This window comes from Jidongwangia harbinensis, from assembly GCF_020216025.1.
In the GTDB taxonomy this organism is placed as follows: Bacteria; Actinomycetota; Actinomycetes; order Mycobacteriales; family Micromonosporaceae; genus Actinoplanes; species Actinoplanes harbinensis.
This window is the reverse complement of sequence record NZ_JAIWNC010000020.1, coordinates 1-50,354: the sequence shown is the minus strand read 5'-3', so window position 1 is coordinate 50,354 and position 50,354 is coordinate 1. Positions and strand designations below refer to the sequence as shown.

Genomic DNA, 50,354 nt, shown 5'->3' with positions numbered 1-50,354 from the left:
TTTTTGTGGGCCAAGACCCCCGGCCGTGTCGGGGGGGGGGGCCCCGGGCCCGCCCCCCCCGCCCCCACCGCTCTACTTCTGGTCCTTCGCGACCGAGAGCCGGCAATCGCTGGTGGCGTCCAGCACCTCGGCGACGTTGCCCGTCGAGTCGTCCGCCATGTCGAAGCCTTTCTTCTGCAGGCATCTGGTGACGGCGTGATCGAAGTCCGCGGCCGCCGGATTGGCCGGGTCCAGTTCCCACGGCGGCAACGGCAGGAACCTGTCCACGCAGGCCTTCAACTTCTTGACCTTGCCGGCGTCCAGGCCGGCGACCGGTTCTCCACCGTGGAAACCGGCCATCTTGGCGTCCGCCTGGGTGTAGCCGTGCTCCTTCAGGCACCGGTGGTACGGCGCCCACAGGACCTCCTCGTCCTCGGCGGTCATGTCCAGCCGCTCGCGAGGCCGCCGCGCCTCCGGTTCCGGGCTCGGCGTGGCACCGGCACTGGTCAGCGTGGCCACCTGCGGTTTGCTGCCGTCTCCGCCCGCGGCGTCCGGTGACGACTCGCACGCGTGCAGCGTGACGGCCAGGACGACCGCCGCGGTCAGAGTGCAGATTCGGCGCACGGTGCCTCCTTGAGTTCGCCGCCTGGACGGTCCCTGAGCGGGCGGCCAGAGTCGCAGGGCCATGTCAGGAAGCCGTCAGCCGGCGGTGGTGATCGCCGCCGGCATGCCCGGGAATTCGGTCGCTCGTCGCTGCGTTACCGCCTACCGTGATCGCCATGTTCGCGCCCGGTCTGCAGCTGCCCGCAGGGTTCGCCCTGCCGGTGGCTCCCGTGTGCGATACGCGAGTCTGACCCTTCCCCAGCCAGCAGAACCCGGGGGAAGGGTGTCTCCCGCGTGCGCGGTTCTGGCGCGTCCCGTTCTGGCAGGCGGGCGCGTACCTCCAGTAATGCCTTACATCCAGTGAGGACTGATCAACGATGGCGAAGAGCCAGTTTCTCCGTACCAAGCCGCACCTGAACATCGGCACGATGGGTCACGTCGACCACGGCAAGACGACCCTGACCGCCGCGATCACCAAGGTCCTCGCCGACCGCGACCCGGCAACCAACCGGTTCGTGGCGTTCGAGGGCATCGACCGGGCGCCGGAGGAGGCGCAGCGGGGCATCACCATCAACATCGCCCACGTCGAGTACGAGACCGCGAACCGCCACTACGCCCACGTCGACATGCCGGGGCACGCCGACTACGTGAAGAACATGATCACCGGGGCGGCGCAGGTGGACGGCGCGATCCTGGTGGTCTCGGCGCAGGACGGTGCGATGCCGCAGACCCGGGAGCACGTGCTGCTCGCCCGCCGGGTCGGGGTGCCGTACCTGGTGGTGGCGCTGAACAAGAGCGACTCGGTGGCCGACACCGAGCTGCTGGACCTGGTCGAGCTGGAGGTGCGCGAGCTGCTCACCGAGTACGGCTTCCCGGGCGACGAGGTGCCGGTGGTCCGGGTCAGCGCGCTCAAGGCGCTGGAGGGCGACCCGCGGTGGACGCGGTCCGTGGTGGACCTGCTCGACGCGGTGGACGCCTACGTGCCGGTGCCGCCCCGCGAACTGGGCGAGCCGTTCCTGATGCCGATCGAGAACGTGCTCACCATCAGCGGGCGGGGCACGGTGGTGACCGGCAAGGTGGAGCGCGGCACGCTGCGCGTCGGCGAGCCGGTCGAGGTGGTCGGTCTCGGCCCCACCGTGGCCAGCGTGGCGACCGGACTGGAGACGTTCGGCAAGTCGCTGCCGACCGCCGAGGCCGGCGACAACGCCGCCGTCCTGCTCCGCGGCATCAAGCGCGAGCAGGTGCAGCGCGGGCAGGTGGTGGCGGTGCCGGGCAGCGTCACTCCGCACCGGACGTTCCGGGCCCAGATGTACGCCCTCACGAAGGAGGAGGGCGGCCGGCACACGCCGTTCGTGGCGAACTACCGGCCGCAGTTCTACTTCCGCACCACCGACGTCTCCGGGGCGATCGACCTGGGTGACCGGGAGATGGTGCTGCCGGGTGACACGGTGGAGCTGACCGTGCACCTGGGCAAGGAGATCGCGATGGACGTGGGCTCGGCTTCGCGGTCCGGGAGGGCGGCCGGACGGTCGCCGCCGGCACGGTGACGGCCGTGCTCGACTGAGGGGGAGCGGTGGGCTCCGGGTGGTCCGCACCCGGAGCCCACCGGAATCTCTCCGTACCGGTCCGGAATGCGGTCGCCGGCGAGGGCCGGCCCGGCAGCCAGGGCGAGCTGAAGCTGGTGGCGCGGGCCGTTCGCGCGGTCGTGGCGAATGGGCGCGGCGCAAGCGCGGAACCGGTTTTGTCGATGTCTGGTACGGGTGGCATGGGTATTGAGGGGGGGTGCAAACGGTGGGGAGGGGACGTCGTCTGCGCGGACCTGAGTTGGTGGTGCCGCGGCCGGTCGCGGGGTGGGCGGGTCCGGATGTTTCCGGTGGCTGGAGCTGGCGCAAGCGCCGGCGTTGTCGATCGACCGCTGCTCGGTAGCGGCCCTTCCGGCGGGCCGAGGGCCTCTGGCCGCTTCGCGTGGAAGAACGGTTCGCTGCGCGCCGCAACTCGACACACCCCGTCGCCCCGGTGCCGGCGAGTGGCGAGGCGGTTCGCTGCGCGCCGCAACTCGACACACCCCCTCGCGTCGAGTAGGGCGTGTGGCGAGGTGGTGCGCTGCGCACCGGAATTCGACACGCCCGGTCGGCTCGGGCTCGGTGTGTGGAGGTGCGGCGCGCGCCGCACCCGGAAACCACACGCACCGGCCGCGCGAACCAGGCGCGGCCGGTGCGGCTTGCCACGCGCCGCTCCCGCTGGACTCTGCCAAGTCTGGGGCGGTGCGCCCGAATTGCCGGTGCGAGGAGGTGGGAGTTCACATCGGCGACGAGCATCTCGACATCGCGGACGTCGTCTCGTGGGGAGACGGCGCCTGCGGGCCCTCCGGTGTCACCCCAGCGATCTTCGCGACATGCTGTCGGCGCTGAAGCCGTCCGCAATCGACGGATGAGAAGGCCCGGCGGCCGGTTCAGCCGAGGGTGTTCTCCAGGGCCGGCAGGTAGCCGCTGGTGTAGCCGCTCCGGTTCGGGTGGAAGGAGTCGGTGGGCGGCAGGACGACCAGGCCGTTGATCCACGGGCCGGGTCCGCAGGCGCCGTGGCCGTCGAACTCGTCCCGTACGTCGGCGAACGTGAAGCCCGCCGCCTGCGCCCGGTCCGCGGTGACCGCGGCCAGATCGTCCGCGCCCGCGTTGATCGCCCGCCGCTTGGCCAGGCTCATGCCGGCGATGCCGCAACCGGGCCGGGACACGTCGAAGAGCCGCGGGTAGCCGAGCACGACCACCTCGGCGTTCGGGGCCCGGTCGCGGATCGCCCGGTACGTGCGGTCCAGCTCACCGGGGAGCGTCCCGGTGATGTAGGCCCGGGCCGCCGCGACCTTTCCGGCGCAGTAGGCGTCACTGCCCAGCGTGCAGGAGATGACCGTGTCGGCGAAGCCGGCGTCGTTGCCGCCCACCGTGACGGTGACCAGGTCGGTGCTGCTCGACAGGTACGGCACCTGGAGCGTGCGTACGTCGCCGGTCTCCGCGCCGCCGCACGCGACGCTGCGGAAGGACGCGGGATCGTGCCGGGCCGCCCACTGCGCCGGGTAGCCGTTCGGGCTGCGCAGGCAGAGTCCGGTCTGGCCGGGCGCGCCGACGCCGGACGAGTACGAGTCGCCCAGGGCGAGGTAGTCGACGTCGGACGCGGCGGCGGCCGGGGTGGCGGTGAGGACGGTGAGAAGGGTGGACGTGACGAGGCAGGCGAGGACGGGGGAGATGCGTCTGCTCATCGGGATGGCCTCCGGTCCGCGGGGGATGGGGGCCGAAGCGCTCCGGTTACCGAAGAGTAAGTCAAGGTCACGGGGAAAGAAACACGGTGACACGCTGGTTACCGCGTAGTAATATGCGTCGATGTCCTCCTCTCATCGTCTGTTCAGGCGCCCCTCAGCGTGCGCACAGGCGGGCTGGCTAGCGTCATGTCATGGATGAGGAACGCGCTCGCCGGGTGGTCAAGACGTTGCGCTCCCGCAACGTCTTCGCCCATGTGAAGCTGCCGCACGCCGGGATCACCCGGTACGGCATCCGGGTGGCGCTGCCGGACGGGCGCGAGGCGATCTGGGACAACGACGGCACCGCGGGGCTCGAGGCGCAGATCATGCGCAACGGCATCCTGGTCGGGTTCGTGCCGTCCATTCCGGGCTCGGAGAACTTCGGCGAGGCCGACATCATCGAGGCGATCGCGGGCGCCGACTACGACCAGCCGATCGGCCGGTCCCGTCCCGGCGCGCCCCCGGCAGCCGGGCCGCCCCCGCGCACCGGTGCTCCGGCCCGCCCGCCGATCAGCCTGGCCCAGCGGCTGCGCGGCGCCTTCCGGGACTGACCCCGCCGGCCGGTCAGCCGGCCCGCGGGATCTCCAGGCGCACCGTGCCGCGCAGGTCGAGGATCAACCGGTCCGGCGTCTGCACCAGGCGCAGCACCACGTCCGTGCAGTGCGGGCAGCGGGCCACCTGGCCGGGCGCCGGCCCCCACAGGTGCAGGGTCGCGATCACGTCGGCGTGGCCGCAGCCACCGCACGTGTAGAGCGCGGTGGTGACGTCGGCCGCGAAAACCTCGCGCAGGTCACCGGCCAGGGCGTTGCCGTCCAGCATGCTCACGCCGTACCTCCGAACCGCTCGGTCCTGATCTTGCGAGGGTCGTGCCCGAGCGCGACGAGAATGTCCGCGGCGGTCTCCACGAAGCTGGTCGGCCCGCAGACGAAACAGTCCGGGCCGAAGTCCGGCGGCCAGCCGTGGCTGTTGAGCGTCGCCACGCTGATCCGCTTGGCCGGCTCGGGCCAGCCGTCCGGGGTCTGCCGGGTGTAGACGTACCGGACGTCGAGACCGGGGTCGTCGCGGACCCGGCGGGCCAGTTCGTCGGCGTACAGCAGATCCCGCGGGGTGCGTACCGAACAGATCAGCCGGAACGGCTGCCGGCCGCGCACCGCGCCGCGGGCCCGGATCATCGCCATCAGCGGCACCAGGCCGGAGCCGCCGGCCACCAGCAGCACCGGCGCGGTCTGCTCCGGCCGCCAGACGAACCAGCCGCCGACCGGCCCGCGCAGCTCCAGCTGGTCGCCGTCGGTCACCTCGTCGGTCAGGTACGGCGAGACCTCGCCGTCGTCCAGGCGCTGCACGGTCAGCTCCACCGGGCCGTCGCCGGTCCACGCCGATGCGATCGAGTAGCTGCGCTGGGCGCGGTACCCGTCCGGCGCGGTCAGTCGCACGTCGACGTGCTGACCGGGCAGGTGCCCGGGCCAGTCCGGTACGTCCAGCACCAGCGTCCGGGCCGTCGGCGTCTCCCACCGGGTCCCGGCGACCGTCGCGACCCGCCAGGTCAGTCGCCCTGATACCGCTGCTCGCGCCATGGGTCCCCGTAGTTGTGGTAGCCGGCCTCTTCCCAGAAGCCGGGCTCGTCCTCGGTCAGCAGCTGGAGGCCGCTCACCCACTTGGCCGACTTCCAGAGGTACAGGTGCGGCACCAGCAGCCGGGCCGGGCCGCCGTGTTCGGCCGCCAGGTCCTCGCCGTCGTACTGGTACGCCACCCAGGCCTTGCCGTCGAGCAGATCCTCCAGCGGCACGTTGGTGGTGTAGCCGCCGTGGGCGTGCACCAGCGTGTAGTCGGCCGACGTCTCCACGTCGGCCAGCAGCGTGTCCAGCGAGACGCCGCGCCAGGCGGTGTCCAGTTTCGACCACTTGGTGACGCAGTGCAGGTCGACCGTCACGTCCTCGGCCGGCAGCCGCTGGAACTCGGCCCAGGTCCAGCTCTGCTTCGCGCCGATCTCGGTGGTCACGGTGAACTGCCACCGGTCCAGCGGGACCCGCGGGGTCGGCCCGGCGGAGAGCACCGGGAAGTCGTGTGCGAGGTACTGCCCGGGCGGCAGTTCGGGCCGCGACTCGCGCCGCCGGCCGCCGAAGCCGCGGGAGATGATGCCCATGGTTGAGCAGTAAACCGCACGAGCACCGCCCGCGACAGCCTTCGGAGGTTCAGCCCACACCCACGACGTTGTGGCCGGCGGGCAGCTTCTTGCCGTCCGCGTCGTACGCGGTCAGCATCTTGAGCTGGCCGTCGGTCGGCGCGAACCAGAAGAAGATCACCCGGGCGTCCGCGCTCCAGCGGGCCTGCTTCGCGGTCACGGTACGGCCGCTGTATTTCGCGGTGATCCGGGTGGCCGGGCCGACGTAGTAGCCGAACGTCGGCTCTCCCGGCCCGTTGGCGCCCTGCACGGCGTGGAACCCGGGCGCGGTGTCCGGCCCGACGACCTCGTTGGCGATCACCCGGTCGGTGAGGTCACCGGCCGGGCCGCGGACGGCCAGCATCATCCCGAACGTGGTGTCCGGCAGGGCGTCGTCGTCGATCGTCCGGCCGTACAGCACGTACTCCCCGGTGCCGGCCGGCAGCCCGGTCGGGACCGGATCGCCGAGCATGTCCGCCGGCCGGCCGGGAGTCGAGACCTCCGGCCGGGCGGCGGCCGGCGCGTCACCCGGACGGTCCGGCACCGCACCGCCGCCGACCATCTGCCCGCCGCCCACCAGCAGCGCGGCGACGGCGAGGGCGGCACCCGCACCGGTGGCCAGGCGACGGCGCCGACGCAGCCGCCCGCCGGCGGTCATCACCGCGTCCAGGTCCAGCGCGCGCGGCGTGAAGCCGGGCGGGGTGTGCAGCGCGTCCCGCAGTTCCTCGAGGTCGTTCACTTCCGTACTCCCGTCTCCGCGTCCCGCCGTGCCTCGCGCCGGGCGTCCCGCTGGGCGGGGAGGCGCAGCTTCGCCAGTCCGCGGGAGTTCAGGCTCTTCACCGTGCCGACCGAAAGATCCATCTCCCGGGCCACCTCGGCCTCGGGCAGGTCCAGGTAGTGCCGCATGACGATGACCGCACGCTCGCGCGGGCTCAGCGCGTCCAGTGCCTCGATCAGCCAGCGGCGCCGGGCCACGTCGTCGGCCAGGTCCCGCGGCGCGGCCTGCTCGGGCAGGTCCTCGGTGGGGTACTCGCGGACCGGGCGGCGCCACTGGTCGATCACCAGGTTCACCAGCACGGTCCGGGCGTAGGCGTACGCGTCCCGCCGGCGGACCCGGCTCCACGCCGCGTACGTGCGGACCAGCGCCGACTGCGCGGCGTCCTCGGCGTCGTGCCGGTCGCCGGTCAGCAGGTACGCCGCATGTTGCAGCCGTCCCGAGCTGGCCTGGGCGAACGCCACGAACTCGTCGTCACCGCGCGCCATACGTCTGCTTTCCCACGCGGGTTACTACGAGCGGGGGGCGGGAAAGGTTGCCGCAACTTTCCGCCGTCCCCGGCCGTCTCGTTTTCTGCACCACACCACACCCATCCTGAGGGGAACGCATGGAAAGCAGAAGGAACCGGTGGCTGTACTCCGTGGGGGCGGCGGCAGCCTGCGTGGCCGTCATCTCGGCGGGCACCGTCGTCGCCAACGCGGCCCACACCGACGGCGGCGGGGCGATCGCCTTCGGTGCCGCGGCGCCGGCCCCCTCCGCGCCGGCGGACCGCCCCGGCGCGCCGGAGGAGGCGGACCCGGAGAGCCGGACCCCGCTCGGCACGCCGGTCGACACCGGGCTGCCGGCGGCAGAGGGCCGCTACGTGCTCTACGCCGTCGCGGTGGACTCGGCCGACCTGCCGAAAACCACGTTCGGCGTGATGCTCGGCTCCCGCCGCGCGGACGGAACGCTCACCGCGGAGGTGATGGCCAACGAGGTCGTGGGGCCGGACGACGCGCCCGGGTTCCACGCCGTGCAGGGCGCCAACGGGCCGGGGCAGCCGACGTTCGGCTACTACGCCGGCCCGGTCACCCGGATCACCGCGAAGCACGGCGGCAAGACGGTGACCGCGAAACTCGCCCGGTGGAGCGAGGACCCGCGGGTGTCGTTCTTCTGGTTCGCGCCGACCGGCAAGCAGCTCACCGGCCTCACCGCGTACGACGCGAAGGGCACGAAGCTGCCCGCCGGCCACAACGGCGTGGGCGTCGGCTAGCCGGTCGGCCATTGTGGCCCGGCGGATCAGCCGGGCCACGATCCGGCCCAGCACTCGGTTCGACGACGAAATGGCGGTAAGTCGCTTTCCGAAAAGTGTTATGCCGAGGCGTTCCGCACTGCCTGACTGGGTGTTTCGTTTCGCTTGTAAAGCGGGGAACACTCTGGCTATATTGCCGACAGTCAATGTAATTCGTAACGCACCCAGGACCCGGGAGCACCCATGATCCGACGACGTGTTCCGAGTTTCCGTCCGGCGCTGGCCGGCGCCGTGGCGGCACTCGCGGCGATCCCCCTGGCCCTGCTGGCCGTCGCGCCGAGCGCGGCGGCGGCGACGAACCAGTTCCAGGGCGTCAACTGGGCCCGCGCCGGCGACAACTTCACCGGCGGGCCGCTGGTCCTGTACGGACTGAGCAGTGGCGACAGCTACGCTACCGTGCGGGCCAAGGCGGACGCCGTCCTCGCCGGCTTCCAGCGCAATCTCGGCGCGAACACCCTCCGGCTGCCGATCAACACCTACTCCGTCGGTACGCCGTGGTGGGACTCCTACACCGGCGTCGTCGACTCGGCCACCGCTCTGGGCCTGAAGGTCATCCTCTCGTACTGGGACGACGGCAGGGCGTCCACCGGTGGCCGCCTCACCGACACGGGTGCTTTCAACGCCATGTGGAACACCGTCGTGGAGAAGTACGGCACCCATTCCCTGGTGCATTTCGAGCCGATGAACGAGCCGCACGGCTACACCGCCGCCGAGTGGAAGAACGTGGCCGCGGCATGGCTCGCCGCGCGGCCGTCGGTACCCCGCAACCGCATCTTCATCAGTGGCTCCGGGTTCAACCAGGACATCCGGACCATGTGCGCCGACAGCCGTTTCGACGGGACCTACCTGTCCCTGCACCATTACACGTTCTTCAGCGGTGCGAAAACCTACGACGCGTGGGTGAACTACCTGAGGGACGCCATCGGCAATTGCGCCGGCCGTACCGTCATCGACGAGTTCGGCGCGCCCATGGACACCGGCCTCAACTACGACGACGCCACCAGCACCGACAACTTCGTCCGCTATTTCCGCGCCACCACCCAGGTGCTCCGCGAACTCGGCATGGGCTCGGTCTACTGGCCCGGTATCGGTGGCAAGATCACCGCCGGGCAGAACGACGACTGGTACGCCATGCAGAAGCTGCAGGGCACCGGCACCGACCTGTCCCTGACCACCCCCAACGCCAGCGGCGCCGGCCGACTGCGGTACGCCTGGGGACTGACCGGCACCGACCCGGTTCCGGAGCCGGTGCCCGGCAACCGGCTGCGCAACACCGGCTCGGGCCGCTGCCTCGACGTTCCCGCCGCCAGCACCGTCAACAACACCCAGGTCGCCATCTACGACTGCGGCACGGGCACGAACCAGCAATGGGCCGCCACCTCCGCCCGGGAATTGCGGGTCTACGGCAACAAGTGCCTCGACGCCCGGGGCACCGGTACCGCGAACGGCACCGCGGTCGGCATCTACGACTGCAACGGCGGCACCAACCAGCAGTGGACCCTCAACGGCAACGGCACCATCACCGGGGTGGGCTCCGGACGCTGCCTCGACGTGGCGCAGAACGGCACCGCGAACGGCGCGCGCGTACAACTGTGGGACTGTACGGGCGGCTCCAACCAGTCGTGGTCCCGCGCCTGAAAGCCGGCGCAAGCCAGGTGGACGGGCACGGGTACGACGGTGATGCCCGCCCTAGGACCAGGCGCGGCCGATCCGTTCGATCACCTCGGCCGCCTGCGTCCGGCCCGCCTGGGCGGCCTCGGCGCGGCGGTCGGGGCTGAGCGGGTTCCGGCCGATCGCGGCGAGCGCGGCCCGGCTCGGGCTGACCACCGCGCTGCGGACGTCCGGGCCGAGCGCGGTCGCCTGCGCGGCGGGCCGGTCCGCGCGGCGCACCGCGGCGGTGGCCGGCGCGATCACCACCACCCGGCCGTACCCACGGGCCAGGTCCACGTTGGCGATCGAGCGGACGCCGCCGTCGATGTACCGGACGCCGTTCACCGTCATCGGCGGCCAGACCAGGGGGACCGCGCAGCTGGCCGCCACCGCGTCGATCAGCGACACCCCGCTGTCCCGGTCGAACACCACCACCTCGCCGGTGGCGGCCACCACCGCCGGTACCCGCAGCGGGGTCTCCGGCCAGTCGTCGTGCGGCACCCGCGCCCGGATGGCGTCGCGCCGCTCCGACTCCGGCACGGTCTTCGCCCGCAGGGCGGCCCGCCCGAGCCAGGCCCGCCCGCGCCGGCGGTCGCCGGGGTGGAGCGACGAGACGACGAACCGCAGGAGTACGGCGGAACCGATCGCCGCGTTGCGATCGCCGCTGGTGTCGGCGAGTTCCGCGGCGAACAGCCGGTCGAGCGGCGTACCGCCGGTGATCTGGGCGGCCACCACCGAACCGGCCGACGTGCCGACGAACAGGTCGGCGCCGGAGAGGTCGGCGCCGAGTTCGGCCAGCCCGTGCAACAGCCCGATCTCCCACGCGACGCCGGTGACGCCGCCGCCGCCGAGTACCAGTGCCCGTTTCCCGATGGTCATGCGGTGATCCCAACACGACGTCGTGGTCGCGGCCCGCGCGGGGCGGTCACCAGGTCAGCGGCTGGGCGCCGATCCGGTCCGCGTACCAGGCCCGGATCGCGGTGACCGTCTCCGCGGGCAGCGGCTCGGCGGCGGCGACGACGCTGGACCGCAGGTGCTCCACGCTGCGGGTACCCGGGATGACGGTGGAGACGGCGTCGTCGGCGAGCAGGAACCGCAGCGCGCCCGCCACCGTGCTCACGCCCTCGGGCAGCAGGGCCCGGAACTCGTCCACCAGGTGTGCGCGCAGCGCCACGTCGGCCCGTGACCAGCGGGCCCGGACGTCGGTGAACGTGCTGTCCGCGGTGTACCGGCCGGAGAGCCAGCCGGACTCCAGCGGCACCTTGACGACCACCCCGGCACCGCGCCGGTGGGCCCGTTCGACCGCCGGCCGTGGCTCCTGGTAGAGCGCGGAGAGGCGTACCTCCAGGGCGTCGGCCCGCCCCGAGGCCAGCACCGTGTCGACCTCGTCGCAGCGGTCCACGGACGCGCCGAAGGCGCGGATCAGCCCCTGGTCGCGCAGCCGTTCCAGCACGGCGTAGTGCTCCGCACTGTCGATCACGCCGGGCGGTGGGTTGTGCAGCACCACGATGTCCAGGTGGTCGACGCCGAGGCGCTGGGCGCTGCCCCGCACGGACGCGACGATGGCGTCCGGGGAGAAGTCGGTGCCGCCGTCCGGCGTGTGGCCCACCTTGGTGCACAACACCACGGCATCCCGGTGTACGCCGGCCAGGGCGCGGCCCAGGTTCAGCTCGCTCTGGCCTTGGGCGTACCCCGGGGCGGTGTCGACGAACGTGACACCGGCGTCGAGCGCGGCATGCACGATGCGGACCGCCTCGTCCGGTTCCGGGCCGGTGGGCCATTCCCGCGAGCGCCCGAGCTGCCAGGCGCCCAGGCCGATCGCGCTGACCTGGATGCCGGTGGTGCCGAAGGGTCGCTGTTCAGTCATGGGCACCACGCTAGCGCCGGTCGGGTTACGGGTTCCGGTCCGCTATGTCCCGATTCTTGCGACCATGAGGGTTCGGGGCTGCCGCCGCGAGAGCGGGGGCGACCCAGTCGAGACCCGCAAAGGATTTTCCATGAGCAGACCAGAACGGTCCCCCCGCCGGCGCCGGACGGCCGTGGCCGGCGTGGTGGGGCTGGCCGCCGTCCTCGGCGGCGGGGCCTTCCTGATGACCGACCACCTCACCGACGAGCCGGCGGCCGTGACCGCCGACGCCGGGGCGTCGGCGCCGCTCGAACCGCCGGCGGACGGCGCGCCTCCGGCCGCCACCGCGGACTCCCCGAGTCCCGGGCCGGCCCGCACCCCGGCCGGGGCCAAGGCCGCGCCGTCTCCGGCGCCGGCCGCCACCACGGCCAAGCCCCGGCCGCGGACCACCGCCGAAATCATCGACGCGCTGAAGGGCGCGGCGGCGAAGGCCACGGACAACGTGAAACGTGCGCCCGTGGGGCCGGGTGCCCCGCTCTCGGACGCCGACGTGAAGGTCACCGAGTCGGGCGCGCCGTCCGATGCGGCCGGGATGCTGCGGGTGGTGTCGGCCGCCGGCAACCTCGCCGGGCAGCGCGAGCTGGGCTGGGTGAGCGGGCTGAAGGGCGAGAAGGTCGGCGCGGCGCGCTGCAGCCAGACCATCCGGCTCAGCCCGAACGCGCCCGCCCGGGAACGGCCCACGCTGCTGCTGTGCTGGCGGACCAGCGCGACGAAGAGCGTTTACACGCTCGCCGTGAACCACCACAAGCGCCCGTCCAAACAGGCCAGTGTGGCGGCGCTGACCAGGGCGTGGAACCAGCTCTGAGTGAGGTACGGCAACCGGCCCGGAGCTTTCGCTCCGGGCCGGCTGCCGTTCGCTGTTCGCCCCGTACACCGACGGCGTCTGGCTGCAGGGCCCCGCCGACCGGCAGATGTACGGCCTCGGCGCGGAGCCGGCCGAGCTGCGGCCTGGCTGGGCGGCGGCCTGGCTGGGCGGCGGCCCGGACCGTCGACGAGTACGCCGAGCGCCTGACGGCGGCCGCCCGGACCGCATAGTGGCCGACACGAAGCGGCCCGGGGCGTCAGCCCCGGGCCGCTCACGTGGTGCTCGGTCGGATCAGTAGGGCGAGACCGTGAAGGTCGAGCCGCTGGAGATGATCGACACGCTACTGGAGGTCAGCGTCGCGGCGACCGCGCTGTTGCTCACCACGGCGATGGTGTACGTGCCGTTGACGACGTCCGTCGTGTTGACCGTGCCGGCCGGGTTGAGCGTGCTGACCAGCTGCAGCTGGCAGATGATCTCGTTGTCGTCGATCTTCAGCACTCCGGTGCACTCGGTGACCGGCGGCGTGGCGTAGTTGGCCGGCGTGCCACTGTCGGCGAGGTTGCTGTAGCTGTCGTTCACCAGGAACACCCGGGCGCCACCGGTGTTCGGGTTACCGGTGCCGAAGGTCAGGCCGTCGAAGCCCACACCCAGGATGTCGACGTACGGCGTGGTGTTGGTGGGTGCGGTGTTCGGCTCCACCGAGATGCCGTACGAGAACGTGAACGCGTCGGCGAGCGTCTTCGTACCCGCCGCCGTGGTCACGCTGACCGACGCCAGACCCGGCGCGCGCTCCGTCGTCGTGCCCCGGATCGCGCTCGCGGAGAGAACCTCGATGTTCTCCAGCGGCGCGCCGCCGATGGAGGCGCTGATCACGGTGTCCTCGTCCGCCGGGTACGGGAAGCCGCCGCCGGCGATCGTCACCAGGCTGCCGCCCTGCGCCGGGCCGCCGGCCGGCGAGACGCCGGTGACGGTCAGGGTGGGTGCGATCGTGTAGGAGCCCGGGGCCGCGATCAGCGCGTCCGTGCCGGTGTTGCCGGCGTACACGCAGACGCTGTACTCCTCGGTGTTCTCGCCGCCGCCGAGGACCACGCCGGTCGGCACGAGCACCACGACCTTGGTGTTGGAGATCTTGGTGACCGTGGTCGACGGAATGTAGGCGCCGGTGCCGGTGTAGGTGGCCGAGCAGGAGCCCTCGGTGAACGTGACGGCCGGCGAGGTCACGCCGCTGAGCACGGCGGTGGCCGCGGTCGCGGTGATCGTGTTCGTGCCACCGCTCGGTCCGACCGTCGGGCTCAGGGTCAGCCCGGTCAGCGTGCCGTAGGCCGTGGCGCTCTTACCGATCAGAACGCTGGTGCCCGCCACCGCGCCGTTGTAGACGCAGATGTTGTAGTTGGTGCCCAGCGCCAAGCCGGAAGGCACGGTCAACGTGGCCACCGAGGTCGACGTCCTCGTGACCGTCGAGGCGACGATGTTGGGCGCCGTGGTCGTGTAGGTGGCCGGGCAGGTGGACGCCGTGGTGAACGCCGCGCCGACCGTGGTCGCGGTGGTCAGGTACGGCGCCCCGCTGGGGCCGGTCAGCGTGATCGAGTTGCCACCGGACACCGGACCGGCGGACGGGCTGAGCACCGGTGCCGCGGCGGCCACCACGTACAGGGTGGTCGAGGTGCCCTCCAGCACGGCCGCGGCGGCGGAGCTGGTGTAGAGGCAGACCCGGTAGCTGCCGAGCGCGAGCGTGTTCGGCGTGGTGACCGTACCGTCGTTGTCGGTGTTCTTGGTGGCCGCAGAGGCCGCGATATTGGTCGCCGAGACGGTACCCAGCGTGGCCGGACAGGTCGTGGTTCCGGTGGCGTTGGCAATGAACCGCGCGGCGGGCGCGGTCACGCCGGTGAGCAGGTTCGTGCCGGCGACCGCGATCACCGTGTTGCCGCCCAGCGGTCCGGTGCTCGGGGTGATCGTGAACGGCGTGTTCGTCGCGAAGGCGGGTGTCTGCACACCGGCTACCACGAGGATGACGGCGGCGGCCGTCGCCAGTCCGGCTCGGAAGAGCCGGGGTCCCCGACGGGGATGGGACTTGCGCATGCGAGGTCCTCCTACGGTTACCAGGAACCGTCTGTGGGATGGGTGGGCCCGCGGATGAGGAACATCGCCGGGCCATCTCGCTGGAGCGTAACTTGGCGTTTATCAGCAATTGCCCAGAGTGACGAAGTTGAGTGGATTCAACCCGGTTAGGAACCCCAGAAGGTCCGATACGCCGCGGACGACCCACTGTTGCGGGCGCACTCCGGCTCCGTCCGGAACAGGCTCGACTGGACGCTGTCCGCGCCGCAGTCGACGAAGTACGCCTCGTACGCCAGATGCGGGGCCCGGGCCGCGAACCACTCGTGCATCCAGCGCACGAACGGCGGATTCTCCCGGCCCGCGTCGCCGGTCGGCACCACACCCCACTCGCCCACCGAGAACGGCTTGCCCCGGGTACGGGCGAACTCGAACAGCCAGGTCAGCCCCTCCGGCCGGGCCGCCGTGGCGTCGAACGCGGCCTTGTCGGGGGACCAGGGGTAGTGGTCGTAGTTGTCGATCCCGATGATGTCCACGTACCCGTCGCCGGGGTAGCAGTTCGTGCTCCGGCCGCCGCAGAGCCCGTCCGGCGAGCTGTGCGCGTTGATCGTCCAGTCCAGCAGGACGTCCGGGTTCGTCTCCCGGATGCGGTCCGCGGCGCGGCGGTAGCACTCCACGTACGCCCGCGTGTCGACCGCCCGCCACGGCATGGTGCGCTCGTTGAACTCCCAGCCCAGGCGTACCACCGAATCGCCCCGCCCGTGCCGCACCATCAGGCGGCCGAAGTCCCGCCAGTGCTCGTCGTACACACCGGCCGCGCAGCGCGGCAGTTCCGCCTCGCCGCCGGTCGGCGCCAGGCCCTGCGAGATGACCAGCGCACCCGGGAAGTCGTCGAAGAACTCGAACGTCCAGTCGCTGCCCCGGGTCATCGACTCGTACGACGTCCGGTCCGTGTAGGTCTGCGCGATCTGACACGGCCGCCCGCGGGCGGCGCAGAACGAGGTCACGCTCGCGGTGTCCAGAATCGGGTATCCGTTGACACCGGACAGGCCGTTGGCCCCCGGCCAGTCGCCGGCCGTGCGGGGCCGGGCGATCAGCGCCCGGGCCGAGCGGGACGGCGGGGACGAGGCCGACCGGCTGGCGCCCGGCGTCGACGCGGTCCCGGCCACCGGCGCATCCGGCTCCGCCGGGTCCAGCGCGACCACCACACCCAGACCCGCGAGCAGGAGCGCGGCGGCGGCCGCGGCGAACCAGGCGATCCGCCGGCCCCGATTCGGTGCGTCGGCCATCGTGCGGACCCTTCCTCGGTGCGGCGGGCAGTTCCCCCACTGTGCCAGCCGCCCCCGGCCGACGGTGCCCGACCCGCCGCGCACGCGCCGATAAAGGAAGGCTTACCTTCCTCAAGGTCTCCGGAAATTGTCGCTGCGGCGTTCTGCGATTGAGCCGGAAATGCTTTACCGTGGTCGGAGTCGACGACGACAATAGGAGGTCCACGCCATGACGCAGATGCTGGAAATGCCGCGGGTGCAGCAGTGCACAGTCAGCGAATGTGGGTACAACCACGACGGCTGTACCGCGTTCGCGATCACCATCGGGCGGGCCCACTCGGAGTGCGACACGTACGTGGAATCCGAGGTCAAGGGCGGTATGGGGCAGGTGCTGGCGCAGGTCGGCGCGTGCAAGCGGTCGGAGTGCATGTACAACAGCGACCTGGAATGCCGGGCGCCGGCGATCAGTGTCGGTTCCGGGCCGGATCTCGCCGACTGCCTGACTTATCAGCCAAAGTAAGCCTTACCTAAAATGGAGCCCGCTACCTTCTCCGGGTGGCGGGCTCATTCCGTTCGGTACGGGATTGCGCATTCCGGCGGACGTAACGCGCCGTCCCGATCTGCGTTTCCGCGGGGCTTGTGTGGCGCTCCGCGGCAGGTTCGGCCTGTGCGGCGGCGGGTGGGCGTTCAGTTGCGTTCTGTGAGTTCCGCGCGGCGGGGGCGGGTGGTGTCGGGTGTGGGGAGGCTGGGTGCGCTGTGTGCCGCAATTCCGCACGGCGGGGTGGGTGGTGTCAGGTGTGGGGAGACTGGGTGCGCTGTGTGCCGCAATTCCGCACGGCGCGGTGGGTGGTGCCGGGCGTGGGGAGACTGGGTGCGCTGTGTGCCGCAATTCCGCACGGCCGGCCAGCGGCGGTCGGGCGTGGGGAGCACGGGTGTGGTTGTCGCCGGAGTTCCACGCGGCTGGTTGCGGCCCATTGCCGCCTGCGACAGAAACCCGCTGTGCGGTGGAACCGGGTCGCCATAGCGCGCACGCTGACCGATTTGTCCGCCAACTCGGCGTCCTGGCCGACCTGGCAGCCCGCTGACGCCGGCGAGCGCGGGCCGACCGACGCCGAGCGCAGGCGGACCGACGCCGGGCGCAGGCCGGCCGGCGCTACAGGTACATGCCGGTGGCGGAAGCGGTTTCGGGCACCGTCACCGGCTGTGCGCCGGTCCTGAGCGCGTACAGCTCCGCCAGCGTCGCGCCGTCGGGGCCGATCCCGGCCGGCGTGCCCAGCCACCGCGCCGCCTGCGCGTACGGCAGACGCCCCACCGCGATGCTCGCCAGGCAGCGTCCCGGCCGGACCACCGCGGGGTGCAGCGACGTCAGATCCTCGTTCGTGGTGATCGCGATGAGCGCGTGGCGACCCTGGCCGAGCAGCCCGTCGGTGAGATTGAGCAGCCGGGACAGGGCCTGCCCGGCGCTCGCCTTCGCGGACCCGCTGATCAGCTCGTCGCAGTCCTCGAGCAGCAGCAGCCGCCACTTCGGCTCGTCGTCGTCGCCACCACCCAGGGCGACCCCCATCAGGTACGCCGGGTCGGCGAACAACCGCTCCGGATCGAGGACGCAGTCCACCTGGCACCAGGCACGCCACTGCTGGGCCAGTGCCCGCAGCGCCGTGGTCTTGCCGGTGCCCGGTTCGCCGTGCAGCAGCAGCAGGCGGCCGTTGACCGCGGTGCCGTCCAGGGTCATCAGGCGTTCCAGCGTCTGTGCCACCGGTTCGGCGTAGTTGCCGCGGATCCGGTCCCACGGCGCGGCGTCGATCTCGCGGGACACCCGGCGCGGCCCATGCGGACCGTAGTGCCAGAAGCCGATCGGCACGCTGTCCGAGGCCGGTTCCGGCTCCTCGACCGCGCCGGCGGTGGCGGTGGCGAGCACCGACTCGGCGAGTTCGGCGGTGGTCGCGGTCACCGTGACGCGGGCGCGCCGGCTCTGCCGCCAGCGGGTGACGTGCAGGGTCCAGCCGTCGCCGACGGCGAGGCGGCCGTGCCCGTCCTCCTCGACGGCGTCCCGGACCACCCGGGCGTCGTCGGTGGTGAGTGGCGCGTCGGCGCGGACGTTGTCCAGATAAGCGGTGCGGCCGAACGGTTCCCGGCCGGTGACGAACGCGTCCAGCGCGAGCAGGTCGATGACGTCCACCAGCCGATCGCCGTCGTCGACGGCGGCGGACAGCGGCAGGGCGGCGGGGGCGGCCGGCGCGACGGCCGCCTCCACGGGGCGGCTGCCGAGCCGGTCGACGGACTGATGGGGGGTACGCATCCATCCATGATCGTCCGGATTGCCCGTCCGGCACAGCGGTTTTCGCGCCGCGCCGCGCCGCGTCCAGCGGCGGCTCGTTGGCCTCGGCCATGCCGCCGGGCAGATCCCCATCCGGCTTGTAGCGCGGGTCGACCAGCAGGATGCGCTCAGCCTCGTCCCGGAAGAGGACGTCCGCACTCACCCGTTTCGAGGCTGCGTGCGGTTCCCCTCGGCCAGATGGGCCTGCCAAGCCTCGGGGTCGCGTTGATGGAGCGGCCGGTCGGAGGTCACGAGGCTCCCGTGCCGGATCGATCGGTCCCGACCGGCGACAGCAGGCGTTCACGCAGTTCGTCCTGCAGGAACTCGATGAACGCTGCGATGTCGGGGTTCCGCTTGAACGGCGCGAAAAGGTGGCCGAGATCTTCCAACTGCTTCGCCACGAGTACGGAGCCGAGCGCCCGGGTCTGGCCCAGTACCTCGTGGGCGATGGCACAGGCCTCGTCGACGCGACCTTGGGAGATCAGGCTCGAGACCAGCATCACCTGGGCGAAGGCCCTGCTGCGAACACGCTCCGGCGGTCGAAGCTCAAGAATCCGTGCCGCCTGGCGGCGTGCGGCATCAAGCTGGCCGAGTCGTCCGAAGCACCGTGCTGCTTCGGCTGCCAGCGATGCCTCGTCGAAGACACTGGCCCACGGCGAGGCCACAATGGACGGCTGCGTGGCCAGCGTCCGCTCGGCATTCCGGAAGCTGCTCGATGCAGCGGTCGTGGTCGCCGTCGATGGCCTGGCCGCGGGCCTGCATCGCCAGCAGCCGTGCCGCGAGCCCAGGATGGGGAGATCCTGATTCGAGAGGCTCCTGCCCCTTTCGCGCATATGCGAGTGCGCGACATGGTCGGGCGGGGGCGGTTCGGTGCGGTGAGCCGATGCGTCGTCGCGGACGGGTAAGCCACGTCACCTGCGGCGACCCGCATTTTCATGATCCGGAAACGCCGCTAAGGTGAGGCATACCTAACCTCATGATCAGGAGTTCACGATGACCGGCAGTCCCCTCACCCGCCGTGGCCTGCTCTTCGGCGCGGTCGGCGCCGCGGCCGCCGGCCTGCTCGCCGCCTGCGGCGACGAGAACAGCGACAGCCCGGCGGGCGGCACCTCGTCCGGACCCGCCGCCGGCGGTTTCCCCGCCACGGTCACCCACCAGTTCGGTACGACCACGGTGGAGGCCACGCCGGAACGGGTCGTCTCGCTCGGCTGGGCGGACGCGGACGCGCTGCTCGCCCTCGGCGTCGTGCCGGTCGGGGTGCTGGACTGGTTCCAGGCGTGGCCGGAGGGCGTCGGCCCGTGGGCGAAGGACCGCCTGAACGGGGCGAAGCCGCAGGTGCTCAAGGGCCCGGAGATCAACTTCGACGCGGTCGCGGGGCTGCGGCCGGATCTGGTCACGCTCGCCAAGTCGGACAACAAGAAGGAGACCTGGGAGCAGCTGGAGAAGCTGGCGCCCACGCTGTCCGGTCCGGCCGGCACCCAGCCGTACGGCACCACGCTGAAGGACCAGACGATCCTGATCGCCGAGGCGCTGGGTCGGCGCGCGGAGGGCGAGAAGCTGGTGGCCGCGAACGACAAGGCGCTCGCCGACGCGAAGGCGGCCAACCCCGGTTTCGCCGGCAAGAAGGTCTGCGTGGCGGCGGCGTTCGGCGGCCAGTACGGCGCGTACACCCGGGGCGACGGCCGGGTCCAGTTCATGGAGGCGCTCGGCTTCACCAACTCGCCGCAGATCGAGGCCCTGAAGCCCGCCTCGTTCTACGCCGAGATCTCCAAGGAGCGGGTCAGCCTGCTCGACGCCGATCTCACCGTGGTCTTCGGCATCGGCGCGGGTGCGGAGCTGCGCAAGGACGCGGTGCTGAACAGCATCCCGTCCGCCAAGGCCGGCCGGCTGCTCATCATCGACGACGCCGACCTGGTCAACGCGTTCTCCACGAACTCCGTGCTGAGCACGCCGTACACCATCGAGAAGTTCGTCCCGCTGGTCAAGGACGCCCTGGCGTGACCACCGCGGCCGAGCGCGCCGGGTACGCCCCCGCCGAGGCGCGGGTCCGCGCCCGCGGCGGGCTGACCACGCGCGGCCTCGGCCTGGGAGTCGCGGTGGCCGCGCTGGCCGCGGTCACCGCGCTGAGCATCGCGATCGGGACCAAGTCGATTCCGCTGGGTACGGTGCTCGATGCGCTGGACGGCCAGGTGACCGATCCGGCCCGTGCCGAGGATTTCACGATCATCCGGGACCTGCGCCTCCCGCGTACGCTGCTCGGCCTCGCCGTGGGCGTGGCGCTGGGCGTGGCCGGCGCGCTGATGCAGGCGCTGACCCGCAACCCGCTCGCCGACCCGGGCATCCTCGGCATCGACGCGGGCGCCTCGGTGGCCGTGGTGATGGCCATCCGGGTGCTCGGGGTGGGCACGCTCACCGGCTACATCTGGTTCGCGTTCGCCGGTGCGGCGGGCGCCTTCGTCCTGGTGTACCTGCTCGGCTCGCGGGGCCGCTCCGGTGCGTCGCCGGAGCGGCTGGCCCTGGCCGGCGCGGCCGTCGGCGCCGCGCTGCTGGCCGTGACGAACGCGGTGGTGCTGCTCGACTCCACCACGTTCGACCGCTACCGGTTGTGGACGGTCGGCTCGCTGGCCGGCCGGGACCTCGACGTGGTGGCCGGGGTCGCGCCGTTCATCGTGGCCGGCATGCTGCTCGCGCTGGCCCTCGGCCCGTCGCTGAACGTCATCGCGCTGGGTGAGGACGCCGCCCGGGCGCTGGGCGCGAACCTCAACCGCACCCGGGTGCTGAGCGCGGTCTCGATCACGCTGCTGTGCGGGGCGGCGACCGCGGCGGCGGGACCGATCGCGTTCGTCGGGCTGGCCGTGCCGCACATCGCGCGGGCCCTGGTCGGGCCGGACCAGCGCTGGCTGCTGCCGTACTCGGTGATCCTCGCCCCGACGCTGCTGCTGATCGCCGACGTCCTCGGCCGGGTCCTGGCCCGGCCGGGCGAACTGCAGGTCAGCCTGGTCACGGCGGTGCTCGGGGCGCCGGTGTTCCTGGCCGTGATCCTGCGCCGCCGGATCGTGCCGCTGTGAGGCGCCGGATACCGCTGCGGGCGCCCGGCGTGGCGCTGCGCCTGGACCTGCGTACCGTCGGCGTGGCCGCGGCCCTGGTCGTGGTGGCGATGCTCGCCGCGGGGGTCGCGGTGGTCGGCGTCGGGGTACGCCTTCCGCCCGCCGACATCGCCGAGATCCTCACCGGCGGCGGCCGGCGCGCCGACCGGTTCCTGCTGCTGGACCTGCGGCTGCCGCGGATCAGTGTGGGCCTGCTGGCCGGTGCCGCGTTCGGCCTCTCCGGCGCGGTCTTCCAGAGCCTGTCGCGCAATCCGCTGGGCAGCCCGGACATCATCGGCTTCACCACCGGCTCGGCCTCCGGGGCGGTGCTGGCCATCCTGGTGTTCGGCGCCGGTCCCGGCGTGGCGGCCGGAAGCGCGATCGCGGGCGGGGTGCTGACCGCGATCGTCGTGTACGGGCTGGCCGCGCTCGGCGGCGGCGGGATCCGCCGGATCGTGCTGGTCGGCATCGGCATCGCGGCCATGCTGGTGGCGGTCAACAGCTACCTGATCAGCCGCGCCCGCCTGGAGGAGGCGACCGCCGCCACGGTGTGGCTGGTCGGCACGCTGAACGGGCGCACCTGGGAGTACGCGCGCCTGCTCGGCCTGGCGCTGCTCGTGCTGGCGGTGCCGCTGCTGCTGCTCGGCCGGCGGCTGCGGATGCTGGAGATGGGCGACGACGTGGCGCGGGCGCTCGGCGTACCCGTGCGGTGGTCCCGGATGGCGCTCGTCGGCCTGGCCGTGGCGGTCTGCGCGGTGGCGACCGCGGCCACCGGCCCGGTCGCGTTCGTGGCGCTGTCCGCGCCGCAGATCGCCCGCCGGCTCACCGGCGCGGCCGGGCTGCAACTGCTGCCGTCGGCGCTCACCGGTGCGGTGCTGCTGGTGCTGAGCGACCTGCTGGCGCAGTGGCTGCTGGCGCCGGCCCAGCTGCCGGTCGGCGTGGTGACCGGCGCGGTGGGCGGGGCGTACCTGGCCTGGTTGTTGTCGTTGCAGTGGCGGAAAGGCACGACGTGACACGGTTGGCGGGCACCGATCTCACCCTGGCGTACGACCGGCGCGTCGTCGCCACCGGTCTCGGCGTGCGGATCCCGGACGGGTCGTTCACGGTGATCATCGGGCCGAACGCGTGCGGCAAGTCGACGCTGCTGCGGGCGCTGTCCGGGCTGCTCGCGCCGCGGGCGGGTGCGGTGGTGCTGGACGGCGCGGCGATCTCGTCGTACCGGGCGAAGGAGGTGGCCCGGCGGCTCGGCCTGCTCCCGCAGACCGCGGTGGCGCCGGAGGGCATCTCGGTCGCCGACCTGGTGGCGCGGGGCCGCTATCCGCACCAGAAGCTGCTGCGGCAGTGGACGCCCGAGGACGAGCAGCAGGTCGCCGCGGCCCTGGACGCGACCGGGGTGACCGACCTGGCGGACCGTGCGGTGGACGAGCTGTCCGGCGGTCAGCGGCAGCGGGTGTGGATGGCCATGGCGCTGGCCCAGCAGACCGACATCCTGCTGCTCGACGAGCCGACCACGTACCTGGACATCGCGCACCAGATGGACGTGCTGGACCTGTGCGCGGACCTCAACGACGCCGGCCGCACGCTGGTCGCGGTGCTGCACGACCTGAACCAGGCCGCCCGGTACGCCACCCACCTGATCGCCATGAAGGACGGCGCGATCGTCGCGGAGGGCGAACCCGGGGCGGTGGTCACGGCCGAGCTGGTGCGGTCGGTGTACGGGCTGGCCTGCGAGGTCATCCCGGACCCACAGACCGGCACGCCGCTGGTGGTGCCGGCCGGCCGCACCGCGCGGCGGGCTACGCCGGCCGGCGGGTGAGGACGAAGACCGGGATGAGCCGGTCGGTCTTCTCCCGGTACGACGCGTAGGTCGGGAACGCGGCCACCGCCCGTTCCCACCAGAGCTCGTACTCCTCGCCGGACACCTCGCGCGCCGTGTAGTCGTGTTTCCGGTCGCCGTCCTGCAGCTCGACGTGCGGGTGGGCGCGCAGGTTGTGCACCCAGACCGGGTTCTTCGGCCCGCCGCCCAGCGAGCCCACCACCGCGTACTCGCCGTCGTGCTCCACCCGCATCAGCGCGGTCTTGCGCAGGAGTCCGGTCCGGGCGCCGACCGAGGTGAGCACGATGATCGGGCGGCCCTGGATGGTGTCGGCGGCGGCGCCGTTCGACGCCTCGTACTGCTCGGCCTGCTTGCGGGCCCAGCTCGCCGAACTGGGTGCGTACTCACCGGAGAGTGGCATTGTCGAAGTGTATGCCGCAGGATCGGGGCCGTGATCGAAAGCATTCTTCCGGCCGGCGTCCGCGCCGTGGAAACCCGGACCGATCCCGCCGACCCCACGCTGTTCCCCGAGGAGGCGGAGCTGGTGGCGCGCGCGGTGCCGCGGCGGCGCGCGGAGTTCGCCACGGTGCGGCACCTGGCCCGGCGCGGCCTCGCCGAACTGGGTCATCCGCCGGTCCCGATCCTGCGCGGGCACCGCGGTGCGCCGGTCTGGCCGGACGGGGTGGTCGGCAGCATGACGCACTGCCAGGGTTACCGGGCGGTGGCGGTCGCCCCGGCCGGTGTGGTCGGCGGGCTGGGCATCGACGCCGAGGTGCACGAGCCGCTGCCGGACGGCGTGTCCCGCCTGGTGGCCAGCGACGCGGAACGGGACCACCTGGACGACCTGGCCGGGCGCGAACCCGCCGTGCACTGGGACCGGTTGCTGTTCTGCGCCAAGGAGTGCATGTACAAGGTGTGGTCGCCGCGGACCGGGGAGTGGCTCGGTTTCCTGGACGCGGCGGTGTCGTTCACGCCGGACGACGCGCGGTTCACCGTGCGGCTGCTGGTGCCGGGGCCGTGGACGGAGGTGTCCGGGCGGTTCCGGGTGGAGGACGGCATCGTGGTGGCGGCCATCGCGGTGTGACCGTTAGCGGTGATACGGTGTTGGTGTTAGCAGTGAAACCAGGGGAGGCGTCATGTCCGACAACCGGATCACCAGCCGCGTCGCGATCGTCACCGGCGGGTCCCGCGGCATCGGCCGCGCCGCCGCGGAACGGCTCGCCGCCGACGGCATGGCCGTCGTGGTCGGCTATGCCGGCAACGAGAAGGAGGCCGCGGCCGCGGTCGCGACCATCGAGGCGGCGGGCGGTCGCGCGGTGGCGGTCCGGGCCGACGTCGCCGACGAGGCCGCGGTGGAGGAGCTGTTCGAGACGGCCGAGCGGGAGTACGGCGGCGTGGACGTGGTCGTGCACGCGGCCGGCCTGATGGTGCTGTCGCCGCTGGCCACACTGGACCTGGACGACCTGGACCGGATGCACCGGACGAACATCCGCGGCACGTTCGTGGTGGACCGGGCCGCCGCCAACCGGGTCCGGGCCGGCGGCGCCATCATCAACTTCTCCACCTCGGTGACCCGGCTCAGCCTGCCCACCTACGCGGCGTACGCGGCGAGCAAGGCGGCCGTGGAGGGGCTCGTCCCGATCCTGGCCAAGGAGATGCGCGGCCGCGACATCACGGTGAACGCGGTGGCGCCCGGCCCGACGGCGACCGCGCTGTTCCTGGACGGCAAGGACGACGAGACGATCGACCGGATGGCGAAGATGAACCCGATGGAACGCCTCGGGCAGCCGGCGGACATCGCCGAGACGGTCTCGTTCCTGGCCGGCCCGGGCCGATGGGTCAACGGCCAGACCGTGTACGTCAACGGCGGTGTCGCGTGACCGTCAACGGCGGCGTCGCCTGACCGGAGTCACCCGTCCGCGAACCGGGCGGCGAACGCCATCAGGTCCCTCCTCTCGACCGCGGCCGCCATGAGCTCCGGGAACGCGTCCGGCGTGCAGGCGAACGCCGGCACCCCGAGCGCCGCCAGCGCCGCCGCGTTCTCGTGGTCGTACGCCGGCGCCCCCTCGTCGGAGAGCGCCAGCAGCACCACCACCTGCACGCCCGCCGCGGTCATCTCGGCGACCCGGCGCAGCATCTGCTCCCGCACGCCGCCCTCGTACAGGTCGCTGATCAGCACGAGGATGGTGTCCCGCGGGCGGGTGACCAGCTGCTGGGCGTACCCGAGCGCGCGGTTGATGTCCGTGCCGCCGCCCAGTTGCGTGCCGAACAGGACCTCGACCGGGTCGCTGAGCTGGTCGGTCAGATCGACCACGGAGGTGTCGAAGACCACCAGCGACGTCCGCAGCGACCGCATCGACGCCAGTACCGCGGCGAACACCCCGGAGAACACCACCGACGCGGCCATCGAGCCGGACTGGTCGACGCAGAGCACCACGTCGCGCTGCACCGCGGTGGTCCGCCGGCCGTATCCGACGAGCCGTTCCGGAATGACCGTGCGGTGCTCCGGCTGGTAGTGCTTGAGGTTCGCCCGGATGGTCCGGTCCCAGTCGATGTCCGCGTGCTTCGGGCGGGCGATCCGGGCGGCCCGGTTCAGCGCACCGTTCACCGCGGCCCGGGTCTGCTGGGCGATCCGCTGCTCCAGGTCGTCGACCACGGCACGCACCACCTGCCGGGCCGCGTCCTTCGTCTCGTCCGGCATGATCCGGTTGAGCGACAGCAGCGTGCCGACCAGATGCACGTCCGGCTCCACCGCCTGCAGCATCTCCGGCTCCATCAGCAGCCGGGTCAGGTCGAGCCGCTCGATGGCGTCGGCCTGCATCACCTGCACCACGGTGCTCGGGAAATACTCCCGGATGTCACCGAGCCACCTCGCCACCTTCGGGGCCGACGCGCCCAGCCCCGCGGACCGGGCCGTGCGCCCCGCACCGTCCGGCTCCCCGGCGTCGTACAGTGCGGCCAGCGCGTCGTCCATCGCACCGTCGCGCCCCTCGGCCGCACCCAGCGCCTCCTCCGCCGGCCCGCCCAGGACCAGCCGCCAGCGACGCATCCGCTCGCGGCGTACCGCGTCCGCAGGTTCCGTCATCGCGCCTCCCGAATGTGCAGATCGCGGCCCAGCAGGGCGCCGAGCGTGGGCAGCACGGTGGCCGCCCGGACGTGATCGAGCGTGGTCGCGTCCGCCGACCGGCGCGCCCCGCGGTCGCCGGCCACCCGCTCGCCGATCGCCCGGCGCTCGCCCGAGGCGAACGCCCCGAACGTGCGCCGCAGCAACGGGAGCACGTCGCCGAACACGTCGTCGGCGATGTCGGCCAGCCAGTCGTCCAGCAGCTCCAGAAGTTCGTCGTCGTGAACCAGCAGCAGACCACCGCCGGACAGGAAACCCTCCACCCACGCGGCGGCGTGCGCGGGCGGGGTACCGGTGGTGAGCGGCAACCGCAGCCTGCGGCGCACCTCCGCGGCGTCCAGCCGGCCCGCGTCCAGCAGCAGCCGGGTGAGCCGTCCGGCCAGCAGGCCGTGCAGATCGGCCCGGACCGCCACCGACGCCAGCGTGGCGAGCCAGCGGTCGCGCAGGTCGTCGTCGTCCAGCAGGGCCACCGCCGCGTGCACGCCGTCGAGGTGGCCGCGCAACTCCTTGGCCGCGTCGTCGGAGAGCGAACCCACCGCGGACGGCAGCCCGGCGCAGACCCGGACCAGCAGGCTCGCGGTCAGGGTGGACAGCCCGGCCACGTCGGTGCGGCGGACGTCGCCGTACCGCAGGGTGCGGGCCAGCGCCGGGATCGCGGCCATCAGGTGGTTGATGTCGGCGTCCAGCGCGGCGCGGGCGTCCAGCGCGGACAGCACCGGCGGGTACGCGTCCGCCAGATCGGCCAGCAGGCACACCTCGACCAGGGCGGTCACCTCGGCGAGTGAGGTCGCCCGGCGCGCCGCGTCGGTCACCTTGGCGGTCGCCGCGGCGGCCACCGTGGTGCCGTACATGCTGCCCTCGACCAGCCGCACCGCGAACTCCGGCTGCCAGCGCAACCGCCACTGCTCGCGGAACGTGCCGGTGCCGCGCCGGCCGCTGTCCGGCTCGCCCCACGACACGTCCAGCGTGCGCAGCCGGTGCAGCAGCCGGCTGCGGCCGAGGTCGATCTCGCGCCGCAGATCCAGATCCAGCACGCGTTCCAGCGCCTCCGGCTTCAGCCGCAGGGTGCGCTGCTGCGCGGCCAGATCCCGAGCCAGCGGTACGGCCGGCATGTCGTCCGGTACGCCACCCAGCCGCTCGCCCACCACCAGCCGCCGGTCGATCAACTCGACCCGCAGCCGCTCGCCGTCACACATCACCGCCTCGGCCGCCTCGGTCACCTCGGCCAGCCCGGCGAGCGGCCGTCCGCGCATGGCCGCGAGTGCCTCGGCCAGCCGGGTCGCCTCGATGACGTGCGCGGACGAGGTCGGCACCCCCTCGGCACGCAGCACCCGGGCCGCGTCGACCAGCCAGCGCGGCACCACGTCGTCACCGGTGGAGAAGAGGTGGTGGTACCAGCCGGGGGAGCGCACCCCGGCGCCGTAGCCGGACCACGACGCCAGCCGGCCATAGGTCCACGGCACCCAGGTGAACGCGACCTTGCCCTTGCGCCGGCCCTTGAGCAGCGCGGTGTCGTCCTTGACGGCGACCTTGCGGGTCAGCGCCGGCACGTGCCAGGCGCCGCAGACCACCGCGATGTCGTCGTGGGTACGTCGCACCTCCCGCAGCACGGTCCGCATGTACGCTTCCCGCACCAGGTCCTCGGGATCCTCCGGGGAGGTGTCCCGGATCGCCGTCATGGCCTCGGCGATCGCCTCGAACGCGGGCATGCCGCGGTGTTCGACGACGTCCTCCCACCAGCGTTCCGGGTCGTCGTATCCGGCGGCGGCGGCCAGCTCGCCGATCGGGTCGACCGGCCGGAGCGGCTCGGGGCGGCTGTCCGGCTCGTCGCCGCCCGGGCCGGGCACCTCCAGCGCCGCGCCGGGTTCGTTCTCCGCCGGGTCGGGTTGGGCGGCTGGGTCGAGTTGGGTGCCCGGGTCCGGTTGGGCGGCTGGGCCGGTTGGGGGGCGGCGGTTCGCGCCGGCGGACACCCGGTAGGCGAACGGCAGGTCGAAGAAGCGGACCGGCACGCCGTGGTCCACCGCCCAGCGGATCGCCTGCCACTCCGGCGAGAAGACCGCGAACGGCCAGAACGCCGCGCGCCGGGGATCGTCCGCGGCGTACCCGAGCAGGGCCACCGGCGGCTCCAGGCCGCGGTCGCCCACCCAGCGCACCAGTTCGTCGGCCTCCGGCGGGCCCTCGACCAGCAGCACCTCCGGCGGATGCCGTTCGAGTTCCTGCACCACCGCACGGGCCGAGCCGGGCCCGTGGTGCCGGATGCCGTAGTACCGTTCAGGCATCGCGGGCGGCTCGGTAGAAGTCACGCCACTCCGGACGCTCGCGGACCACGGTCTCCAGGTATTCGCGCCAGACCACGGCGTCGGAGGCCGGGTCCTTGACCACCGCGCCGAGGATGCCGGACGCCACGTCCGCGGAGTGCAGCGTGCCGTCGCCGAAGTGCGCGGCCAGCGCCATCCCGCTGGTGATCACCGAGATCGCCTCCGCGGTGGAGAGCGTGCCGGTGGGGGACTTGAGCTTCGTCCGGCCGTCCTCGGTGAGCCCGCTGCGCAACTCCCGGAAGATCGTCACCACCCGCCGGATCTCGTCCAGCGCGGCCGGCACCTCGGGCAGATCGAGCGACTTGCCGAGCTGCGCGACCCGGCGGGCGACGATCTCCACCTCGGCGTCGGCGGACTCCGGCAGCGGCAGCACCACCGTGTTGAACCGGCGGCGCAACGCGCTGGACAGTTCGTTCACCCCGCGGTCACGGTCGTTCGCGGTGGCGATGAGGTTGAAGCCGCGCTGCGCCTGCACCTCGGTGTTCAGTTCGGGCACCGGCAGCGTCTTCTCGGACAGCACGGTGATCAGCGCATCCTGGACGTCGGACGGCACCCGGGTGAGCTCCTCGACCCGGACGATGCCGCCGGTCTGCATGGCCCGCATCACCGGACTCGGCACCAGGGCCGCGTCGGTCGGTCCGTCGGCCAGCAGCCGCGCGTAGTTCCAGCCGTACCGGATCGCCTCCTCCGCCGTGCCGGCCGTGCCCTGCACCAGAAGCGTGGAGTCGCCGGAGATCGCGGCGGCGAGATGCTCGGACACCCACGTCTTCGCGGTGCCGGGCACACCGAGCAGCAGCAGTGCCCGGTCGGTGACCAGAGTGGACACCGCCACCTCGACGAGCCGCCGCGGTCCCACGTACTTCGGGGTGATCTTCGCGCCGTCGCCCAGCAGATAGGTCACCACGGCCGAGGGGGACAGCCGCCAGCCGGGCGGCCGGGGCCGGTCGTCGGCGGCGGCCAGCAGGGCCAGTTCGTCGGCGTACTGGTCCTCGGCGTGCGGGCGTAGTGCGGTCACGCGAACTCCTGGTGCATCTCGTGGCGGAAGGTGAGTGTCCGGGCCAGGTCGGCCACCGGCCGGACCCGGGACGGGTCGCTGGGTTCCTGGTCGAGCTGGGCGGCGAGCTGGGCGACCGGCGCGGCGTACCGGGGCGGCATGGCCAGCGCGGCGGCGCGGCACAACTCGGCGAGCTGCCAGGAGTGCCGGTCGGTACGGGCCCGGCGGGCGATCGTCTCGACCACCGCCACGGCGAGTTCGTCCGGCCAGTCGCCGGTGTGCACGGCGAGCAGGCGGTGCGCGAGGTGGTCCTCGCGGCGCAGGAAGTCGGCGGCGATCCGGGCCAGCTCGGCGGGCGGCAGGACGAGATGCAGGTCCCAGCGCACCGCCTCGCGCAGACCCTGACCGGAGCCGCGCCCGTCGTGGTTGACCAGAGCGGTCGCCCAGGCCGGGTCGCGCTGCGCGATCGCCGCCTTGGCCCAGCCGTGCACCAGCGGCGTCTCCCAGTCGTGGCCGCGGGCCAGGTCGAGCACCGCATCCGGGTCGCGGCCGAACGCGGGGATCCAGGTGTCCAGCGGCGCCCCGGCGACCACCTCTTCGAGCAGCCACGCGCCGATGCCGGTGCCCCGGGCGGGCATGGCCGCCACGCCGTCGCGGCGCAGTGCCTCGTCCAGATCCTCCGGCGGGTCGACCAGGAGGCGGTCCCGGCCGAGGCGACGCCGTTCCAGGTGGATCGCGGCGCGGGCCCGCTCGGCCATGCGCCGGCCCAGCGCCGAACCGGGCAGCCGGCGCAGCAGGTCGAGCGCGGCCTCCCGCACCTCGCGGCGCCGGTCGTCCAGTGCCCGGTCGAGGAAGGCGTCGTCGGTGCCGGACAGCCCGACGTCAAGGGCGGCGACGAACCGGGCCCGGTCGTCCGACGACTCCCCGGCCCAGGTGCTCTCCAGCAGCGCGAGCCCGGCCGCCGGGTCGGTGCGGCGGAGGGTGATCAGGTACGCCAGGCGCTCGCCCCCGGACCCGGTCTCCCAGGCGCCCGCCGGGCCGGCCGGTGCCTCGTCGAGCAGCCACCGCCAGTCCGCGCGCATGGCCGCGAGCCAGGCGCCGCGCCGGCCGGCGACCCGGGCCAGCGAGGGGCGCACGGTCCCGTTGCGACGGCCCGCGTCGAGCAGCGCGGGGAGGGCCTCCGGCGGCACGAAGCCGCCGTGCCGGGCGGCCGCGTCCAGCCACTGGGCCAGCAGTTCCTGGGCGACCTGGGCGCCGCCCGGGACGCCGCCGTCGGAGAGGATGCGCAACAGCCGTTCGCCGGCCGCGGCGGGCAGTGGGCGGTCGGTCTCCACCGGTGCCGCGGGCACCGGCTGAACCCCGGCGGCGGGAGTGGTGCCGGCCCGGCGGTAGATGAGCGCGGCGGCCGCGGCCTCCAGCAGCGCCTGCGCCGACCCGGCCGCGCCCCGCACCCGGCCCGCCGAGCCGCCGGCATCCCGGGCGTCGCCCGCCGAGCCGGCATCCCGGGCGTCGCCCGCCGAGCCGGCATCCCGGGCGTCGCCCGCCGAGCCGGCATCCCGGGCGTCGCCCGCCGAGCCGGCATCCCGGGCGTCGCCCGCCGAGCCGGCGGAGTCCCGGGTATCGCCCGCCGGGCTTGCGGCGTCCTGCGCATCGCCCACCAAGTTGCCGACATCCCAGGCGGGGTGCGCCGGGCCCGGGCCGGCCGAAAGGGCGGACCGGGGCGCCGCAACGGTGGTGACCAGTTCCCGGTCGCCGACCCGGACCAGGTCGGCGGTCCACGGCCGACGGGCCGTCCCGACCAGCGCCGCGGCCAGCAAGTCGGCCGGCAGCTCCGGCGCGCGTGGCGGCCCGCCCTCGAACACGGTCGGAGCGGCCGGCACATGGCGCCCGTCGACCCAGGCCGCCAACGGCCGCAACCCGCCCGGTGACCACTCCGCGGCGACCACCGCCGGCGCGCCACCGGCCGCGGCCAGCAGCCACCACGGCTCCCGGTGGCCGGTGGCCAGCGGCAGGGCGTCGCCGGCCCGGTCGACCAGCCGGCCGTCGGCGGTAGGTGCCACGCCGGCCAGCAGCACCGGGACGTCGTGCCGCCACGGCTCGGCGGCCAGCGCGTCCGCGAACGTGGCCAGGGCCCCGCGGATCGGCTGCGCGCCGGCCGGCGCGCGGAGCGGACGCGGTGCGCCATGCCGGTCGGCGACCAGCGCGCGCAGCGGCAGCGCGCCGGGATAGAAACAGAGGTCGGCGTCGAACTCGGTGCCGGGAACGTCGTCGGTGCTCAGTGTCTGCCCGGCGGCGGCGAACGCCAGCAGCAGCGCGGCCCGCCCGGTGTCGGCGCCACGCAGCCAGGTGCGGCGGGTGGTCAGTGCCCCGTCATCGGTGTCGACCCGGCCGAGCACCTGCCAGCGGTCGCGAATCCGGGACCCGGCGAGCACGTCGTCGGCGGCGACCGGGAACCCGATCCGGCTGCGGACCGTGGCGGCCAGCGTGGGCGGCAGGTCGGCGAGGCGGCCGTGCCCGGCCACCAGCAGGCGCAGCAGTGCCATCTCGCCGAGCAGACGGTCGGCCCACTGCGCGCCGACGCCGACGATCGCGCCGAGCCGGCGTACCGCGGAGGCGACACCGGGTGCCTGGGCGTCGACCAGCCGGGCCGCCATGGTGTCGAACGGCCGGTGCCCGGCCTGCTCGGCGCCGGCCAGTCCCTGCTGGATCTGATCGTCGAGCCAGCGGCTCAGCTCGGCCATCCCGGCGGCCACCCGCTCGCCGCGCTGCTCGGCGCGTTTCCGGGCGGCGACCGGGTCGGCCGGACCGGCACCCCGGGGAGCGGCCGCCTTCGCGGCCCGGGCCACGCGGGCCGCCTGCCACTCGGCCACCCAGTCCGGCGCGGGCGTCTCCGGCAGGCCGTCGGACGCCCATCGCAGGAGCAGGCCGAGCGCGTGTTTGCAGGGCACCTTGCGACTCGGACAGGAGCACCGGTAGGCCGGACCGGTGAGATCCACGCACACCTGGTAGGGCTGCTTCCCGCTGCCCCGGCACAGCCCCCACACCGCGTCGCCGGACCGTCCGGACGCGGGCCACGAGCCACCGCTCGCACCGCGGGCGGTGCGGAGCGAGCCGGGGTCGGGCGCCAGCGCGGCGACCTGGGCGGGAGACCATCGTTCAACGGGCACCGCAAAACCATAGGCGCCAGGTACGACGTTTCCGCCCGATCGAGGGACGGCCCAGGTCACGCCGGTGAGCATGGAGCGGGACCGGACGCCGGACGGTCCCGCCCGGCCGTTCCGGGCACCACCGCGACACCGCTGAACCACCGTCCGGACACGCCGCACCCAGCACCGAGGCGGGCCGTGACGGCCAGCGCTCCTGAGATCAGCTCAGTGGTACACCAGCGTCGTTACGAGGCACCTATGACAACGCCGGTGTACCACTGGAGCGCTCCAGTGGTACACCGGAACCCCACGTGGACGCAGCGCGGCCGGCCGGAGGGATCTCCCGGTGCCCGGCCGTTGTCACCGCGCCGGCGTCCGGCGCCGAACCGAGCTGCCCCGCGGGCCGTCCCGCCTGCTGACCCCACATCACCGCCCCGAACGCCACCACCATTCCGGCCACCTGGACGCCGGTCAGCGACTGCCCCAGCACCGCCCAGCCCAGCGCCGTCGCCACCACCGGGGACAGCAACCCGAGCAGGGAGAGCTGCGCGGCCGGCAGCCGCTCCAGACCGCGGAACCAGTTCGCGTACGCCAGCAGCGTGCCGACCAGCGACAGGTACGCGTACCCGCCGATCTGGGGTCCGGTCAGCGTGTCCGGCAGTCCTTCGGTGGCCAGCGCGACCGGCACCAGCACCAGGCCACCCGCCGTGAGCTGCCATCCGGTCGCGGTCAGCAGCGACACCCCGGGCCGTCCCCACCGCTTGGTGAGCACCAGGCCGAGCGCCATCGAGACGGTGCCGCCGAGCCCGGCGAGGACGCCGATCGTGTCGAGGCGGGCGGCGGCGGTGAGCACGGCGAGGGTCACCCCACCGGCGCCGAGGACGCCGGCGACGACGGTGCGCAGCGCCACCCGTTCGGCCAGCAGCAGCACGGTCAGTCCGGCCACCACCAGCGGTTGCGCGGCGCCGAGCACCGCGGCCATGCCGCCGGGCAGCCGGTACGCGGCGGCGAACAGCAGTGCGAAGAACACTCCGATGTTGAGCGCGCCGAGGACGGCCGAGCGCCACCACCAGTCGCCGCGCGGCAGGCGCCGGGTGAACGCGAGCAGCAGCAGGCCGGCCGGCAGGGCGCGGAGGACCCCGGCCAGGACCGGGCGGCCGGGCGGGAGGAACTCGGTGGTGACCGCGTATGTCGTGCCCCACACGGCGGGGGTGAGGGCGGTGACGAGCAGGATCGGCGTACCCATGGAAACTCCCTCGATGGAAAGTATCTCGACATCAAGATAAATCCCGGAGGTACCTTCTTGTCAAGAAGCTCGACGTCGAGAGAATGGGCGCATGGCGGAGTCGGACGGCGTGGACCGGATCATCGAGCAGTGGGGCCGGGAGCGGCCCGACCTGGACACCACGGCGATGGCCGTGTTCGGGCGGATCTACCGCCTGGCCCGGGTGGCCGGCGACGAGGTGGAGAAGGCGTACGCCCGGTACGGCATCGGGCGCGCCGAGTTCGACGTGCTCGCCACGTTGCGCCGGTCCGGTCCGCCGTATCAGCTGTCCCCGGGGGCGCTGGCCGGCTCGATGATGCTCAGTTCCGGGGGCACCACCGCCCGCCTGGACCGCCTGGAGCGCGCCGGCCTGGTGCAGCGGAGCCCGTCCCCGACCGACCGCCGGGGAGTATTGGTCCGGCTCACCGACGCCGGACGGGAGATCGTCGACGGCGCGGTCGCGGCCGGCCTGGCCGAGCAGCAGCGGCTGCTGTCCCACCTGCCGGCGGACCGGGCCCGGCAACTCTCCGACCTGCTCCGCGAGGCGCTCGGGCCGCACGCCGACCGGTGAGATCCCGCCGGACCGGGCCGCGGCGCGTCAGGTGCGGGCCGGTGTGGCGCCGTGCCCGGCCGGGACCACCTCGCCCGGCCTGGGCGGCGGCGGGGGAGTGCCGTCGCCGAACGGCCGGCCGCCCAGCTTCTCCCGGCCGTGCTCGGTCAGCCAGTTGCTCAGGTCGGGGCCGGCCGGCACCACCCCGGTCGGGTTGATGTCGGTGTGGACCTCGTAGTAGTGCGCCTTGATATGGACGAAGTCGATGGTGTCCCCGAAGCCGGGCGTCTGGAACAGGTCCCGTGCGTACGCCCACAGCGCCGGCATCTCGGACAGCTTCTGCCGGTTGCACTTGAAGTGGCCGTGGTAGACCGGGTCGAAGCGGGCCAGCGTGGTGAACAGCCGGACGTCCGCCTCGGTGATGGTGTCGCCGACCAGGTACCGCTGCGTGGACAGGTGCTCGGACAGCTTGTCCAGACGGTCGAAGAGCCGATGGTACGCCGTCTCGTACGCCTCCTGGGTGCCGGCGAATCCGGCCCGGTAGACGCCGTTGTTGACATCGGCGAAGACGAACCGGTTCACCTTGTCGATCTCGTCGCGCAGGTGCTCCGGATACAGCGCCGGGGCGCCCTCGCGGTGGTATTTCGTCCACTCCAGGCTCAGGTCCACGGTGATCTGCGGGAAGTCGTTGGTGACCACCTGACCGGTCGGCACGTCGACGATGGCCGGGACGGTGATGCCCTTGTCGTACCCCGGGAAGCGTTTGACGAAGGCCTCCTGCAACCGTTCGATGCCGAGCACCGGGTCCCGCCCGCCCGGATCCAGGTCGAACGTCCAGCTTCGTTCGTCGTGGGTGGGGCCGGCGATGCCCATGGACAGCGCGTCCTCCAGGCCGAGCAGGCGGCGCACGATGATCGCCCGGTTGGCCCACGGACAGGCCCGGCTGACGACCAGCCGATAGCGACCCGGCTCGACCGGATAGCCGTCCCGGCCGTCGGCGGTGATGCGGCTACCGATGTAACGCTGGTCCCGGGAGAACTCGCCGGACGGGTTGACGTACGCCATGTCCTTCATCGTGCCCCGAATCCGGGCCGATCACACCGCGATACGGCCGCCGGCCTGCGCGGGCAACCCCACGTCCTGGATCTTGCGCAGCCGGTGCCCTCGGTTACCCGGCCGAGGGCGCCGAACAGGAAGAGATCGTCTGTGCCATGCGGTCCCACCGGCGGACCGCATGGCACAAAGTTCCCGTCTCGTCGCCGAGCCGCAGGTGGGAGGCCTGTCCGGGCCACCGGCCGGTCCACGGTAGACGTTCATCACAGTCGCTGCCGTGCCGCCGCCGGGGGAGAATGCGCCGATGCGACGAAAGCCATGGTCCGGGCTGCTGGCCGCCGTTCTGGTCGGCGCGGTGATCCCCGCCGGCTCCGGGCCGGGCGCCGCCGCGGCCCCGCCGGCCGGCGGCACCGCCCCCACCGACAACGCCCCCACCGACAGCGCCCCCACCGACAGCGCCCCGGCCGACAGTGCCCGGCACCTCGTGCTGATCACCGGCGACCGGGTGACGCTCACCTCGACCGGCGCGGTCAGCATCGCACCGGGAGCGGACCGGGACGGCGTCACCTTCGGCACCTACCGCGACGCCGACGGACACGTCCACGTCGTGCCGTCCGACGCGGAGAGCCTGGTGGCCGCGGGCCGGCTGGACCGAAACCTGTTCGACGTGACCGAACTCGCCGGGTACGGCTACGACAGCACCCGGGGCGGCACGCCGCTGATCGTGAAGTACGGCCGGAACGACAGCTCGGCGGCCCGCGGACGGTTCGCCAAGGGCGGCGCCCGGCTCGGCCGCGATCTGCCCAGCGTGGGCGGTGCCGCGGTGGAGGCACCCGCGGCCACGGCCGGGTCCTTCTGGAACGAGATCACCACCGGCACCGGCCGGCGGGAACTGCGCGGCGAGATCGGCGGCGTGTGGCTGGACCGCAAGCTGAGCCTGAACCTCGACACCAGCGTGCCGCAGGTCGGCGCACCCACGGCGTGGGCCGCCGGCTACGACGGCACCGGCACGAAGGTCGCCGTGCTGGACACCGGCATCGACGACACCCACCCGGACCTGACCGGGAAGGTACTCGCCGCGAAGAACTTCACCGCCGAGGCCGACCCGCGGGACCTGCTCGGCCACGGCACCCACGTGGCCTCGATCGTGGCCGGGACCGGTGCCGCGTCCGGCGGCACCCACCGCGGCGTGGCGCCCGGCGCATCGCTGCTCAGCGGCAAGGTCTGCTTCGTGGCGCAGAGCGACAACTGCCCGGAGTCGGCGATCCTGGCCGGCATGCAGTGGGCCGTCGACCAGGGCGCGGACGTGGTCAACCTCAGCCTCGGCGGCGCCGACACGGTCGGTCTCGACCCGATGGAGGAGGCGGTCAACACGCTCAGCGCGCGGCACGACACGCTGTTCGTGGTGTCGGCCGGCAACAACGGCGACGGCGAGATGACCGTGGAGAGCCCCAGCACCGCCGACGCGGCGCTGTCCGTCGGCGCGGTCCGCGACGACGACACGCTGACCGGCTTCAGTGCCCGCGGCCCGCGCCTCGGGGACACCGCGATGAAGCCCGAGCTGACCGCACCCGGGCAGGGCATCACCGCGGCCGCCAGCACGGCGGCGGGCACGGTTCCGCCCGGCGAGTTCTACGTGCAGTACGACGGCACGTCGATGGCCGCCCCGCACGTGGCCGGCGCCGCGGCGATCCTGGCGCAGCGCCACCCCGGGTGGACCGGCGAGCAGGTCAAGTCCGCGTTGCTGGGTTCGGCCCGGCCGCACGAGGCGACCCCGGTCTTCGGGCAGGGCGCCGGCCGCCTCGACATCGGCCGCGGGTACGACCAGACGGTGCTCGCCGACCCGCCGAGCCTCAGCCTGGGCCGTCAGCATCACCCGCACGCCGACGACCCGGTGCTGGAGCGCACCGTGACGTACACCAACACCGGCGCCTCGGCCCGCACCCTGGACCTCACGGTGACCGCCCGGGGCCCGGACGGCGCCACCGCACCGGCCGGGATGTTCACGCTCGACACCCCCTCGGTCACCGTGCCGGCGGGCGGCAGCGCCACCGTGCGGTTCACCGCGGTCACCGCGATCGACGGCGCGGAGGGGCACTACGGCGGAACCGTCACGGCGACGGCCGAGGGGGACGTGCGTGTCGTCACCCCGTTCGCGGTGGACCGGGCGATCGCCGGCGGCGAGGTCACCCTCCACCATCTGACCAGCACCGGCCGGCCGGCCACCTCCCGCTCGACCATCCTGTTCTCGCTGGACGGCGGGGAGGACTACTACCTCGGCAACGAGAGCGAGCCGATGACCCGGTTCATCCGGGCGGGTACCTACTTCCTGCAGTCCCGGATCTCCGACGACCCGGACGACCCGAACTCCCGGGAGACGCTGCTGGTCAACCCGAGCGTACGGATCGAGGGGGACCGGAGCATCACGCTCGACGCCCGTACCGCGCGGTCGATCGACGTCGACGTCACCGACGACCCGGCCGAGCGGCCGCACAGCGTGGAACTGGGCTACTCGTGGCAGGACGACGCCGGCCGTACGCGCACCTACAGCAACCTGTTCGACGCCACCAATCCGTTCGCCTTCGGGCAGGTCGAACCGGGCCGGCGCACCGCCGGGCTGTCCAGCTACCTCAACCTGACCCTGGCCCAGCCGGGCCCCGGTCCCGGCTCCCGCAACTCGCCGCGCAGCTACCACCTGCTGGAGCGGTTCGAGAAGTACGTACCGACCGGGTTCACCCGTGACTACCTGACGACCACGCTGGCCCGGGTGGACGCGCGACTCGCCGAGAGCGCCCCGGACACCGAGGCGCGCAAGTCGTCGTACCCGTACTTCGGCGACCAGTGGGCGGCCGGCCAGTTCGAGTTGCGGTTCGACCTGCCGTTCACGCACACCGAGTACTACTCCACCGGCGGGAAGCAGCAGTGGTTCTCGGCGTTCGGGGACTTCCAGCCGGCGTCGCGCGCCTCGACGATCGCGGTGGAGAGCGCGCCGCGCACGTACACCCCGGGGCGGGCCATCACCGAGGGGTGGAACGAGCCGGTGATCGGGCCGTCGTACGCGGGTCTGCGCCTGCCGACCGACGGCGTGCAGCGGGTCGGCAACACGCTGCACCTGGAGCCGCGCCTGGTGGGCGACGGGTCCGGCCACTCCGGCTGGGGCAACGGGAGCCCGCAGTTCACGCTGCGCCGCAACGGGACCGCCATCGCGGACAGCACCGAGGGCCCGTGGCCGGACGTGCCGGTACGGCCGGGCGCGGCGACGTACGAGTTGGCGGGCACGGTCGAGCAGTCGGCACCGGCCGAGCTGTCCACCCGGATCTCCGCGGTGTGGACGTTCCGGTCGAGCCGGCCGAGTGGCGGCGCGTCCGTCCCGGTTCCGTTGTGGACCGCGTCGTTCCGCCCGGTGCTCGACGCCGGCAACGTCGCCCGGGCCGGCACCACGGTCAGCTTCCCGGTGACGCTCGCGGCGCAACGCGGCTCGGAGCCGGGCCGGGTGCGGACCGTCGCCGTCGAGTACTCGACGGACGACGGGGCGTCCTGGCGCGGCGCCACGGTGTCCGGGTCCGGTACGGCGCGGACCGTCTCGGTGACCCACCCGGAGCAGACCGGGTTCGTCTCGCTGCGGGCGACCGTGACGGACGCCGCGGGCAACTCCGTGCGGCAGACCGTGCTCCGCGCCTACCGGATCGCGCCGTAGCGGCGCCGGGGCGGGCGGCTGTGCCCGGCGGGCGACGGCCTTCGGTCGGCTTTCGCCCGCGGCTGGTCCCATCGGTGGTACGCCGGTTCACCCGGCCGCGGTTCGCCGCCACCACCGACAGATGCGGAGTGCAACGATGCGAAAGAAGACCATGGCCGGCCTGGGCCTCGCCGCCGCGGCGGCCGCCGGTGCCGTCGCCCTCGGCGGTGCCGCGTTCGCCGGCGGCGACGACGCCGGGTCCCGCCCCGCCCAGCAGGTCGTGAACGACCAGCGGAGCAGCGGTTCGCCGGCGCGGGACGGCGGGCTCGTCTGGCCTTCCGCCGGGTCGGACACCGCGGCGGCGGCGCCCGGCGGGAGCGGCAAGGAGTGCCCGGAGCGGGACGGCTCCGGATCCGCACAGCCGGGCGGTCCGGGCGCGCCGGAGACCTTCTGAGACCGTCCCGTCCGCCCGCCGCGGGCGGGCGGGACCTGACCGCTCGGTGGGCCGGAAGGCCCGTTCTCTGGCAGGGTGGAAGCATGCCCGCCAAGATCGTCACCCGCTGGAACGTCGTCCTGCCGGCCCTGGCGCTCCTCGCATTCGCCGCCACCTGGGGCCGGGATCTGCCCGGCGTGGTGGTGGCGATCGTCGGGCTGCTGCTGGCCGGCTCGGTGCTGGCCGCCGTGCACCACGCCGAGGTGGTCGCGCACCGGGTCGGCGAACCGTACGGGTCGCTGGTGCTGGCGGTCGCGGTGACCGTGATCGAGGTCGGCCTGATCGTCACGCTGATGATCAGCGGCGGCGAGAAGACCCAGTCGCTGGCCCGGGACACCGTCTTCGCCGCCGTCATGATCACCTGCAACGGCATCCTCGGCCTGTCCATCCTGGTCGCCGCGATCCGCCGCCGGATCGCGGTGTTCAACGCCGAGGGCACCGGCGGTGCCCTCGCCACGGTGGCCACCGTGGCCACGCTGAGCCTGGTGCTGCCGACGTTCACCAGCAGCCGCCCGGGGCCGCAGTTCTCGCCGGCCCAGCTGGCCTTCGCGGCGATCGCGTCGCTGGCCCTGTACGGCCTGTTCGTCACGGTCCAGACCCGCCGGCACCGCGACTACTTCCTGCCGATCACCACGTCCGGCCGGGTGGTCGACGAGGAGGACCACGCCGACCCGCCGACCGCCCGGGACGCCTGGACCAGCCTCGGCCTGCTGCTGGTCGCGCTGGTCGCGGTGGTCGGCCTGGCCAAGGCGATCTCGCCGACGATCGAGTCGACGGTGGCGGACGCGGGCCTGCCGCAGTCGGTGGTCGGTGTGGTCATCGCCCTGCTGGTGCTGCTGCCGGAGACCATCGCGGCGGTCCGCGCGGCGGCCCGCGACCGCGTCCAGACCAGCCTGAACCTGGCGCTGGGCTCCGCGATGGCGAGCATCGGGCTGACCATCCCGGCGATCGCCATCGCGATGATCTGGCTGGACGGCCCGCTGCTGCTCGGGCTGGGCGGCACCCAGATGGTGCTGCTGGCGCTGACCGTCCTGGTGGGCGGCCTCACCGTGGTGCCCGGCCGGGCGAACGTGCTGCAGGGCGGCGTCCACCTGAGCCTGCTGGCCGCGTTCCTGTTCCTGGCCGCGAGCCCGTGACGCCCCGGCGCGGGCGGTGCCGTGGTGGTCACGCCGACTGCCGGACCACCAGCTCCGGTTCGTAGATCACCGACGAGACCCGCAGGTTCCGGTCCTCGACGTGGCCGAGCAGCAGCCGCGCGCTCTCCGCGGCCATGTCCTCCAGCGGATGCCGGACCGTGGTGAGCGCCGGGCTGGCCGCCACCGCGGCGCTGCTGTCGTCGAATCCGACCACGGCCACGTCGTCGGGGACCCGCCGGCCGGCGGCGCGCAGCGCGGTGAGCGCGCCCAGCGCCATCAGGTCGTTGGCGACGAACACGCCGTCGACGCCGGGGTGGGCGGCCAGCAGGTCGCGCATGGCGTGTTCGCCGCTGTCCTGGGTGAAGTTGCCGGACACCAGCGGCACCCAGGCGTGCCCGTGCCGGGCCATGGTGCGCCGGAAGCCGGAGATCCGGTCGGTGCTGGCCGGCACGTCGGCCGGGCCGGAGATCATGCCGATCAGCCGGCAGCCCCGGCCGAGCAGGTGGTCGGCGGCGAGCCCGGCGCCGGTGTCGTTGGCCAGGTCGACGTAGTTGATCGGCACCGGCTCGGCCGGCCGGCCGATCATGACCGCGGGTACGCCGGCGTCGGTGAGCATGCGCGGCAGCGGGTCGTGTGCGGGCAGGGACAGCACCACCACCCCGTCCGCCTGGCCGTTGCGCAGGTCGCCGACCAGCCGGGCGCGTTGCTGATCGGTGCCGACCATCTGCAGGGCGAGTTGCACCCCGGCGGTCCGCAGCACGCTCATCAACCCGCCGACGACCCGGCCGAAGTACGGATCGGCGAAGAAGCGCCCCATGAACGGGTCGTCGTCGTGTGACTCGGTGTCGGACACCACCAGGGCCACGGTGCCGCTGCGCCGGGTGACCAGCGAGCGGGCCAGCCGGTTCGGCACGTACCCGGTCTGGCCGACCGCGTGCCAGACCACCTCGTGCAGCTGGGGGTCGACGTTGCGGATCCCGTTGATCACCCGGGAGACGGTGGCCCGGGACACGCCGGCCACCCGGGCCACGTCCTCGAGCGTGGGCACGCGGTCGCCGACGCGCACCGGTCCGCCCGCGGCGGTCATCGGGCCGAGCTTCCGCTGTGCATGCCCGTCTTTATAGCACAGCCCGGAAAGCGCTCTCCCGAACCGGTCGGCGACATCGGGCGATCCGGGACGATCAGCGCGGGGACATTGACGGGCTCCGGCATCGGCGGGACACTTCGGAAAGCGCTCTCCAAGCCGGTTCACCCGTCCTCACGTCAAGGGAGACCCCGTGACACAACCGGCCCGATCCATCCGAAGGCTGCTGGCGCCGATCGCCGCGGCCGCCCTCACCGGCTCGCTCCTGGTCGCCGTCGCACCCTCCGCGCAGGCCGTGGACACCCTGTTGTCCCAGGGCCGGCCGGCGCTCGCCTCGTCGGCGGAGAACGGCGGCGCGCCGGCGGTGGCCGCCGTCGACGGCCGCCCGGACACCCGCTGGGGCAGCACCTGGAACGATCCGCAGTGGCTGCGCGTCGACCTCGGCGGCACCGCGACGATCAGCCGGGTGGTGCTGCAGTGGGAGTCCGCGTACGCGCGGGCCTTCCAGATCCAGACCAGCCCGGACGGCACCGCGTGGACCACGGTCTACGCCACCACCGCCGGTGCCGGCGGGACACAGTCGCTCGCGGTCGGCGGCTCCGGCCGCTACGTGCGGATGTACGGCACCCAGCGCGGCACCGGCTACGGCTACTCGCTGTACGAGTTCCAGGTGTACGGCACCGGCCAGGCGCCCCCGGCCGGCGACGGCTACGTGCCCGCCGACCCGCCGGTGACCGGCGTGCTGCCATCCACCGCGGTGCCGCCGGCCACCGACCCGCCCACCACCCACCACGAGTTCCAGGCGAACTGCTCGGTGAGCCGGACCAACCTGCCGGACGACCCGATCGTCTTCCCGAAGCTGCCGGGCGCCTCGCACTCGCACACGTTCCTCGGCAACACCACGACCGACGCGCACTCCACCCTGCCCTCGTTGCAGGGCGGCGGCACGTCCTGCATCACGCCCGGCGACAAGACCGGGTACTGGATGCCGACGCTGCTCAACGGCGACACCGCGGTGCAACCGGTGGGGCGCCAGGTCATCTACTACAAGAGCGGCGTGCTCGACCACCGCAGCGTCCGGCCGTCCCCGCCCGGCCTGCGGTACGTGGTCGGCAGCCCGGTCGCCACCCGCGACGAGTTCCGCAACGCGCCCGGTGCGGTCGAGGGCTGGGAGTGCGGGGACAGCGCCTTCAACTGGGACTTCCCGGCGAGTTGCCCGGCCGGCACCCAGCTCAACATCCGGTACCAGGCGCCGAGCTGCTGGGACGGCCGGCACCTGGACACGCCGGACCACGTGAGCCACATGGCGTACCCCGTGCTGGGGGTCTGCCCGGCCGGCCACCCGGTGGCGGTGCCGATGATCGAGTTCAAGATGGCGTTCCCGGTGAGCGGGAACATGGCGAACGTGCGGCTGTCCAGTGGCCGCGGCTACTCCTTCCACTACGACTTCTACAACGCCTGGGACGCGCCGACGCTCGCCGCGCTGGTCCGGCACTGCATCAACGGCGGACTCCAGTGCGACCCGCGCGGCTTCGACCTCTACAAGCCGGACCGCGGCGCCGCCCTCAACGAGAACTACGAACTCCGGTAACCGTTCCGGACCGTCCGGGTACCTTTCCCGGTACCCGGACGGTTTCTCGCCGATGCAGCACAGAAAAACCGCAGTTCATCTTCGGGAAAGCCGCGTTCCCGGCCGGCGGGTGAATGGCGGGCGCGGCCGGTAATCACGCCGGAACGGTTCTCAGGGCGGCGCGGAAACGTTCCCGCTCGGTGCGGGCCCGGGCCGCGAGCTTCCGGGTACGCGGTTCCGCGCCGGATGCCTCCGCGCTGCCGGCCAGCCGCACGCCCTGGTCCAGATGCGCGCCGAGGCGGGTGACGAGCAGCCGGTCGAAACGCGCGCCGGACGCCGCGGCCGCCTCGGCGACCTGCCCGGCGGTGACCATGCCGGGCATCGGCATGCCCTTGTGCGGGTTCTCCGCGGGCAGCCCGGCGAGCCCGTGCAACTCCCGTAGGGTGGCGAGTTCTTGCTGGTGAAACGCCATCACGTCGGTCGCCAGCGTGCGCAACCGGGGCGTGCCGCCGCGAGTGGCGGCGAGGTCCAGCAGCGGCAGCACCTCCTCGTCCATGGCGATGGTGATCTCCAGCCAGGCCCGGTCGGTGCCGCCGAACGACGGCGCCACGGTGATCGGCGTGGCCCGCGGCAGCGGCGTCGGACGCCCGCACCCGGCCGATGTGAGGGCGAGACCGAGGGCGATGCCGAGCAGGCTCCGTCGGGGGGTCACAGCGAGAAAGTCTGGGCCGGACCGCCGTGGGTGTCAATGTCTCGACGGGGCGGCAATGGCGGGCGGTAATTCATTTCCGGAACCGGTCACATATTGACGTGACGCAACCTGGGGGTAACAATCACCTTAGCTTGGAGAGCGCTTTCCAGGTTCCCCTGTTCCGGCGTCCCACCCGATTCCCCGCGGCGTTCCACCGCCACGCCTCCAAGATCCACGCAGGGCCGCAGAGTTGACCATGGATGGGCCTCAGCCGGTAGCGTCGGAGCGGACGCAGGGGAGGAGGCGGTTCGGTGACGATGTCGTTCCGGCTCTTCGGGGCGCTGCGGGCCCGCGGCCCCGGTGGCCCGGTGCTGCTCACCTCGCGTGCGGAACGTGCGGTGCTCGCCATGCTGCTGCTCGAGCCGGGACAGGTGGTGCCGCGCCACCGACTGGCCGGACGGGGGGACCGCGCCGCGTCGCTCGACGACACCGCCGCCGCGATCGGGCAGGCCCTCGTCGAGGCCGGCGCCCCCGGGCTGCTGGTGCCGCACGCGGCGGGTTACCGGCTGGACGTGGACCCGCGGGACGTCGACGTCGAACGCTTCACCGCCCGGGCCTGGGCCGGCCGCGCCGCCCTCGCCGCCGGTGACCCCGCCGCGGCGGCCGCGGAGCTGGAGGCGGCGCTGGCCGAGTGGGACGAGCCGCTGGCCGAGTTCGCCGGGGAACCGTTCGCCGGCCGGGTGATCGCCGACCTGGAGAACCTGCACGCCGAGGCGGTGCAGGACCGGGCCGAGGCGCGCCTGATGCTCGGCGACGTCGACTGGTGCGTCACCGAACTGGCCGTCCTGGTCGGCGAGATGCCGTACCGGGAGCGGCTCTGGGAGTTGTACGCCACCGCGCTGTGCCGGGCCGGGCGAAAGCCGGAGGCGCTGGCGGTGCTGCACAGGGTGCGCAATCTGCTGGACGAGGAGCTGGGACTCGCCCCGGGCCCGGGACTGCTCGCCCTGGAAACGGCGATCCGCGGCGACGGTCACCCGTAGACCGGTCACGGTCCGAGGCCGGCGGCGACCGCGTCGTGGTCCGACGGGTGGCTGCCGTGCACCGGCCGGTCGCTCGCCAGGAGCGCGGGCCCGGGCCGCCCGGGCGGGCCAGCACGTGGCCGATGCGGCGGTCGCCGCCGAAACGCCCGAGCACGTTCCCGGTCGTCACCCGCATCGGGTCAGGCGTTCTGCCAGAGGCCGATCAGGTTGCCCTCGGAATCCTCGACGTACGCGCTGAAGCCCGCGTTGCCGACCGTCCGGCGGCCGATCGCGACCTTGCCGCCCAGCTTCTCGATGCGGGCCAGGGACTCGTCCAGGTTCTGCACACCGATGGTGATCACCGGTGACGTGATCGGGCCCTCGCGTTCCAGCATGCCGCCGTTGATGCCGCCGGTCTCGGCCGGCCGCCCCTGCTCGTCGGTGGGCGTCGTGGTGACCATGACGTACTGGAACTGCGGCATCGCGTCCAGCTCCCAGCCGAAGGCCTCGCGGTAGAACGTCGTCGCGCGTTCGCCGTTCTCGAACGGAACCTCGAAGTGGACCACCTTGTCCATGACCCCTCCTCAGGGACTCTCCGGTTGCTTGGCACCGAACCTAATCCCGGGGTACGACAAAAGGATGGACGCCGCGTGCACGTACGGGCCGGCCAGCGCGGTGAGCACCGGGTCGCCGTGGCCGGCCAGGTCCCGTGACGCCACGTGCCGGACCGTGCCGGCCAAGATGTCGGCGACCTGGATCTGCGGGTGCGACTCGGCGTCGACGAACCGCACCTCGATCAGCCGGCCGTCGCACCGCTCCCGGATCCGGGCGATGCGCCGCTCCGGCAGCATGATCTGCCGGTCGTGCAGGATCCGCACCGGTCCCCACCGGTCCACCGCCGTGACCAGCGCCGGGACGAGCGGATCCAGCACCGTGTTCACCGCCGGGTCGGACCGCAGCCACCGCCGGAACAGCTCGATCCGGTCGCGGGCCGGGCCGGTGCCGTCGACGGCCGGCCCGGACACCCGGAAGAACTCGTCCACCACGCCGGGGGTGTCCTTGACCCGGAGTACGTCGTTGGCGGCGCTCAGGAAGTACGGCGCCCGGGGCAGCGAGTCCGCGTCCACGTCCAGCAGCCCGGCCAGCTGGGTGCGCACGTGGTGCGCCTTGTCGACCAGGAAGACGTGGCCGTGTCCGTACACCGGGCTCTGCGGTCCGAGGAACCACTCGAGCGCCGCACGGTTCTTCTCCCGCAGCAGGTGCCCGGCCTTGTACTGGGTGGCCGGCGAGCGGATCCGCCCGCGCAGTTCGCGGATGAGCGCACCCGCCGTCTCCGCGTCCAGGTGCACGCCGGCGTGCGCGAAGACGTCGGTCGTGGTGTCGACGAGCTTCTCGCCCTCGTACCCCGACTCGTCGCACGCGATCTCCCGCACGGTCCCTGTGTAGCAAGGAACGCGTCGGGCCGCCGCCGCAATTCAGCGGCGGTAGACACCGAACTCCCAGAGCGAATAGCCGTACCCGGTGGCGCGCGCCGTGCCGTCGACCCGCACGTACCGGCCCCGGCCGGCCGCCGCCAGCTCGTCGAAGCCGCCGTTGCCGCTGGTCGTGGCGTACACCGTGGACCAGGAGGTGCCGTCGGCGGAGGTCTGCACCGTGTATCCGGTCGCGTACGCCGCCTCCCAGGCCAGCCGCACGTGGTCGAACGACTGCACCGAACCCAGGTCGACCTGCAGCCAGGCGGTGTCCACCCACTCGCTGGCCCACCGGGTGGCGTAGTCGCCGTCCACCGCGTACCCCGGCAGCAGCGGGCCGGCGGTGCCGGTCGGCTGGTACGACGACGCGGTGACCACCCGCCCGCGGGACAGGTCGGTGCCCGGTGCGGCCGGCGGCACCACCCGGAACGACCGCTGCTCGATGCCGACGTTGCCGTGCCCGTCGTACGCGTACACGTAGATCTTCCACACCCCGAGCGCCTCCGGCGCGGTCACCGTGAAACGGCCCGGACCGGTCTCGGCGAACCGCAGGTGGCTCAGTCCCCGGTTGCCGGTGACGTGCTTGTCGGACGCCATCAGCTGGTACCGGATCAGGTCGTCCTGCGGGTCGCGCACCGCCACCTCCACGGTGAACGTGCCGCCGGCCGGGACCGCGGTGGGCGTACCCACGGTCATCGCCGAGATCTCCGGCGGCGTGTTCGCCGCGACCTGCCCGGTGTACGCCTCCCGCAGCGCGTGATAGCCGAGCCGCCGCCAGCCGCCGGTGGTGGCGTTCAGCCAGACGCCGCCGAAGTCGTTCTCCAGCCCGTAGTGGAACTCGGTCGCGCCCAGCGCCACGCCGGCGTGCGCCCGGATCGCGTTCCAGCTGTCCGTGTACCCCTGCCGCTTCGCCAGGTCGCCGGGTTCGGCCGGGACGCCGTTGACGTCGTCCGGCACCTCCCACTCGCCGTCCGGGCCGCCCTCGGTGAGCAGGTACGGCTTCGTGTACCCGCCGGCCTCCCAGTCCCGCCGCACCGTGTCGATCGCGCCGTACGAGTTGACCGCGAGCAGGTCCAGCGCGGGGGAGTACTGCTGGTAGTACTTCCAGGCCGCGGTGTACGCGTCGGTCGAGGTGACCGGATGGGCCGGGTCCGCCGCCCGGATCGCGAGCGCCACCTCGTTGACGAAGCGCGCGTACGCCACCCGCCGCGCCTCCACCACGTCGGCCGCCAGCCCGTGGTCCTGCATGGTGAGGATGACCTCGTTGCCGACGTCCCACATCAGCACGCCGCGCCGGTTCTTCAGCGCGTTCACCCGGGCCACGATCTCCGCCTTCGCCGCGTTCTTGTACGCGGTGTCGTTGACGTAGTCGGCGCCCTGGTTGAGCCAGTGCCCGACGATCACCTTGAGGCCCTGCTGCGCCGCCCGGTCCAGCAGCACCGGCGTCTGCGCGTCGTCCACGCCCCAGGTGCGGATCGTGTTGACGCCCATGTTCCGCAGGTCCCGCACGTACCCGTCGGCGGCGCCCTGTGGCGGCCCGTACGTGATCCCCTTGACCTGATACGGCGCGCCGTCCACCTGTAGCTGCCAGTTGCCCTGGGTGCCGGTCACCCGGACCGTGCTGGGCCCGGCCGGGGTGGGCGGGTCGGTCATCGCCGGCGCGGTGGGGCCGGCCGCCCGGGACACCGTCACGGAGTCGACGCTGAGCACGCCCCCGGATGTCGTCCCGGGCGTCGGCGTGGGAAACCCGGCGACCGCGTTCGGCAGCGATCCGCCGACCGCCAGGTCCAACCGCAGATAGAACCCGTGGTGTACGGCGGCCGTCCACGCCGCCACCCCGACCTGCGACTCGCGCACCACCCAGGTCTGCCGGCCGTCCAGATAGAACCGGATCTCCTCGTCCGTCCTGGTCCGGTCGATCACCTGACTGAACTCGTGGTACCCGGCCCGGCACCCGGTGCACGACGCGAACCCGCTGGACCGCCCGGTGTACTCGGCGCAGACCCCGTCCGGCGCGGTCCCGCAGTGCAGCGTCTGGGCGAGCTGACCGCGCCCGTTCACGTCGGTCATGATGTCGGTCTCGCCGATCCCGGGCCAGTTCGTGAAGTCGCCGCGGTACGCCGCCCCGGTCGCCCGGAAGCCCGGCCAGTACCCCAGCCCGTTCGCCACGTCCGGCTGCCGCAACACGGCCGCGAACCGCACCATCTCTCCGGGCTGCGCCGCGAAGTCGGCACGCTGCGTCTCGATCCGGCCGGAGGTCCAGCGCCCCGCGCCGTCCCGTACCGCCGCGATCCGCAGCCGGCCGGCCCCGTCCAGCGTCACGTTGCCGGTCGCCGCCGTCTCCACCGAACCGGTGCCCCAGTTGGCGGCGCCGCCCGGATACTGGGTGCCGGTGCGCAGCAGCCAGTTCCCGGTCGCCGGGGCGGACCCGGCCGGCCCGTCGAACGTGTCCGTCCACACCGTGCTCCACCCCGGCTCGGCCGCCGTGGTGCCGAACACCTGGAACTCGTACAGCGAGAAGCCGTAGCCGGTGCCACGCGCCGTGCCGTACATCCGGACGTACCGCCCCGAACCGGTGACCTCGACGGTCTCGGTGCCGCCGGCGCCGGTGGCCGTCTCGTGCACGGTGGTCCAGGCGGTGCCGTCCGGCGAGGTCTGGATCTGGTACGCCCGGCCGTAGGCGTTCTCCCAGCGCAGCACCACCCGGCAGATCGCCTGCGCCGCACCGAGGTCCACCCGCAGCCATTGCGGGTCGCTGAACTCGCTGGACCACCGGGTGTCCGGGTCGCCGTCGACCGCGTGGGCCGGGCCGACGTCGGCGCCCTCCTGGGTGGAGGCGGCGGCGGGGCGGGCCTGGACGAGGTTGGTGGTGCCGCAGGCGGGCGCGGCGACCGCGGCCTGGGGCGCGACCGTGACGGACGAGGCGAGGAGGGCGGCGACCGCGAGGCGACGCCATCGGCGGGGGACGACCGAAGCCGGGTGCACGGGGACTCCTGACGGTCGAGGGGTGCGCTGGGAAAGCGCTCTCCGTGATGGCGGAAGTGTTACGCTTGGCTTTCTCGCATGTCAATACTTCGATGTATGACGACGGTCGAAGTCCGGACGAATGACAGATTTCTCGCCCTCTAGCCCGAGTCGTGGAAAGCGCTCTCCGGCCCTCGGCCTGTGTAGTGGCCGTTATGCGTCGTTCGAGGTGGAGATCTTGGAGGTGCGGCGGTGTCCTGCGCGCGGCCAGCGCGTCGCGGGCGCGGCGGTTTGCGCGTGGTGCCGCCGTGGTGTGGGCGTGGGGTTCTGTGGTGCGCAGCTCGCCGTAGTTCCGCACGGCGGGCTGGAGTCGTTCGCCGTGTGGGGTTCTCGGGTGCGCGGCGCGCCGCAACTCCGCACGGCGGTTTGGGCGTGGTCGCGTGTGGGGCTTTTAGGTGCGCGGCGCGCCGCAATTCCGCACGCCCGGTTGGGGTGGTGGGGGCGTGTTGGGTTGTGGCATGCAGCGCGCCGCAACTTCGCACGCCCGGTTGGGGTGGTGGGGGCGTGTCGAGTTGTGGCGCGTATCGCGCCACGGCGCCACACGCCGTGGCTGGAGAGGGGGCCACGTAGCCGTCGGCGGGAGGGTCGAAGTCGTGCAGCCGTGGCCGATATGGCGAACTCAACTGGTGGTTGCAACACCGACTAGCTCAGCCATTTTTGCAGCTGGGTTGGCCCAGCCCAAGGTCATGCGGGGTCTTCCGTTGAGTTCGTCGGCGACGTGGTCGAGCCCGGCCTGGTC

42 protein-coding genes and 2 pseudogenes are annotated in these 50,354 nt (G+C 73.1%); 18 read left to right on the top strand and 26 right to left on the bottom strand.

The genetic code is table 11. The annotated features are described in order from the left end of the window. Positions 1-72 precede the first annotated feature (72 nt). Positions 73-603: a hypothetical protein gene (locus LDL48_RS24160; RefSeq protein WP_225257493.1), complete on the bottom strand. Its 531-nt coding sequence runs from the start codon at positions 601-603 to the stop codon at positions 73-75. A gap of 356 nt (positions 604-959) precedes the next feature. Here LDL48_RS24160 and tuf point away from each other — a divergent pair. Next, positions 960-2,146: pseudogene (tuf, locus tag LDL48_RS24155) on the top strand (elongation factor Tu). Between the two features lie 888 nt (positions 2,147-3,034). Here tuf and LDL48_RS24150 read toward each other — a convergent pair. After that, positions 3,035-3,832 (bottom strand): SGNH/GDSL hydrolase family protein, encoded by a 798-nt coding sequence (locus LDL48_RS24150; protein ID WP_225257492.1) that lies wholly within the window; start codon positions 3,830-3,832, stop codon positions 3,035-3,037. Positions 3,833-4,023: 191 nt separating this feature from the next. Here LDL48_RS24150 and LDL48_RS24145 point away from each other — a divergent pair, with 191 nt between their 5' ends. Then, a complete protein-coding gene (locus LDL48_RS24145; RefSeq protein ID WP_225257491.1) occupies positions 4,024-4,422 on the top strand; it encodes a hypothetical protein in 399 nt (132 codons plus the stop codon). 13 nt (positions 4,423-4,435) lie between these two features. Here the strand turns inward: LDL48_RS24145 and LDL48_RS24140 are convergent, their stop codons facing one another. Genes LDL48_RS24140 through LDL48_RS24120 form a run of 5 tightly spaced genes read right to left on the bottom strand, consistent with a single transcriptional unit; the run spans position 4,436 to position 7,295 of the window. Further along, complete coding sequence (locus LDL48_RS24140) at positions 4,436-4,690, bottom strand: DUF6510 family protein (protein ID WP_225257497.1); 255 nt, start codon at positions 4,688-4,690, stop codon at positions 4,436-4,438. 2 nt (positions 4,691-4,692) lie between these two features. Further along, a complete protein-coding gene (locus tag LDL48_RS24135; protein WP_225257490.1) occupies positions 4,693-5,445 on the bottom strand; it encodes a ferredoxin reductase in 753 nt (250 codons plus the stop codon). Next, the gene (locus LDL48_RS24130) at positions 5,415-6,014 is read right to left on the bottom strand and encodes a sulfite oxidase-like oxidoreductase (RefSeq protein WP_225257489.1); all 600 of its coding nucleotides are present in this window, start codon (positions 6,012-6,014) and stop codon (positions 5,415-5,417) included. The genes LDL48_RS24135 and LDL48_RS24130 overlap by 31 nt, the downstream gene beginning before the upstream one ends. Positions 6,015-6,063: 49 nt before the next feature. Next, the gene (locus LDL48_RS24125; protein ID WP_225257488.1) at positions 6,064-6,771 is read right to left on the bottom strand and encodes a hypothetical protein; all 708 of its coding nucleotides are present in this window, start codon (positions 6,769-6,771) and stop codon (positions 6,064-6,066) included. Continuing rightward, entirely contained in the window at positions 6,768-7,295 is a 528-nt protein-coding gene (locus LDL48_RS24120; RefSeq protein WP_225257487.1) for a SigE family RNA polymerase sigma factor, read from the bottom strand. The genes LDL48_RS24125 and LDL48_RS24120 overlap by 4 nt, the downstream gene beginning before the upstream one ends. Positions 7,296-7,414: 119 nt before the next feature. Here LDL48_RS24120 and LDL48_RS24115 point away from each other — a divergent pair, with 119 nt between their 5' ends. Together LDL48_RS24115 and LDL48_RS24110 are read left to right on the top strand one after the other, a co-directional pair. Beyond that, positions 7,415-8,059, top strand: coding sequence for a hypothetical protein (locus tag LDL48_RS24115; protein WP_225257486.1), 645 nt, complete (start codon positions 7,415-7,417; stop codon positions 8,057-8,059). A gap of 222 nt (positions 8,060-8,281) precedes the next feature. After that, complete coding sequence (locus LDL48_RS24110; protein WP_225257485.1) at positions 8,282-9,736, top strand: RICIN domain-containing protein; 1,455 nt, start codon at positions 8,282-8,284, stop codon at positions 9,734-9,736. A 51-nt stretch (positions 9,737-9,787) separates the two neighbouring features. Here the strand turns inward: LDL48_RS24110 and LDL48_RS24105 are convergent, their stop codons facing one another. Together LDL48_RS24105 and LDL48_RS24100 are read right to left on the bottom strand one after the other, a co-directional pair. Beyond that, on the bottom strand, positions 9,788-10,627 hold the full coding sequence (locus tag LDL48_RS24105) for a patatin-like phospholipase family protein (RefSeq protein ID WP_225257484.1): 840 nt from the start codon (positions 10,625-10,627) through the stop codon (positions 9,788-9,790). Between the two features lie 46 nt (positions 10,628-10,673). Next, complete coding sequence (locus LDL48_RS24100) at positions 10,674-11,615, bottom strand: aldo/keto reductase (protein WP_225257483.1); 942 nt, start codon at positions 11,613-11,615, stop codon at positions 10,674-10,676. Positions 11,616-11,745: 130 nt separating this feature from the next. On the opposite strand from LDL48_RS24100, the gene LDL48_RS24095 reads away from it, so the two are divergent. Then, positions 11,746-12,459 carry a hypothetical protein gene (locus LDL48_RS24095; protein WP_225257482.1) on the top strand — a complete coding sequence of 238 codons (714 nt, stop codon included), beginning with the start codon at positions 11,746-11,748 and terminating at the stop codon, positions 12,457-12,459. Between the two features lie 291 nt (positions 12,460-12,750). Here the strand turns inward: LDL48_RS24095 and LDL48_RS24090 are convergent, their stop codons facing one another. Together LDL48_RS24090 and LDL48_RS24085 are read right to left on the bottom strand one after the other, a co-directional pair. After that, positions 12,751-14,538 carry an IPT/TIG domain-containing protein gene (locus LDL48_RS24090; protein ID WP_225257481.1) on the bottom strand — a complete coding sequence of 596 codons (1,788 nt, stop codon included), beginning with the start codon at positions 14,536-14,538 and terminating at the stop codon, positions 12,751-12,753. A gap of 146 nt (positions 14,539-14,684) precedes the next feature. Then, on the bottom strand, positions 14,685-15,803 hold the full coding sequence (locus LDL48_RS24085; protein WP_225257480.1) for a glycoside hydrolase family 26 protein: 1,119 nt from the start codon (positions 15,801-15,803) through the stop codon (positions 14,685-14,687). Between the two features lie 208 nt (positions 15,804-16,011). Here LDL48_RS24085 and LDL48_RS24080 point away from each other — a divergent pair, with 208 nt between their 5' ends. Continuing rightward, positions 16,012-16,302 carry a DUF1540 domain-containing protein gene (locus LDL48_RS24080; RefSeq protein ID WP_225257479.1) on the top strand — a complete coding sequence of 97 codons (291 nt, stop codon included), beginning with the start codon at positions 16,012-16,014 and terminating at the stop codon, positions 16,300-16,302. Positions 16,303-16,935: 633 nt separating this feature from the next. On the opposite strand, the gene LDL48_RS24075 is transcribed toward LDL48_RS24080, so the two are convergent. Further along, a complete protein-coding gene (locus LDL48_RS24075; protein ID WP_225257478.1) occupies positions 16,936-18,081 on the bottom strand; it encodes a DUF5925 domain-containing protein in 1,146 nt (381 codons plus the stop codon). A gap of 266 nt (positions 18,082-18,347) precedes the next feature. Beyond that, positions 18,348-18,932, bottom strand: coding sequence for an NsdA family TPR-like regulatory protein (locus tag LDL48_RS24065; RefSeq protein WP_504785841.1), 585 nt, complete (start codon positions 18,930-18,932; stop codon positions 18,348-18,350). Positions 18,933-19,092: 160 nt separating this feature from the next. Here LDL48_RS24065 and LDL48_RS24060 point away from each other — a divergent pair, with 160 nt between their 5' ends. Genes LDL48_RS24060 through LDL48_RS24045 form a run of 4 tightly spaced genes read left to right on the top strand, consistent with a single transcriptional unit; the run spans position 19,093 to position 23,001 of the window. Next, on the top strand, positions 19,093-20,100 hold the full coding sequence (locus tag LDL48_RS24060; protein WP_225257476.1) for an ABC transporter substrate-binding protein: 1,008 nt from the start codon (positions 19,093-19,095) through the stop codon (positions 20,098-20,100). Continuing rightward, positions 20,097-21,167: a FecCD family ABC transporter permease gene (locus LDL48_RS24055; protein ID WP_372472191.1), complete on the top strand. Its 1,071-nt coding sequence runs from the start codon at positions 20,097-20,099 to the stop codon at positions 21,165-21,167. Before LDL48_RS24060 ends, LDL48_RS24055 begins: the two co-directional genes overlap by 4 nt. Further along, the gene (locus LDL48_RS24050; RefSeq protein WP_225257475.1) at positions 21,164-22,198 is read left to right on the top strand and encodes a FecCD family ABC transporter permease; all 1,035 of its coding nucleotides are present in this window, start codon (positions 21,164-21,166) and stop codon (positions 22,196-22,198) included. The genes LDL48_RS24055 and LDL48_RS24050 overlap by 4 nt, the downstream gene beginning before the upstream one ends. After that, positions 22,195-23,001, top strand: coding sequence for an ABC transporter ATP-binding protein (locus tag LDL48_RS24045; protein WP_225257474.1), 807 nt, complete (start codon positions 22,195-22,197; stop codon positions 22,999-23,001). Before LDL48_RS24050 ends, LDL48_RS24045 begins: the two co-directional genes overlap by 4 nt. Here LDL48_RS24045 and LDL48_RS24040 read toward each other — a convergent pair. Next, a complete protein-coding gene (locus LDL48_RS24040) occupies positions 22,982-23,422 on the bottom strand; it encodes a nitroreductase family deazaflavin-dependent oxidoreductase (protein ID WP_225257473.1) in 441 nt (146 codons plus the stop codon). The genes LDL48_RS24045 and LDL48_RS24040 overlap by 20 nt on opposite strands. A 30-nt stretch (positions 23,423-23,452) precedes the next feature. Between LDL48_RS24040 and LDL48_RS24035 the strand changes: the two genes are divergently transcribed. Together LDL48_RS24035 and LDL48_RS24030 are read left to right on the top strand one after the other, a co-directional pair. Further along, positions 23,453-24,085 carry a 4'-phosphopantetheinyl transferase family protein gene (locus LDL48_RS24035; RefSeq protein ID WP_225257472.1) on the top strand — a complete coding sequence of 211 codons (633 nt, stop codon included), beginning with the start codon at positions 23,453-23,455 and terminating at the stop codon, positions 24,083-24,085. Between the two features lie 52 nt (positions 24,086-24,137). Next, complete coding sequence (locus tag LDL48_RS24030) at positions 24,138-24,881, top strand: SDR family oxidoreductase (RefSeq protein ID WP_225257471.1); 744 nt, start codon at positions 24,138-24,140, stop codon at positions 24,879-24,881. 29 nt (positions 24,882-24,910) lie between these two features. On the opposite strand, the gene LDL48_RS24025 is transcribed toward LDL48_RS24030, so the two are convergent. The 5 genes from LDL48_RS24025 to LDL48_RS24000 all read right to left on the bottom strand — a co-directional run bounded on the left by LDL48_RS24025 (position 24,911) and on the right by LDL48_RS24000 (position 33,829). Further along, positions 24,911-26,086, bottom strand: a complete 1,176-nt coding sequence (locus LDL48_RS24025; RefSeq protein WP_225257470.1) for a VWA domain-containing protein — start codon at positions 26,084-26,086, stop codon at positions 24,911-24,913. Further along, complete coding sequence (locus LDL48_RS24020; RefSeq protein WP_225257469.1) at positions 26,083-28,404, bottom strand: DUF5682 family protein; 2,322 nt, start codon at positions 28,402-28,404, stop codon at positions 26,083-26,085. Before LDL48_RS24020 ends, LDL48_RS24025 begins: the two co-directional genes overlap by 4 nt. After that, positions 28,397-29,458 (bottom strand): ATP-binding protein, encoded by a 1,062-nt coding sequence (locus tag LDL48_RS24015; protein ID WP_225257468.1) that lies wholly within the window; start codon positions 29,456-29,458, stop codon positions 28,397-28,399. The genes LDL48_RS24020 and LDL48_RS24015 overlap by 8 nt, the downstream gene beginning before the upstream one ends. Then, positions 29,455-32,604, bottom strand: a complete 3,150-nt coding sequence (locus tag LDL48_RS44225) for a DUF5691 domain-containing protein (protein ID WP_308016487.1) — start codon at positions 32,602-32,604, stop codon at positions 29,455-29,457. The genes LDL48_RS24015 and LDL48_RS44225 overlap by 4 nt, the downstream gene beginning before the upstream one ends. A gap of 235 nt (positions 32,605-32,839) precedes the next feature. Beyond that, on the bottom strand, positions 32,840-33,829 hold the full coding sequence (locus LDL48_RS24000) for an EamA family transporter (RefSeq protein WP_225257467.1): 990 nt from the start codon (positions 33,827-33,829) through the stop codon (positions 32,840-32,842). Positions 33,830-33,920: 91 nt separating this feature from the next. On the opposite strand from LDL48_RS24000, the gene LDL48_RS23995 reads away from it, so the two are divergent. Next, positions 33,921-34,418 (top strand): MarR family winged helix-turn-helix transcriptional regulator, encoded by a 498-nt coding sequence (locus LDL48_RS23995; RefSeq protein WP_225257466.1) that lies wholly within the window; start codon positions 33,921-33,923, stop codon positions 34,416-34,418. Between the two features lie 27 nt (positions 34,419-34,445). On the opposite strand, the gene LDL48_RS23990 is transcribed toward LDL48_RS23995, so the two are convergent. Continuing rightward, complete coding sequence (locus tag LDL48_RS23990; protein ID WP_225257465.1) at positions 34,446-35,462, bottom strand: glutathione S-transferase family protein; 1,017 nt, start codon at positions 35,460-35,462, stop codon at positions 34,446-34,448. A 292-nt stretch (positions 35,463-35,754) separates the two neighbouring features. Here LDL48_RS23990 and LDL48_RS23985 point away from each other — a divergent pair, with 292 nt between their 5' ends. From LDL48_RS23985 to LDL48_RS23975, 3 genes are all read left to right on the top strand, one after another. Beyond that, on the top strand, positions 35,755-39,147 hold the full coding sequence (locus LDL48_RS23985) for a S8 family serine peptidase (protein ID WP_225257464.1): 3,393 nt from the start codon (positions 35,755-35,757) through the stop codon (positions 39,145-39,147). Between the two features lie 136 nt (positions 39,148-39,283). Beyond that, positions 39,284-39,580, top strand: a complete 297-nt coding sequence (locus LDL48_RS23980) for a hypothetical protein (protein WP_225257463.1) — start codon at positions 39,284-39,286, stop codon at positions 39,578-39,580. A gap of 83 nt (positions 39,581-39,663) precedes the next feature. Then, entirely contained in the window at positions 39,664-40,755 is a 1,092-nt protein-coding gene (locus tag LDL48_RS23975; protein WP_225257462.1) for a calcium:cation antiporter, read from the top strand. Between the two features lie 28 nt (positions 40,756-40,783). Here the strand turns inward: LDL48_RS23975 and LDL48_RS23970 are convergent, their stop codons facing one another. Further along, complete coding sequence (locus tag LDL48_RS23970; RefSeq protein ID WP_225257461.1) at positions 40,784-41,842, bottom strand: LacI family DNA-binding transcriptional regulator; 1,059 nt, start codon at positions 41,840-41,842, stop codon at positions 40,784-40,786. A gap of 190 nt (positions 41,843-42,032) precedes the next feature. On the opposite strand from LDL48_RS23970, the gene LDL48_RS23965 reads away from it, so the two are divergent. Next, entirely contained in the window at positions 42,033-43,430 is a 1,398-nt protein-coding gene (locus tag LDL48_RS23965; RefSeq protein WP_225257460.1) for a DUF1996 domain-containing protein, read from the top strand. Between the two features lie 133 nt (positions 43,431-43,563). Here the strand turns inward: LDL48_RS23965 and LDL48_RS23960 are convergent, their stop codons facing one another. Further along, the gene (locus LDL48_RS23960; RefSeq protein WP_225257459.1) at positions 43,564-44,121 is read right to left on the bottom strand and encodes a DUF305 domain-containing protein; all 558 of its coding nucleotides are present in this window, start codon (positions 44,119-44,121) and stop codon (positions 43,564-43,566) included. A 296-nt stretch (positions 44,122-44,417) separates the two neighbouring features. Here LDL48_RS23960 and LDL48_RS23955 point away from each other — a divergent pair, with 296 nt between their 5' ends. Beyond that, positions 44,418-45,140, top strand: coding sequence for an AfsR/SARP family transcriptional regulator (locus LDL48_RS23955; RefSeq protein ID WP_225257494.1), 723 nt, complete (start codon positions 44,418-44,420; stop codon positions 45,138-45,140). A 179-nt stretch (positions 45,141-45,319) separates the two neighbouring features. Here the strand turns inward: LDL48_RS23955 and LDL48_RS23950 are convergent, their stop codons facing one another. The 4 genes and pseudogenes from LDL48_RS23950 to LDL48_RS45125 form a co-directional block, all read right to left on the bottom strand. After that, a complete protein-coding gene (locus tag LDL48_RS23950) occupies positions 45,320-45,694 on the bottom strand; it encodes a VOC family protein (protein ID WP_225257458.1) in 375 nt (124 codons plus the stop codon). Between the two features lie 9 nt (positions 45,695-45,703). Then, positions 45,704-46,552 carry a DUF3800 domain-containing protein gene (locus tag LDL48_RS23945; RefSeq protein ID WP_225257457.1) on the bottom strand — a complete coding sequence of 283 codons (849 nt, stop codon included), beginning with the start codon at positions 46,550-46,552 and terminating at the stop codon, positions 45,704-45,706. A gap of 42 nt (positions 46,553-46,594) precedes the next feature. Then, positions 46,595-49,576, bottom strand: coding sequence for a discoidin domain-containing protein (locus tag LDL48_RS44635; protein ID WP_225257456.1), 2,982 nt, complete (start codon positions 49,574-49,576; stop codon positions 46,595-46,597). A 658-nt stretch (positions 49,577-50,234) separates the two neighbouring features. Then, positions 50,235-50,354: pseudogene (locus tag LDL48_RS45125) on the bottom strand (IS30 family transposase); the annotation flags it as partial.

Bases quoted from the DNA above. Each gene is read 5' to 3' on its own strand.
- LDL48_RS24065 (WP_504785841.1), bottom strand. From the start codon at position 18,932: ATGCGCGAAAGGGGCAGGAGCCTCTCGAATCAGGATCTCCCCATCCTG.
- LDL48_RS24030 (WP_225257471.1), top strand. From the start codon at position 24,138: ATGTCCGACAACCGGATCACCAGCCGCGTCGCGATCGTCACCGGCGGG.
- LDL48_RS24110 (WP_225257485.1), top strand. From the start codon at position 8,282: ATGATCCGACGACGTGTTCCGAGTTTCCGTCCGGCGCTGGCCGGCGCC.
- LDL48_RS23955 (WP_225257494.1), top strand. From the start codon at position 44,418: ATGTCGTTCCGGCTCTTCGGGGCGCTGCGGGCCCGCGGCCCCGGTGGC.
- LDL48_RS24120 (WP_225257487.1), bottom strand. From the start codon at position 7,295: ATGGCGCGCGGTGACGACGAGTTCGTGGCGTTCGCCCAGGCCAGCTCG.
- LDL48_RS23985 (WP_225257464.1), top strand. From the start codon at position 35,755: ATGCGACGAAAGCCATGGTCCGGGCTGCTGGCCGCCGTTCTGGTCGGC.
- LDL48_RS23990 (WP_225257465.1), bottom strand. From the start codon at position 35,462: ATGGCGTACGTCAACCCGTCCGGCGAGTTCTCCCGGGACCAGCGTTAC.
- LDL48_RS24150 (WP_225257492.1), bottom strand. From the start codon at position 3,832: ATGAGCAGACGCATCTCCCCCGTCCTCGCCTGCCTCGTCACGTCCACC.
- LDL48_RS24140 (WP_225257497.1), bottom strand. From the start codon at position 4,690: ATGCTGGACGGCAACGCCCTGGCCGGTGACCTGCGCGAGGTTTTCGCG.
- LDL48_RS24025 (WP_225257470.1), bottom strand. From the start codon at position 26,086: ATGACGGAACCTGCGGACGCGGTACGCCGCGAGCGGATGCGTCGCTGG.
- LDL48_RS24105 (WP_225257484.1), bottom strand. From the start codon at position 10,627: ATGACCATCGGGAAACGGGCACTGGTACTCGGCGGCGGCGGCGTCACC.
- LDL48_RS24020 (WP_225257469.1), bottom strand. From the start codon at position 28,404: ATGCCTGAACGGTACTACGGCATCCGGCACCACGGGCCCGGCTCGGCC.
- LDL48_RS24100 (WP_225257483.1), bottom strand. From the start codon at position 11,615: ATGACTGAACAGCGACCCTTCGGCACCACCGGCATCCAGGTCAGCGCG.
- LDL48_RS24115 (WP_225257486.1), top strand. From the start codon at position 7,415: ATGGAAAGCAGAAGGAACCGGTGGCTGTACTCCGTGGGGGCGGCGGCA.
- LDL48_RS24135 (WP_225257490.1), bottom strand. From the start codon at position 5,445: ATGGCGCGAGCAGCGGTATCAGGGCGACTGACCTGGCGGGTCGCGACG.
- LDL48_RS24040 (WP_225257473.1), bottom strand. From the start codon at position 23,422: ATGCCACTCTCCGGTGAGTACGCACCCAGTTCGGCGAGCTGGGCCCGC.
- LDL48_RS23950 (WP_225257458.1), bottom strand. From the start codon at position 45,694: ATGGACAAGGTGGTCCACTTCGAGGTTCCGTTCGAGAACGGCGAACGC.
- LDL48_RS23970 (WP_225257461.1), bottom strand. From the start codon at position 41,842: ATGACCGCCGCGGGCGGACCGGTGCGCGTCGGCGACCGCGTGCCCACG.
- LDL48_RS23995 (WP_225257466.1), top strand. From the start codon at position 33,921: ATGGCGGAGTCGGACGGCGTGGACCGGATCATCGAGCAGTGGGGCCGG.
- LDL48_RS24000 (WP_225257467.1), bottom strand. From the start codon at position 33,829: ATGGGTACGCCGATCCTGCTCGTCACCGCCCTCACCCCCGCCGTGTGG.
- LDL48_RS24145 (WP_225257491.1), top strand. From the start codon at position 4,024: ATGGATGAGGAACGCGCTCGCCGGGTGGTCAAGACGTTGCGCTCCCGC.
- LDL48_RS23980 (WP_225257463.1), top strand. From the start codon at position 39,284: ATGCGAAAGAAGACCATGGCCGGCCTGGGCCTCGCCGCCGCGGCGGCC.
- LDL48_RS24085 (WP_225257480.1), bottom strand. From the start codon at position 15,803: ATGGCCGACGCACCGAATCGGGGCCGGCGGATCGCCTGGTTCGCCGCG.
- LDL48_RS24130 (WP_225257489.1), bottom strand. From the start codon at position 6,014: ATGGGCATCATCTCCCGCGGCTTCGGCGGCCGGCGGCGCGAGTCGCGG.
- LDL48_RS24060 (WP_225257476.1), top strand. From the start codon at position 19,093: ATGACCGGCAGTCCCCTCACCCGCCGTGGCCTGCTCTTCGGCGCGGTC.
- LDL48_RS23975 (WP_225257462.1), top strand. From the start codon at position 39,664: ATGCCCGCCAAGATCGTCACCCGCTGGAACGTCGTCCTGCCGGCCCTG.
- LDL48_RS24080 (WP_225257479.1), top strand. From the start codon at position 16,012: ATGACGCAGATGCTGGAAATGCCGCGGGTGCAGCAGTGCACAGTCAGC.
- LDL48_RS24090 (WP_225257481.1), bottom strand. From the start codon at position 14,538: ATGCGCAAGTCCCATCCCCGTCGGGGACCCCGGCTCTTCCGAGCCGGA.
- LDL48_RS24075 (WP_225257478.1), bottom strand. From the start codon at position 18,081: ATGCGTACCCCCCATCAGTCCGTCGACCGGCTCGGCAGCCGCCCCGTG.
- LDL48_RS24095 (WP_225257482.1), top strand. From the start codon at position 11,746: ATGAGCAGACCAGAACGGTCCCCCCGCCGGCGCCGGACGGCCGTGGCC.